Source organism: Ensifer sp. Root954 (genome assembly GCF_001429005.1).
Taxonomy (GTDB): domain Bacteria; phylum Pseudomonadota; class Alphaproteobacteria; order Rhizobiales; family Rhizobiaceae; genus Ensifer; species Ensifer adhaerens.
The window spans coordinates 52213-107873 of record NZ_LMJM01000012.1 but is presented as its reverse complement, the minus strand read 5'-3'; the positions used below and the strand labels follow the sequence as shown (position 1 = coordinate 107873).

Annotated in this window: 52 protein-coding genes and 8 pseudogenes (1 of these 60 running past the window's edge); 26 read left to right on the top strand and 34 right to left on the bottom strand. The window is 58.5% G+C overall.

All coding sequences use genetic code 11. From position 1 onward, the window contains the following. From ASE71_RS06865 to ASE71_RS37495, 4 genes are all read left to right on the top strand, one after another. A protein-coding gene (locus ASE71_RS06865; protein ID WP_244495192.1) for a ferric reductase-like transmembrane domain-containing protein crosses the window boundary here: on the top strand, nucleotides 1-342 show its 3' portion. 267 nt of this gene lie to the left of the window's left edge; 342 of the gene's 609 nt are visible here — the last part of the coding sequence; its start codon lies beyond the left edge, outside the window; the stop codon is at nucleotides 340-342. A gap of 378 nt (nucleotides 343-720) precedes the next feature. Then, nucleotides 721-1230, top strand: coding sequence for a PTS sugar transporter subunit IIA (locus tag ASE71_RS06855; RefSeq protein WP_060520237.1), 510 nt, complete (start codon nucleotides 721-723; stop codon nucleotides 1228-1230). Nucleotides 1231-1408: 178 nt separating this feature from the next. Beyond that, a complete protein-coding gene (locus ASE71_RS06850) occupies nucleotides 1409-3187 on the top strand; it encodes a cation:proton antiporter (protein WP_060520236.1) in 1779 nt (592 codons plus the stop codon). Between the two features lie 415 nt (nucleotides 3188-3602). Beyond that, entirely contained in the window at nucleotides 3603-3764 is a 162-nt protein-coding gene (locus ASE71_RS37495; RefSeq protein WP_089046019.1) for a Thivi_2564 family membrane protein, read from the top strand. 611 nt (nucleotides 3765-4375) lie between these two features. Here ASE71_RS37495 and ASE71_RS06845 read toward each other — a convergent pair. The 3 genes from ASE71_RS06845 to ASE71_RS06840 all read right to left on the bottom strand — a co-directional run bounded on the left by ASE71_RS06845 (nucleotide 4376) and on the right by ASE71_RS06840 (nucleotide 6834). Continuing rightward, complete coding sequence (locus ASE71_RS06845; protein ID WP_060520235.1) at nucleotides 4376-6154, bottom strand: SLC13 family permease; 1779 nt, start codon at nucleotides 6152-6154, stop codon at nucleotides 4376-4378. Nucleotides 6155-6318: 164 nt separating this feature from the next. Beyond that, nucleotides 6319-6441, bottom strand: coding sequence for a hypothetical protein (locus ASE71_RS37355; protein ID WP_029742645.1), 123 nt, complete (start codon nucleotides 6439-6441; stop codon nucleotides 6319-6321). A 51-nt stretch (nucleotides 6442-6492) separates the two neighbouring features. Beyond that, nucleotides 6493-6834, bottom strand: a complete 342-nt coding sequence (locus ASE71_RS06840) for a hypothetical protein (RefSeq protein ID WP_029742644.1) — start codon at nucleotides 6832-6834, stop codon at nucleotides 6493-6495. Between the two features lie 831 nt (nucleotides 6835-7665). On the opposite strand from ASE71_RS06840, the gene ASE71_RS06835 reads away from it, so the two are divergent. After that, the gene (locus tag ASE71_RS06835) at nucleotides 7666-7926 is read left to right on the top strand and encodes a hypothetical protein (RefSeq protein ID WP_060520234.1); all 261 of its coding nucleotides are present in this window, start codon (nucleotides 7666-7668) and stop codon (nucleotides 7924-7926) included. 234 nt (nucleotides 7927-8160) lie between these two features. Here the strand turns inward: ASE71_RS06835 and ASE71_RS06830 are convergent, their stop codons facing one another. Continuing rightward, on the bottom strand, nucleotides 8161-8898 hold the full coding sequence (locus ASE71_RS06830; RefSeq protein ID WP_034800491.1) for an NYN domain-containing protein: 738 nt from the start codon (nucleotides 8896-8898) through the stop codon (nucleotides 8161-8163). Nucleotides 8899-9818: 920 nt separating this feature from the next. Between ASE71_RS06830 and ASE71_RS06825 the strand changes: the two genes are divergently transcribed. Then, nucleotides 9819-10925 carry an AI-2E family transporter gene (locus ASE71_RS06825; protein WP_034800489.1) on the top strand — a complete coding sequence of 369 codons (1107 nt, stop codon included), beginning with the start codon at nucleotides 9819-9821 and terminating at the stop codon, nucleotides 10923-10925. Between the two features lie 155 nt (nucleotides 10926-11080). Here the strand turns inward: ASE71_RS06825 and ASE71_RS06820 are convergent, their stop codons facing one another. Together ASE71_RS06820 and ASE71_RS34975 are read right to left on the bottom strand one after the other, a co-directional pair. Next, nucleotides 11081-11380, bottom strand: coding sequence for a hypothetical protein (locus ASE71_RS06820; RefSeq protein WP_060634944.1), 300 nt, complete (start codon nucleotides 11378-11380; stop codon nucleotides 11081-11083). 370 nt (nucleotides 11381-11750) lie between these two features. Further along, complete coding sequence (locus ASE71_RS34975) at nucleotides 11751-12020, bottom strand: DUF892 family protein (RefSeq protein WP_413814628.1); 270 nt, start codon at nucleotides 12018-12020, stop codon at nucleotides 11751-11753. A 1518-nt stretch (nucleotides 12021-13538) separates the two neighbouring features. Here ASE71_RS34975 and ASE71_RS06805 point away from each other — a divergent pair. The 4 genes and pseudogenes from ASE71_RS06805 to tnpC all read left to right on the top strand — a co-directional run. Further along, a complete protein-coding gene (locus ASE71_RS06805) occupies nucleotides 13539-17867 on the top strand; it encodes a PAS domain-containing protein (RefSeq protein WP_060520229.1) in 4329 nt (1442 codons plus the stop codon). Between the two features lie 451 nt (nucleotides 17868-18318). Further along, a complete protein-coding gene (tnpA, locus tag ASE71_RS06800) occupies nucleotides 18319-18708 on the top strand; it encodes an IS66-like element accessory protein TnpA (RefSeq protein WP_060520228.1) in 390 nt (129 codons plus the stop codon). Further along, entirely contained in the window at nucleotides 18705-19055 is a 351-nt protein-coding gene (gene tnpB / locus ASE71_RS06795; protein WP_060520227.1) for an IS66 family insertion sequence element accessory protein TnpB, read from the top strand. Before tnpA ends, tnpB begins: the two co-directional genes overlap by 4 nt. Before the next feature lie 69 nt (nucleotides 19056-19124). Continuing rightward, nucleotides 19125-20597 (top strand): annotated as a pseudogene (tnpC, locus tag ASE71_RS06790) (IS66 family transposase); the annotation flags it as partial. A 110-nt stretch (nucleotides 20598-20707) separates the two neighbouring features. Here the strand turns inward: tnpC and ASE71_RS06785 are convergent. From ASE71_RS06785 to ASE71_RS06775, 3 genes are read right to left on the bottom strand one after another with little or no spacing between them, the layout of a single operon-like run. Further along, complete coding sequence (locus ASE71_RS06785; protein ID WP_060520226.1) at nucleotides 20708-21709, bottom strand: tyrosine-type recombinase/integrase; 1002 nt, start codon at nucleotides 21707-21709, stop codon at nucleotides 20708-20710. Then, a complete protein-coding gene (locus ASE71_RS06780) occupies nucleotides 21706-22629 on the bottom strand; it encodes a tyrosine-type recombinase/integrase (protein WP_060520225.1) in 924 nt (307 codons plus the stop codon). The genes ASE71_RS06785 and ASE71_RS06780 overlap by 4 nt, the downstream gene beginning before the upstream one ends. Beyond that, nucleotides 22626-23867 (bottom strand): site-specific integrase, encoded by a 1242-nt coding sequence (locus ASE71_RS06775; protein ID WP_060520224.1) that lies wholly within the window; start codon nucleotides 23865-23867, stop codon nucleotides 22626-22628. The genes ASE71_RS06780 and ASE71_RS06775 overlap by 4 nt, the downstream gene beginning before the upstream one ends. Before the next feature lie 124 nt (nucleotides 23868-23991). On the opposite strand from ASE71_RS06775, the pseudogene ASE71_RS34970 reads away from it, so the two are divergent. Beyond that, nucleotides 23992-24132: pseudogene (locus ASE71_RS34970) on the top strand (transposase domain-containing protein); the annotation flags it as partial. A gap of 310 nt (nucleotides 24133-24442) precedes the next feature. Here the strand turns inward: ASE71_RS34970 and ASE71_RS06770 are convergent. Genes ASE71_RS06770 through ASE71_RS06755 form a run of 4 tightly spaced genes read right to left on the bottom strand, consistent with a single transcriptional unit; the run spans nucleotide 24443 to nucleotide 27367 of the window. Beyond that, on the bottom strand, nucleotides 24443-24883 hold the full coding sequence (locus tag ASE71_RS06770; protein WP_060520223.1) for a lipocalin-like domain-containing protein: 441 nt from the start codon (nucleotides 24881-24883) through the stop codon (nucleotides 24443-24445). 35 nt (nucleotides 24884-24918) lie between these two features. After that, a complete protein-coding gene (locus ASE71_RS06765) occupies nucleotides 24919-25389 on the bottom strand; it encodes a cyclophilin-like fold protein (RefSeq protein ID WP_060520222.1) in 471 nt (156 codons plus the stop codon). A 13-nt stretch (nucleotides 25390-25402) separates the two neighbouring features. Further along, a complete protein-coding gene (locus ASE71_RS06760) occupies nucleotides 25403-26149 on the bottom strand; it encodes an SDR family oxidoreductase (RefSeq protein ID WP_060520221.1) in 747 nt (248 codons plus the stop codon). Nucleotides 26150-26179: 30 nt separating this feature from the next. Next, nucleotides 26180-27367, bottom strand: coding sequence for an MFS transporter (locus ASE71_RS06755; protein ID WP_060520220.1), 1188 nt, complete (start codon nucleotides 27365-27367; stop codon nucleotides 26180-26182). Nucleotides 27368-27463: 96 nt separating this feature from the next. Here ASE71_RS06755 and ASE71_RS06750 point away from each other — a divergent pair, with 96 nt between their 5' ends. From ASE71_RS06750 to ASE71_RS06740, 3 genes are all read left to right on the top strand, one after another. Continuing rightward, nucleotides 27464-28366, top strand: coding sequence for a LysR family transcriptional regulator (locus ASE71_RS06750; protein ID WP_060520219.1), 903 nt, complete (start codon nucleotides 27464-27466; stop codon nucleotides 28364-28366). A 491-nt stretch (nucleotides 28367-28857) separates the two neighbouring features. Next, nucleotides 28858-29454, top strand: coding sequence for a cysteine hydrolase family protein (locus ASE71_RS06745; protein WP_060520218.1), 597 nt, complete (start codon nucleotides 28858-28860; stop codon nucleotides 29452-29454). Nucleotides 29455-29529: 75 nt separating this feature from the next. Next, nucleotides 29530-30147: a flavodoxin family protein gene (locus ASE71_RS06740; RefSeq protein ID WP_060520217.1), complete on the top strand. Its 618-nt coding sequence runs from the start codon at nucleotides 29530-29532 to the stop codon at nucleotides 30145-30147. 79 nt (nucleotides 30148-30226) lie between these two features. On the opposite strand, the pseudogene ASE71_RS37600 reads toward ASE71_RS06740, so the two are convergent. The 4 genes and pseudogenes from ASE71_RS37600 to ASE71_RS06720 form a co-directional block, all read right to left on the bottom strand. Further along, nucleotides 30227-30878: pseudogene (locus ASE71_RS37600) on the bottom strand (UdgX family uracil-DNA binding protein). Between the two features lie 204 nt (nucleotides 30879-31082). Continuing rightward, nucleotides 31083-31610, bottom strand: coding sequence for a DUF4142 domain-containing protein (locus ASE71_RS06730; RefSeq protein WP_060520216.1), 528 nt, complete (start codon nucleotides 31608-31610; stop codon nucleotides 31083-31085). Nucleotides 31611-31745: 135 nt separating this feature from the next. Further along, nucleotides 31746-32135, bottom strand: a complete 390-nt coding sequence (locus tag ASE71_RS06725) for a hypothetical protein (protein WP_060520215.1) — start codon at nucleotides 32133-32135, stop codon at nucleotides 31746-31748. Nucleotides 32136-32502: 367 nt separating this feature from the next. Next, nucleotides 32503-32697 (bottom strand): hypothetical protein, encoded by a 195-nt coding sequence (locus ASE71_RS06720; protein WP_029742771.1) that lies wholly within the window; start codon nucleotides 32695-32697, stop codon nucleotides 32503-32505. Between the two features lie 384 nt (nucleotides 32698-33081). Between ASE71_RS06720 and ASE71_RS36835 the strand changes: the two are divergent. Further along, nucleotides 33082-33270: pseudogene (locus ASE71_RS36835) on the top strand (hypothetical protein); the annotation flags it as partial. Nucleotides 33271-33495: 225 nt separating this feature from the next. On the opposite strand, the gene ASE71_RS37490 reads toward ASE71_RS36835, so the two are convergent. The 5 genes from ASE71_RS37490 to ASE71_RS06695 all read right to left on the bottom strand — a co-directional run bounded on the left by ASE71_RS37490 (nucleotide 33496) and on the right by ASE71_RS06695 (nucleotide 35843). Beyond that, nucleotides 33496-33702 carry a DUF6766 family protein gene (locus tag ASE71_RS37490; protein WP_320410589.1) on the bottom strand — a complete coding sequence of 69 codons (207 nt, stop codon included), beginning with the start codon at nucleotides 33700-33702 and terminating at the stop codon, nucleotides 33496-33498. A gap of 250 nt (nucleotides 33703-33952) precedes the next feature. Then, complete coding sequence (locus ASE71_RS06710) at nucleotides 33953-34207, bottom strand: hypothetical protein (RefSeq protein WP_034800476.1); 255 nt, start codon at nucleotides 34205-34207, stop codon at nucleotides 33953-33955. A gap of 800 nt (nucleotides 34208-35007) precedes the next feature. After that, the gene (locus tag ASE71_RS37485; RefSeq protein ID WP_320410585.1) at nucleotides 35008-35391 is read right to left on the bottom strand and encodes a hypothetical protein; all 384 of its coding nucleotides are present in this window, start codon (nucleotides 35389-35391) and stop codon (nucleotides 35008-35010) included. Between the two features lie 54 nt (nucleotides 35392-35445). After that, nucleotides 35446-35634: a hypothetical protein gene (locus tag ASE71_RS36830; protein WP_060520213.1), complete on the bottom strand. Its 189-nt coding sequence runs from the start codon at nucleotides 35632-35634 to the stop codon at nucleotides 35446-35448. Nucleotides 35635-35660: 26 nt separating this feature from the next. Then, nucleotides 35661-35843: a hypothetical protein gene (locus ASE71_RS06695; protein WP_060520212.1), complete on the bottom strand. Its 183-nt coding sequence runs from the start codon at nucleotides 35841-35843 to the stop codon at nucleotides 35661-35663. 1186 nt (nucleotides 35844-37029) lie between these two features. Here ASE71_RS06695 and ASE71_RS37350 point away from each other — a divergent pair. Continuing rightward, a pseudogene (locus ASE71_RS37350) lies at nucleotides 37030-37460 on the top strand (sulfate ABC transporter ATP-binding protein); the annotation flags it as partial. 70 nt (nucleotides 37461-37530) lie between these two features. Here ASE71_RS37350 and ASE71_RS06690 read toward each other — a convergent pair. Then, on the bottom strand, nucleotides 37531-37734 hold the full coding sequence (locus ASE71_RS06690; RefSeq protein WP_029742764.1) for a CsbD family protein: 204 nt from the start codon (nucleotides 37732-37734) through the stop codon (nucleotides 37531-37533). Between the two features lie 904 nt (nucleotides 37735-38638). On the opposite strand from ASE71_RS06690, the gene ASE71_RS34960 reads away from it, so the two are divergent. Continuing rightward, the gene (locus ASE71_RS34960; RefSeq protein WP_082571683.1) at nucleotides 38639-38941 is read left to right on the top strand and encodes a DUF982 domain-containing protein; all 303 of its coding nucleotides are present in this window, start codon (nucleotides 38639-38641) and stop codon (nucleotides 38939-38941) included. Nucleotides 38942-39101: 160 nt separating this feature from the next. Next, on the top strand, nucleotides 39102-40118 hold the full coding sequence (locus ASE71_RS06685; protein WP_244496884.1) for an adenylate/guanylate cyclase domain-containing protein: 1017 nt from the start codon (nucleotides 39102-39104) through the stop codon (nucleotides 40116-40118). Between the two features lie 227 nt (nucleotides 40119-40345). On the opposite strand, the gene ASE71_RS06680 is transcribed toward ASE71_RS06685, so the two are convergent. Beyond that, a complete protein-coding gene (locus ASE71_RS06680) occupies nucleotides 40346-40882 on the bottom strand; it encodes a YidB family protein (protein ID WP_060520266.1) in 537 nt (178 codons plus the stop codon). A gap of 432 nt (nucleotides 40883-41314) precedes the next feature. Here ASE71_RS06680 and ASE71_RS06675 point away from each other — a divergent pair, with 432 nt between their 5' ends. Together ASE71_RS06675 and purU are read left to right on the top strand one after the other, a co-directional pair. After that, on the top strand, nucleotides 41315-41557 hold the full coding sequence (locus ASE71_RS06675) for a hypothetical protein (RefSeq protein WP_034800461.1): 243 nt from the start codon (nucleotides 41315-41317) through the stop codon (nucleotides 41555-41557). Between the two features lie 149 nt (nucleotides 41558-41706). Next, nucleotides 41707-41859 (top strand): annotated as a pseudogene (purU, locus tag ASE71_RS34955) (formyltetrahydrofolate deformylase); the annotation flags it as partial. Between the two features lie 109 nt (nucleotides 41860-41968). Here the strand turns inward: purU and ASE71_RS36820 are convergent. Then, nucleotides 41969-42085, bottom strand: a pseudogene (locus ASE71_RS36820) (C factor); the annotation flags it as partial. A 241-nt stretch (nucleotides 42086-42326) separates the two neighbouring features. Between ASE71_RS36820 and ASE71_RS06670 the strand changes: the two are divergent. After that, a complete protein-coding gene (locus ASE71_RS06670) occupies nucleotides 42327-42980 on the top strand; it encodes a hypothetical protein (protein ID WP_034800457.1) in 654 nt (217 codons plus the stop codon). Nucleotides 42981-43226: 246 nt separating this feature from the next. Here ASE71_RS06670 and ASE71_RS06665 read toward each other — a convergent pair whose 3' ends face one another. Together ASE71_RS06665 and ASE71_RS06660 are read right to left on the bottom strand one after the other, a co-directional pair. Then, the gene (locus ASE71_RS06665) at nucleotides 43227-43583 is read right to left on the bottom strand and encodes a type II toxin-antitoxin system HicB family antitoxin (RefSeq protein ID WP_060520211.1); all 357 of its coding nucleotides are present in this window, start codon (nucleotides 43581-43583) and stop codon (nucleotides 43227-43229) included. Continuing rightward, on the bottom strand, nucleotides 43580-43834 hold the full coding sequence (locus ASE71_RS06660; RefSeq protein ID WP_034800515.1) for a type II toxin-antitoxin system HicA family toxin: 255 nt from the start codon (nucleotides 43832-43834) through the stop codon (nucleotides 43580-43582). Before ASE71_RS06660 ends, ASE71_RS06665 begins: the two co-directional genes overlap by 4 nt. 284 nt (nucleotides 43835-44118) lie before the next feature. On the opposite strand from ASE71_RS06660, the gene ASE71_RS06655 reads away from it, so the two are divergent. Next, entirely contained in the window at nucleotides 44119-44643 is a 525-nt protein-coding gene (locus tag ASE71_RS06655; RefSeq protein ID WP_244497357.1) for a response regulator, read from the top strand. A gap of 541 nt (nucleotides 44644-45184) precedes the next feature. Next, the gene (locus ASE71_RS06650; protein WP_134888037.1) at nucleotides 45185-45952 is read left to right on the top strand and encodes a hypothetical protein; all 768 of its coding nucleotides are present in this window, start codon (nucleotides 45185-45187) and stop codon (nucleotides 45950-45952) included. 247 nt (nucleotides 45953-46199) lie between these two features. On the opposite strand, the gene ASE71_RS06645 is transcribed toward ASE71_RS06650, so the two are convergent. The 3 genes from ASE71_RS06645 to ASE71_RS06635 form a co-directional block, all read right to left on the bottom strand. Next, nucleotides 46200-47294 (bottom strand): alpha/beta hydrolase family esterase, encoded by a 1095-nt coding sequence (locus tag ASE71_RS06645; RefSeq protein ID WP_060520209.1) that lies wholly within the window; start codon nucleotides 47292-47294, stop codon nucleotides 46200-46202. Nucleotides 47295-47743: 449 nt separating this feature from the next. Next, complete coding sequence (locus tag ASE71_RS06640) at nucleotides 47744-48523, bottom strand: ATP-dependent Clp protease proteolytic subunit (RefSeq protein WP_029742847.1); 780 nt, start codon at nucleotides 48521-48523, stop codon at nucleotides 47744-47746. Then, nucleotides 48510-49817: a hypothetical protein gene (locus ASE71_RS06635; protein WP_060520208.1), complete on the bottom strand. Its 1308-nt coding sequence runs from the start codon at nucleotides 49815-49817 to the stop codon at nucleotides 48510-48512. The genes ASE71_RS06640 and ASE71_RS06635 overlap by 14 nt, the downstream gene beginning before the upstream one ends. A gap of 232 nt (nucleotides 49818-50049) precedes the next feature. Here ASE71_RS06635 and ASE71_RS06630 point away from each other — a divergent pair, with 232 nt between their 5' ends. Continuing rightward, nucleotides 50050-50277 carry a hypothetical protein gene (locus ASE71_RS06630; RefSeq protein WP_034800447.1) on the top strand — a complete coding sequence of 76 codons (228 nt, stop codon included), beginning with the start codon at nucleotides 50050-50052 and terminating at the stop codon, nucleotides 50275-50277. Between the two features lie 594 nt (nucleotides 50278-50871). On the opposite strand, the gene ASE71_RS06620 is transcribed toward ASE71_RS06630, so the two are convergent. Next, a complete protein-coding gene (locus tag ASE71_RS06620; RefSeq protein WP_060520207.1) occupies nucleotides 50872-51342 on the bottom strand; it encodes an NUDIX hydrolase in 471 nt (156 codons plus the stop codon). 147 nt (nucleotides 51343-51489) lie between these two features. On the opposite strand from ASE71_RS06620, the gene ASE71_RS06615 reads away from it, so the two are divergent. Continuing rightward, on the top strand, nucleotides 51490-52383 hold the full coding sequence (locus ASE71_RS06615; RefSeq protein WP_034800441.1) for an SDR family oxidoreductase: 894 nt from the start codon (nucleotides 51490-51492) through the stop codon (nucleotides 52381-52383). Nucleotides 52384-52870: 487 nt separating this feature from the next. After that, nucleotides 52871-53428 carry a DUF4334 domain-containing protein gene (locus ASE71_RS06610; protein WP_060520206.1) on the top strand — a complete coding sequence of 186 codons (558 nt, stop codon included), beginning with the start codon at nucleotides 52871-52873 and terminating at the stop codon, nucleotides 53426-53428. Nucleotides 53429-53474: 46 nt separating this feature from the next. Here ASE71_RS06610 and ASE71_RS06605 read toward each other — a convergent pair whose 3' ends face one another. The 3 genes and pseudogenes from ASE71_RS06605 to ASE71_RS36815 form a co-directional block, all read right to left on the bottom strand. Next, on the bottom strand, nucleotides 53475-54287 hold the full coding sequence (locus ASE71_RS06605; RefSeq protein WP_034804412.1) for a Ku protein: 813 nt from the start codon (nucleotides 54285-54287) through the stop codon (nucleotides 53475-53477). A 14-nt stretch (nucleotides 54288-54301) separates the two neighbouring features. Then, nucleotides 54302-55195 (bottom strand): Ku protein, encoded by an 894-nt coding sequence (locus ASE71_RS06600; RefSeq protein ID WP_060520205.1) that lies wholly within the window; start codon nucleotides 55193-55195, stop codon nucleotides 54302-54304. Between the two features lie 225 nt (nucleotides 55196-55420). Next, nucleotides 55421-55661, bottom strand: a pseudogene (locus ASE71_RS36815) (hypothetical protein); the annotation flags it as partial.

Sequence of the window (55661 nt, the reverse complement as noted above, 5' to 3'; positions counted from 1 at the left end):
GTGGGCCTGTGGATCACTAGTCCACCCGATATAGTTGACGCGCTGCTGTTGCGCTCGCCGACACCGTTTTCTGTCTTCGGTGTCGGCGCCATGTGGGCACTTTTCGCCGCCGCATTGCTCGCTGCGCTCCGGCGTCGCTTCTCGGCGCATGTCTGGCGGGTGGGTCATAAGAGCCTCGTCAGCGTCGTCGTTTTTGGCGGCGCCGTCCACGCTCTCTTGGTCGAGGGCACGATGGAGACGACATCGAAGGCCGTGCTTTGCGCTCTGGCGATTGCCGCAACCTTGGCCGCGGTGGCAGCCTCCGGGCGGCGCGCAAAACGGCATGCTCTAGGCAAGAAATGAGCATCTGGAATCCGGACGTCGTAGGATCGAATGCTCGTGTCGTCGGACTTGGGAAGCGCTTATCGCGGACGATTGCTGTCGTGGCAAGCGAGTGCGACTTTGTGTTGGAAGGCTTGCCGCGGCGCATGGACAAGCTGCGGGTTGAAATGGCGGCCATTGCAATGGCGTTGAGCGCTGGGGGACGAATAAACACCTGATGCCGACCGACCAACCGAAGTGTCGGCCGCGGTGTGCTAGTGTGTTCTGGTTTGCTGGTTCCCGATCGAATGCAGCGCCATAGCTTGAAATCGGAGGGACGAGGCACCAGTTCAATTTTGGGCCATAGGGAATGAAACCAGCCCGATCTTTGCCCGGCAAGAGAGAAGCGGTGAAGAAAAGATGAATGGTAAAGACCTCCGCTTTGAAGATGACTTGATGCTCGGCGTGCCGGCGAGGGGCGGGCGGGCGGCTCTCCAAGCTATTTCATCTCACCTGGCGCAGCGCACGCGCGTCCCACCCGATGTCATTTTAGATGGCCTGCTTGAACGGGAAGCTCTTGGTTCCACGGGTTTCGGGCAAGGCTTTGCCTTGCCGCACGCGTTTATTCCGGGTTTGGTAGCTCCGACCAAAGTCCTTGTTACCCTGCGCGAACCGATCGAGTTCAACGCACCTGACGACGAACCAGTCGATATATTGCTCGCGGTGATATGGCCCCACGGCCAACATGACGGCTTCTTGCAATTCCTCTCCAAGCTTTGTCGTGTCTTTCGCTCAAGGAAGCTGTTGGGCGCCCTACGAGGGGTACGATCTGAAGCAGAGGCCTTAATCGTGATTTCGGCGAGCGCTTCTAAAGCTGCTCTAAATGCACAAAGCTCTGTTACGGCCTCATACGGCCCGCTCGTGCGGTAGATGACCTGCTAACGTCACGAAACCATTCGTCTGGGCACGGAGCTGTCGCAGCGCCAGTCTTGGATACCACACTGGGGACATCCCTCTGAAAATGAGAGTAGGATCCTTCAGTGGAGGAAAGAGATGCAAGTCGGCTTGTATGAGCCCGTCACTCTGAGCCAAGGGGTGTGAGCTATCGATGACACCAGGACCAGAAAATTACAAAGAGCTTCTGCTTTTTCTGACGACGGCCGGCGTCATTGTACCACTGTTTGGGCGATTGAAAGTGAGCCCGGTTTTTGGTTTTCTCGCAGCCGGCATCCTGCTTGGTCCCTTCGGTCTTGGAGCGCTCGTTGGAGATTGGCCGTGGCTCTCGGCAATCTCTATCACTGACGCTGGGCAGATCGCGCATCTTGCGGAGTTCGGCGTGGCGTTCCTTCTTTTTATGATCGCGCTCGAGCTGTCGTGGAGCCGTCTTCTGCTCATGCGCAAACTCGTCTTCGGATTGGGTGGCTTGCAGGTTCTCACCGCGACAGGCATCCTCGCTGCGATTGCGGGCTTGCTGGGCCAGACACCGGCTTCAGCGGTGGTGCTGGGCAGTGCGCTCGCCATGTCGTCGACGGCGATCATCATACCGTCGCTTGTTGAGCGCAGACTGCTGAACACGACGGTTGGACGGGCCAGTTTCGCCGTACTGCTCTTCCAGGATCTCGCGGTGGCGCCTCTTTTGTTCATGGTGACGATTTTGGGCACACGTGGGGGGACGGGGCTCGGTGCCGGCCTGTTGTATGCTCTGGCGCCAGCCGTTGTAGCGCTTTTCGCGATGGCGGGCCTCGGTCGCCTCATTCTGCGCCCTTTGTTCAAGATGGTCGCAACGACAAAAAGTAACGAATTGTTCGTCGCTGCATGCCTGTTGGTCGTAGTTGGCTCCGGTCTAATCACAGCCCTCAGTGGTCAGTCGATGGCGCTGGGTGCTTTCGTTGCGGGTCTCTTGCTCGCTGAAACCGAGTATCGTCGTCAGGTCGAGGTTACCATCCAACCGTTCCAGGGGCTTTTGCTTGGGCTTTTCTTCGTCTCCGTGGGAGCTCGCCTGGATCTATCCGAGATCATTGCCAACCCTGTCGTCACCCTTGGCGTCGCCATCGGCCTTTTTGCCACAAAGGCTCTCACCCTTTTTCCCATCGCGCGCCTATCAGGACTAACGACCCGCAATGCCGGCGAGGTCGCGCTTGTATTGGGACCTGGTGGCGAGTTCGCATTGATCCTTATCGGTGCTGCTGTGGCCGGCAATGTGGTCCCTGGTGCCGTTGCCGCCACTGCCACGGTTGCGGCAACCTTAACGATGATCGGCGTTCCCTTGCTGGTGCGACTGCTAGACCGCGACCGGGCACCTGCCGGTGCGGTCGATCCTTCGTTTGCAGGATTAACGCCTGAGCATGACGACGGCTTGGAGCGTGTGATCGTGGTTGGATATGGACGTGTCGGGCAACTGGTCGCTGAGATGCTCACGCGACATGGGTTGAAGTTCCTGGCGGTCGACGCCGATCCCGTGCTTGTCGGCAAGGAGCGAGGGCGCGGCACCACGATCTATTATGGCGACGCCACCCGAACCGAGTTGCTTCGACGCTGCGGAATCCAGAGTGCTCGCGCGCTTGTTGTGACCTTGGACGATGCCGAGGCAGTGGCGTCTATCGTCTCTTCTGCAAGATCCGAGCGGGCGGATCTCACTATTGTCGCGCGCGCACGAGATGCGGTGCACGCAACTGAATTATACGAGCTCAAAGTGACAGATGCGGTGCCAGAAACCATCGAAGCCAGCCTCCAGTTGTCGCAGGCGGTGCTCGTTGGCATCGGCATTCCCATGGGGCCAGTGATAGCCTCCATTCATGAACGTCGGGATGAGTTTCGCAGGATGCTACAGCCAGAGGACAGTTCTGGCAGGGAACGGCATGCCATCCGACCGCGAAAATTGACGTGATACGAAATCACTCCAAAGCACGGGGAAATGTTCCGGGGCTGCCATGGAAGAGCGGGTATCTCACACGTAGGGATAAAAATTGTCGAAGTCGGCTTATCGTCAGGCGGCGTGTATCAATTTGGTATTACTTGACCCCTTTTCGATCATCGATCTATATTAAAGCTGCTAGCGAAAACAAACCTTCGCGATTGTAGCTTACGTGGCATCAATAAGGTTAAGGTTCGGGTTTCTGCCGCTCGAAAGTTTCGAGTGCGTTGAAACCATGTGCTTCCTCTGATGTATGCCGATATCAATCTACGTAAGACTATTTAGACTGTGGGCCTAGATACTAAGAGCATCGCTGACGTTCTCTTTTTATCGGCGCATGATCGGTGTTGCGCTGCCGGCAGGCGGTTCCTTCGAAGGAAACCTGGGCATGTCCATCATAATTAGCGTCCTGGTCACGGCCCTTATCATCCCCTTGGTGCTGTATCTTGTGCAAAAACTTCCGATTGACTCGACGATGAAGCAGATGGCCCAGATCGTTGTTGTAGTCGTCGGCATAATTCTATTGCTCAGCTCTCTGGACGTATTCTGATCATTGCACTAGCTTGCCATTACTCGATCCAGACGACGGTTCGGCCAGGAGTTGCTCACTGCCCGCCTTTGCAACGAAATTGAAGCCGGTGTTATCGAGACTCTATTGTGAAGGTTGCCGCCCGCGCCGTGAAACTGCGTTTTTGGGGCCTGTCCAGACGAGCTATTATGGACGCTGTTGGCTGCCGGAAGCCTCCTCGCCGGGTTCGACTTCACCATGGCTCTGTTCCTGCCGAGCTTCTGATTCCGTCAAGCTCGGCATTCCCAGCGCTTCCGTCATCTCTGCAGCCCTGGGTATCCTGGCGCTGAACTGGCTGATATCTCCTGGCAGTTGTCGTAGCTCGCTCCATCGGCGCCGCTCCGCGTTCTATTGTCTGGGTCGGCGATTGCCTGCCCTCAACTCGCGAGAGACGCGGCCGGGCATAGTAGCACCCCGTCTACGCGATGTTCGAACAGCCACCCCTCGAGTGCGGGAGTAAGACCGCATACATTCGGCTTAACTTGAAAAGCGGAATAATAATTCCGCGTCTGAGGTGCTCGTCTCCCGTGCCACCGGCAGACCTTAGGTGCCACCACGGTGAACCTGAAAATGGAATTGAAACAACGCTTGCGCTAAAGGGGCGGCCAAAACCACAGGATCAGAGGCACGCCCAGCACGACCACAATGAACGAGAGCGGCAGCCCCAACTTCCAATAGTCGCTGAAACGATAACCGCCGGGTCCCAACACCAAGGTGTTGCACTGGTGCCCAACAGGCGTAAGAAAATCACAAGCCGCCCCCACCGCGACTGCCATCAAAAAGGCGTCCGGATTGTAGCCAAGGCGCTGAGCAAGGGTGACAGCGATCGGCGCGACGACGAGAACGGTGGCTGCATTGTTCAGGAACGGTGTTGCGGCCATTGCGACCACCATGATCATTGCAAGGGCCCCATAGGGAGGCAACGTGGCAGCAAGTTGAGCGAGGCCGCCGGCGATTAGGTCGGCACCACCGGTCACACGGATCGACTCGCTGACCGGAATGAGAGCGCCCAACATTATCAGTATGGGCCAATCGACAGCCTCGTAAGCTTCCCGAAGCGAAAGTGAACCGAGCATTACCGTCAGCACGGCAGCCGTAAAGAAGGCCGTGGAGACGGGCAGCAGGCCGAATGCCGTTAGCATCATGGCACCAGCCAGGACCACCACCGGCATCAGGCCTTTTCGGGGGTTCCCCAAGCGGATTTCGCGTCCGACCAACGGAAGAAGTCCGAGTTCCATCAACCTGGTCGGGAGAAGCACGAGATCGCCCTTCAAAACGAGAACGTCGCCTGGTCTTAACACGATGTCGCGCAATCGATCAGTGAATCGTTCGCTGCTTCGGCTTACCGCGAGTAGATTGATATTGAAGCGATCATGCAGCGCCAAACGTTTGGCGGTTTGCCCGATCAAGACTGATTTCGGGCCGATCACTGCTTCAATTCCGGCAATCTCCTCATCGGCTCCCTTTGCTTCCGTCGGGCGGTCGTGCCCCTCAAGTTCCAAACGCGCACGACTGATGCCCCGTTCGAGCGCCTGAGGGTCTCCTTCCAACAGAACGATATCGCCTTGATGGAGAATGACCTCCGGCAGGGGCATCAGCGGTTCGACCCGATTGCGAATGAGGCCAGTGACCAGAACCTCCTCGTCCAACAAGATCGACAGGTGACGGATCGACTTGCCGATGACGGACGAAGTCGCAGTAATGCGGGCCTCTGTCATGTAGTCGTTAATGTTCAGCGCCTTCTCCATTGTCGCGGCCGCCTTGCGCTCCTTTGGAAGCAGCCGGTAACCAAACGCCAGAAAGATCACGCCCGCTGCGGCAAGCCCTATGCCGACGGGGGTGAAATCGAACATGTTGAAAGGGCGGCCCGTCAGTTCCTCGCGCATCCGGGAGACGACGATGTTTGGCGATGTTCCGATGAGAGTCGTGAGACCGCCAAGCAAGGAAGCGAACGCCATAGGCATGAGAAAAGACGACGGGGAGGCTTTCGACCGGCGCGCCATCTGGAATGCGACTGGGATCATCATCGCCAAAGCGCCGATGTTCTTGATGAAGATGGAGAGAACCGAGACAGTCGTCACGAGAATGACAACCTGACCCTGGACAGAGGTCACGCTTGGCGCCGCCCGATGGAGGAGTGCCTCTATCACGCCACTTCGCTCAATCGCGGCGCTGACGACCAGCGCGCTGGCTACAATGATGACAATGTCGTCGCCGAAGCCGGAAAACGCTGCCTTGTGGGGCACTATCCCGGTGAAAACTGCGGCAAGCAATGCGAGAACCGCAATGAGGTCGTAGCGGAGCCGTCCCCAAATGAAAGCGACCATCAGGCCGATCAGAATGGCGAAGGCGAAAGCCTGAGCCTGTGTCATGGATAAAGTCCCGACCAACTCTTCCCAATGCCGGGCCCATTTTACTCGCCTGAAAGAGCTAATGTCTGGATTGCTTACCAGCTTTTTTCAAAGGCGCGGCACCCCGAACGTCCATCCAGGACGTTTTCCAGCCTCGTAGCCCGGATGCACGCATGATCAGGCGACTACAGGATGCTTCCGAAGAGGACCGAATAGACAATCACTGCAATCGCCAGCGTAAACGCAAGCGATACCAACAGGCGCGTGAAGTCGTACGTAGAGAAGCGGGCGGGAATGAGGTTTTTCATAACGATCTCCTATGTTTCGTCGAGATTCCCAACGAGCCGCGTTACCGCGCTTCACGATAGTGCGCGACTGCAACTCGTGCTGACCTTGCTGACGACGTCAGCTGGAACTTGGATGTTGGCCATAATGCTCGCTACGAGTTCGTCACGCTTCGCACGATTGGCGTAGCCCTGAAGCGTTGCGAGATCCGTGCTGGTGGCAGTAGCCATTCGTCCAGCGGTGTCTGAACAGATGCCGGCAAAGGCGTCCACTCTGGCCGTTTCTGCCGCCAGATTGCTGGCAGTCGTAGTGGTGAGCCATCCCGCATTGAAGCCGATGATTGGGCTGAAGAAAAGCCCGACCACCAAACCAATGGCGTAGGGTTTTGCATGTTCAAGGATTTGTCCGAAGGTCATGGATTAATTCCCTTTAATCAGGTGATTATCGGGATCGTTGCGGGCCCGCGCTCCGACCAGGAGCCAATGGCAATCCAGATTTACTACAGTGCGCTTTAAAAGATTTAATGTAAACAACCAATTCAATTGTTCATTAAAAAGTACGTTTCAAATAATTATCGTGCATAAATTTGAGCCGAAAACGAACGCATCTCGATTTATCAGTGCTCGTATATTTATAGAGTCTGGACGTATTTTTCGATAAAACAGATTAGCAATTAGAAAACAAAGTAAAGACGTATTCAAGGCATAGAGAGTTTTGATTGCTTTTGGCGCAAGATTGGCTTTTTGCTTTACCAAACTTATCGATCTCGATTTCGCATATTCACCTCCGGCGCGCTGCGCAGTGATTGACGCCAAACGGCCCGATCCCGGCTGAATCTCGCCCACGTATGCCGCAGAAAAGGAGGGCAGCGTGTTGCCCGGACGAAACATCGAAAGTCCATTTCGACCGACCATTTTGGATGCTAGACCTCGGCGAGATAGTGGCACCTGGCGAATAGCCGCAATCTTGCCGTCACCCTAACCGTATCGGCAACGTTAAAGTGTCACCATCGATCCCGACCGGTCTGTCAGTGGGCCATAGAGATCGCGCAAATATTTCACCCCGTGCGGCGGAAACGATCCACATCGCCAAATCCGCTTCAGGTACATCTCGCCTCGGTATCGCATCCGCAATGATGAACTCGGCCACGAGCAAGAGAGCAACGAAAGACAATCCGCAGCCGATGAACAGGGCATGGCGGCCGATAGCAGAGCAGTGTCGCCAGTCGTGGTACATCGGCTGCCGCAATGAAAAGCAAACACGAAGAACACGCGTTCGTCATCAGCGAATGGGAATCCGAAGGGGGGGCGCCGAACAGGTCTGAACAGCTCGGTCAGTATGGTCGCCGTTTCGACGGAGACGGAACCTATTCGATTTATCACCTCTTCACGGGAAAGACCGCAGAAATAGGCACCTGGAAGATGGAAGGGCTCAGCCCTAAAAATGCAGCGCGAGCGCTGCGTATTCTCAATAGCCCCAAGCTGGCCGGCAGTCGCCTCCGCCCGTGAAGAAACATTCGCAGCGTGTGTTGATAGGAGGCGCTGCGGCCCGGCGTCTGCCCAGCATTCCATGGGCCGAAGCCCTACTACGTTCGGAGATCGCTATTCCATGCTCAGAGCCCGCTGCGGAGCCGATACCGCCGGTTGCACTCCCAGGCGTTACCGGAGCTCTGAACCCGGCGACGTCAACGGCTGACTATGTCGTCCGATGCGAGTATGTTGGAGGGCGTATGCCTGCAATCTTTACTGTGCCTTGGTACCTTGCTTCAGGCGAATGCTGACGGGCCGGCCCTCCGCATGCTGGACCTCGAACTTGTTTGTCTTTCGGATGAGGTCGCTGAGCTTTCGAAACCCGAAGGTACGCGGATCAAAGTCTGGTGCCAAGTTGAGCAGTTGCTTGCCAACAGTACCGAGGTTTACCCAACCCTCCTCGGTTTCTTCTTGGGCAAGAACTTTTTTTATCAACGGCACGGCGGCGCTCACCGGTTGCAAGGACTTTGCGGCTGATGCGGTATCCTGTTCGTCTTTCCCTGCGTCTGCGAGCAGGTTCTCAGTGTAGATGAATCGGCGGCAGGCCTGCCGGAAGCTCTCCGGAGTCTTTTGTTCGCCAAAGCCAAAAACGTCGATGCCCTGCTCGCGAATACGGGCGGCCAAACGCGTGAAATCGCTATCGGACGAAACGAGGCAGAAGCCATCAAAACGACCACTATGCAGCAGGTCCATGGCGTCGATCACGAGCGTGATATCTGAAGCGTTCTTGCCGGTGGTGTAGGCGAACTGCTGCTGGGGAATGATCGCGTGTTTCGCGAGCACATCCGCCCAGGCCTTGGAACGCGTGCCCGAGAAATCGCCGTAAATGCGGCGGACACTCGCTTCCCCGATCTTTGCCACCTCTTCGAACAACCCGTCGGCGATCTTTGCCGAGGTATTGTCAGCGTCGATAAGGACCGCCAGGCGTGGTGATCGAGGCTCGAACGGCATGCTTTGCTCCTCTCGTCCAATCATCAAAGCTTAGCAGCCGGTTCGCCATAGCACTATCCGGCTTTCCAGCCAGCACTCTTTTTCACCCGCATCAACGCCATCAGCATCGGGCCGAGGGAGAATTCCCCCGCCGCGCTTTGCCGATCAGATCCCTGAGATAGCCGCCTGGCGAAACTGATATACCCCGCCCCAAGGGTGATCACGCTTACATTTATGGAGGCGTAGTCCGGCAATTGGAGATTGCTGGTCCTTTGGAGATGCGAAAGGTCATCTGAAGATGATTGTGCGGCTTGACAGAGGGCCCATGGCGGCAAGCCGCTAAGAGAAGTCGGGAAACGTCATGGGCGATGGTCAACGGCGTCTGGCGTCGCGCCAAATAAACAGCTCTGAACAATGGCGAGCGGGTTTACCGTCGCCCACCGCTGGCGCCGGAACGAACGCGCATTTGGCGCGTTACATCCTACGTTGGAGTACGGCAGGAAATAGCATCGTCAATCATCCTGATCGACGATAACCAGGTACTCCCAAGAGGCCCCGATGGATATCACCACACTACTCATCATCGTTCTCGTTGTTCTCTTGCTGGGCGGCGGCTGGTACGGTCGCGGTCGCTGGTATTGAGCCGTTCGGCACGGGCGGGCACTCCCCTATCCTGGACTGATCGGATTTCTCGAAGCGATCCCTTTGAGGCCCATCGTGACCGGATCGCAGCCTTATGGGTCAGTTCCTCTTATCGCGGTCACGCGCATCCCTAACTCCGAGAGTGTTTCAGCAACGCTCGTCGGAGCTACTCGTTCTGAACCTCTGACCGCTGCCAGGTTTCAGCGTTTCCGCAGTGTCCGTCCAATGCGACTTGCCATGCGAGACGTCGCCCCGCTTTCTGGCAAAACGGCGATCGGTCCAGAGGAGGCGGATCGGTAATGTTAGATCTTCGCAGCTGGATAGGCTCTGTACTCGCTCTCGGTGCGCTTACACTTCTATTTGTCGGCTGCGCGCTGGTCCTTTGGCCCTTCCTGTCGGCCTTGCTATGGGCTGCGGTTATCTGTTTTTCGACGTGGCCTCTCTACCGCCAATGCGAACGTGCCGTCGGAGGATACCGTGCCGCTGCCGCGGCGATAATGACGATGGTGGTGGTCTTTGCTTTGGCAGCACCGCTTGCGTTCCTTGTGACCGCGCTCGTGGACGACATAGAGAACCTGGCAGAAGCGATTACGCAGGTCCTGGAGGAAGGGCCTTCGGCGCCACCCAACTGGGTCAACGGTCTACCCATCATCGGCGAAGGCGTCGCCGCCTACTGGGAGAACCTCGCTCACGATGCTCCAGCGTTCATAGCTGAGCTCAAGAAATTAACAGGCCCAATCACGGATATCGCGCTTTCAGGCGGAGCGGCCCTCGGCGGCGTCCTGATTGAACTTGCCCTCAGCATATTCATCACCTTCTTTCTTTTTCTGCATGGTCGTCGCATGATCGGCTTCATGCGCCAGATCAGCGAGCGCGTTGCTGGCCCGCGGTCCAAGAGGCTGCTGACGGTCATCGGTGCGACCGTAAAGGGGGTCGTCTATGGGATGATCGGAACCGCGCTTGCGCAGGGCTTGCTTGCCGGTACGGGCTTCTGGATCGCCGGTGTGCCCCAGCCCGTATTGTTGGGTTGCCTAACTTTTGCGCTGTCATTCGTGCCGGGTGGTCCACCGTTTCTGTGGGTGCCGGTGGGGCTTTGGCTTCTGCTACAAGGTTCCATGGGCTGGGCGATTTTCGTCGGCTTGTGGGGTTTTCTTCTTGTCAGCAGCATCGACAATTTCCTGCGGCCGTACCTGCTCAACCAAAACACCAATCTGCCGGTGTTGCTCAGCTTGTTTGGACTCGTTGGCGGGGTGCTCGCCTTTGGGTTGATTGGCCTCTTTCTTGGACCCACATTATTGGCGGTCGCGTACAATCTGTTTCTCGAGTGGGTGGCAGCCGAGATCGAGGGACGGGCCCAAGCAGCCTCCGGCTTGCCCGTGGATTTGGCAACCAACTCAGAGAACTGAGCAAACGTTGTAAATCTGGCTGGGCTCTTCTCACCGGCGGCCCGGCGATAGCAATGGCCTGGCAGTGACCTCATGCTTTGCCTGTCGAGGAGATAGCGGCTACCGGCACCAAAGTGAGCAATGCAGAAGAAAACGGCAATTGGTGCCCCATCCGATCAATGGACTGTCTCCGGCGCTGCGAGATCAGGCTGTACGCCGCCACCTTCGTTTTCCCAGCGGTCGACATCTTCACACGGGAAAGGTGGCGAGAGCATTTCGATCTGGCTCATCAGAATGGTGACGAGCGCTGCTTCGGAGCAAGTGCCGCGTTGAAAAGCCGAGATCAGCAATCGAGCTGCGGCTCGTCTTTTCGCGCGGTGCCACGCACTCCCGACATCGAATATCCCGACGGTGTCGAGCACCCGTTTGAGCATATCGAGGGGAACGGGGACATGGGAGGCTACGTTGGAAGACATCTTGTCCTCCTTTGGTTGGAGGCATATCCGCAGACCGAACTTGAGGCCTGCTTAAGAGTTTGCCTGCCATCACTGTGATCCCGCTGCAAAGATATGGGAAGCACTTTCGTGATCGCAGTCTGATATCATGAGTTGGAGACGACAGACTGGACCCCCGGCTTTAGCCGAGAAGCTTTGCTAGAGTCCCGGTCCCGACGCGAAGCTTGAGACCGTAGCCTTTGCCCGGCTCGATAAAAGGATAAGGCCGGGCTGGTGTTTGCGTCAGGCCGCTCTTCGGCGGTCTGATTGACGACCTTGGTGGCGGTCGCGGTCAGGGCGATCTCCGTCGCCTGCTCTTCGTCAAGCGTCGTCATAAGCAGCTTGGCGTCTTTCATGCCCAGCTGCAGCGCCCAGGTCCTCGGCGAGCCGTTCGTAGTGTTCGACAGCCTGTGCGGCTGCAAGCAGTCCGGCGTCGAGCGCGGGCGAGCCTTGATACACTTCCTGGATCGAGCCGCCTTCCCATGATCGCGTCACACGTCTTTTCAGGCTGTTTGCCGGTGATCCTGAACACGTCGTCCAGCCGCTCGACATGGACCTTTGTCTCTGCGAGATGCTTGATAGACGCGTCTTTGAGGTGCTTGCTCTCGGCGGCATCGCGCATCACGTGTTGGAGCGCACATGGTACCCGACGGTGCGCCGGTTTAGCGCGCGGGCCAATTCAATAGTTCGCCAGCCTTCATGACGTTCTCCCCTTTCTTGAGGGATTCAAGCACACGAACCTTCGCGGATGTTCCACACATCCCGGTTGGCTACGCTGACCTTGAATTGACCTCAATTGACGCGCATGCTCGTTAAATTGATTTAAGCCTGCTTGGCCTGTCGCGCGTCAGAAACTCTCGCCATTTCCCCCTTAGATCGTCGCGTCGTAGCGCTGCGCCATGCAGCGGTATCGGCTCACAACCATCATCACAAACGAGATCGCGTGCCGGCTACAAATGCCGGTATGGAGAGGAGATGTCATGTTCGACTGAACGATCAACCGGACAATCCATTTCGACCGGCCGTTCAGATTGCCGGGCGTTGATGAGACAATAGTTGCGGGCGACTACGATATAGGTGCCGATCGAATGGCATAACTGCCTAGCTTGCCGTGATGTTGCCACCGCCATCAAATGGCCCGTGACAGTCGAGAACCGCTCCGGCAAGCGAATGATTCCAATTGAACCCGACGAGTTGGCGCGTCTGATCGCGCTTGGTGGCGCCGGAATATCAGATGCGCCAAGACAAGAGATAGACGCAAATGGATTCTACCCATCGAAAAAATGAGATTGTCATCGCGCGCTGGCAGCGAGACGGTCGGGCACCCGATAACTTGGGCAAACTCTATCAATACGGCAGGCGTGTGGAAGGTGACGGGTCCTGGACGATTTACCACGTGTTTACGGGAGTGCCGGCCCATATCGGCTCCTGGACGATGACCGGTCTCGATCAACAGTTGGCCTCCGATGTGCTTCACATCCTCAATCGGCCTCTCCAGATCTAGGAGGAGGCGAGACGGGTGCCCGAATTCAGCGAGAATGGGAACGACTTGATGACCGTCGCGGAAATCGACCTGCTGAGGCGGAGGCGGTTTGCGCAAGGTATCAGATACGCAACGGTTCTCGTGCTGAACATCTCGCACGGCTTCTGGTGTCCGAGTTCCGAGTATCCATTTCGAACGAAAGCTCTCTCCTGGCCGCTGTGCTACCAGCCTACGTCAGGCTGGAGAACGCGCCATCTGGATTAAACAGCGGGGGGTGAGTTGATATGTCGTCTTCAACGACGCAGGACGACAACAACGAGCTGCCGCCCTTCTGTCGGAAACTTTATCCGTTTCGGCAATTTCGACTTTGCGACACGCGCCGATCGAGAGCGTGCAGCCGACTTTACGCGCCCGCATGTTGCGCGCAACATATTAGGAACGCCGCAAGGAAGGTCATTGATCACGTAAATCTTGCGGCCAAGACGTTTTTGCCGTCCATCAGTTGATGGCCTCGGCGGTTGCCCAGAGGGATATATTCATGAAGCGGCGCCACTTGGCGCACGTTCTCAGCTCTTCACGCGCAATGGCGCATCATTGAAAGGGTGTCCCGTGCCAAGACAATCATTTGTAAAGAGCGGTCTTAAAGGACCTGCGGCGGTGCGGAGGCTTGCAAGAAAGACGACCTCTTCTGTTGCTGCCGCCGACATTCCGGTCGTCGGCATCGGCGCGTCAGCTGGCGGCATCGAGGCACTGAGCAGCTTTTTTGACGCCATGCCGGTTAACAGCGGCTGTGCCTTCGTCGTAGTGCTGCATCTCGATCCGAAGCGCAAAAGCGAGATGGCTCGCATTCTTGGCTCTCACACTAGAATGCCAGTCGTGCAGGTCGAAGGCGCACTTTCGCTCGCTCCCGACAGCGTCTACGTCATTGCCCCCGATACGGATCTCGAGCTGGAATCCCAGCGGCTGAGAGTATCAAGGCCAGCGGAGCCTCGCGGGAAGCGGCATCCGATCGACGTGCTGTTTGCGTCGATCGCGGCGGAACGCCATGAGCGCTCAGTTGCAATCGTGCTTTCGGGGACCGGAAGCGACGGCACGGAAGGCCTGAAGCAGATCCGGGCGGAAGGCGGGATGAGCCTGGTGCAATCGCCCGAGACTGCCAGATTCGATGCTATGCCGCGAAGTGCGATCGCTGCTGGGCTTGCCGACCATGTGCTGGCTGCCGAGGCGATGCCAGCAATCCTGGTTGCGTATCTCAAGCATGGCTATGTTTCCGATCCCGCCGGGGTCGAGCCCGGTCACGTGGCGGGCGAAGCGGCGATAGAACAGATCCTGGACGTCGTGCGCGCTCGAAACGGGCACGATTTCGGCAGCTACAGGCGCAACACCCTGAGGCGGCGCATTCATCGTCGCATGGGGCTGAGAAACATCAACACACCCTTGGACTATGTCAAAGATCTCCGGACCGACGCCGGCGAGGCGGCCGCCTTGGCGGCCGACCTGATGATCAGCGTGACCGGGTTCTTCCGAGATCCGGAAGCATGGAGGGCGCTCGCCAGCCTCGCAATCGCGCCACTCGTTGCAGAACGCGACAGCGGCAGTGAGGTCCGCATCTGGGTTCCTGCCTGTGCCACGGGAGAAGAGGCCTATACCAACGCCATGCTAATAACCGAGCAGGCGGAGGCCGCCGGAAAGCGGTTCGATCTGAAAGTCTTTGCCACCGACGCGCTGGAGGGGAATCTGCACAAGGCGCGTGACGGCATTTATCCCGCATCCGCGCTCGCAGATTTTCCGCCAGAACGTATCTGCCGTTTCTTCGAAAAGCTTGATGGTTGCTTCCAGGTCAGAAAGGAGCTCCGCGACTCGGTCGTGTTCGCAGCACACAACGTGCTTCGCGATCCGCCGTTCTCTCGGCTCGACCTCATTTCCTGTCGTAATTTCCTGATCTATCTGGAGCCGGAGGCACAGCAGCGCGTCATCGCGCAATACCATTTCGCGCTTCGTCCGGGCGGACATCTGTTCCTCGGCAATGCCGAGACGATCGGACGGCATGATGAGCTCTTCGACACCATCTCGAAGAAGTGGCGCATTTATGCCCGCACCGGACCAACCCGCCACGATCTCATCGACTATCGGCCTCTGCGCGGATCGGTTGGCGCGGGAACTGCGGGCGGGCCGCTCGCCACGCCAGCGGAATCGGCGAGGCTGGCTGAGACTGCGCGCCGGGCCCTGCTGGAGCGCTACGCGCCTGCGTCGGTGTTGATCGATCAGAAAGGTCGTGCTCTATATTTCCATGGGTCGACCGGCGACTATCTGGAGCAGCCTTCGGGAGAGCCCACCAGAGATCTGCTCGCCATGACGCGGGAGGGATTGGGCCTCAAGCTACGCGGTGCGCTGCGAGAAGCCACGAAGGGCGACAGGACCGCCACGGTTCATGCGCGGGTGCGACAGAACGGAGCGTCGCGGCGGGTCGCCATGACCGTGATGCCGCTGCCGGCTTCGCCACAGGGCGGCAAACTGATTCTGGTGAGCTTTACGGCGGATGAAGCGCCTGCCGCGTCCGGCGATCCAGCCGGCCACGACGTGCTCGAAACGACGTCCGGCGAGCGGGCACTTCAGGAAGAACTGATCTCGATGCGCGCCGAGTTGCGCAACACCATCGAGCACCTCGAGACCGCCAACGAGGAGCTGAAGGCTTCAAATGAGGAAGCGATCTCGATGAACGAGGAACTTCAGTCCACCAACGAAGAGCTCGAAACCTCCAAGGAAGAGCTACAGTCCTTCAACGAGGAGCTGAACACCGTCAACAGCCAGCTTCAGCACAAGATCTCCGAGTTGGAGCGCTCCACCAATGATCTGAACAACCTTCTGGCCGGCTCGGAAACGGCAACGCTGTTTCTCGATGAGAAGTTAGCAATCACTTGGTTCGCACCGGCGATGAAGGAGCTTTTCAACCTCGTGACTTCCGACATCGGTCGGCCAATCGCCCACTTTGCGCGCAAGTTCTCCGACGAGAACCTGCTCGATGATACGCAGACAGTGCTCAGCAAACTCACGACCATCGAGGCCGAAATTCGCGCGGACACCGGGCGCTGGTACCTCCGTCGTATCCTGCCTTACCGGACGCGCGACAACCGCATCGCCGGCATCGTGATCACTTTCAGCGATATCACTGAACGAAGGGCGGCCGCCGAGGCCGTTGACGACGCGCGCCTCTACGCCGAGGCGATCGTCAGGACGGTGCGGCAGCCCCTGATCGTTCTCGACGCCGAGCTGCGGGTGGTCTCGGCCAATCCCGCCTTCTACGATCTGTTCAAGGTTTTGCGGAAAGACACCGAGGGCAGGCTGCTCTACGCGCTTGGCAACGGGCAGTGGGACGTTCCCGCCCTTCGGATGCTGCTTGAAGAGGTGCTGTCGAAGGAGCAGGAACTTTCCGACTACGAGGTCGAGCACGAATTTCGCGAGATCGGCCGGCGCAGCATGATACTCAATGCCCGCAAGCTCTCCGAAGGCGACGGCCGAGACGGACTGATCCTGCTCGCCATCGAGGATGTCACCGAACGCAGAGAGGCCGATAGCATTGTTCGCACCAGTGAACAGCGCCTGAGGGATCTTGTCGGGTCGCTGCCGGGCGCAGTTTACACCACTGATGCGGAAGGCCGGATCACGTCCTACAATCCGGCTGCCGCTGAATTGTGGGGACGCAGTCCGGATCTGGGCACGGCGTGGTGCGGATCCTGGCGTTTGTATCGACCGGATGGCACGGTCCTGCCGCACGACCAATGCCCCATGGCAATTGCCCTGAGGGAGAAAAGATCGATACACGCTGCCGAAGCCGCGGCTGAGCGACCCGACGGCGTGCGCGTACCCTTCCTGGCCTATCCGACCCCTTTGCGCGACGCCTCCGGCGAGGTCACCGGGGCGGTGAACATGCTGGTGGACATCTCCGAACGCAAGCAGGCCGAGGCGGTGGCGCAACGCCTGGCCGCCATCGTCGCCTCGTCAGACGACGCGATCATCAGCAAGTCGCTGGAGGGCGTCGTCAAAAGCTGGAACATCGGCGCAGAGCGGCTGTTCGGCTACGAGGCCGATGAGATTGTCGGCCAATCGATAATGACCCTGGTTCCGCCGGACCGCCACGATGAGGAGCGGGATATCCTGGAGCGTGTCCGAAGGGGCGAGCACATTCAGCACTACGAGACGTTGCGCCAGCGCAAGGACGGAAGCGAGATCTGGGTTTCGTTGACGATCTCACCGCTCAGGAATGCCGTGGGCGTTGTCATCGGCGCTTCGACCATCGCACGAGACATGACTGAACGGCGGCGCGCCGATCAGCATCGCATAACCCTGATGGGGGAGCTCAACCATCGCGTCAAGAACACGATGGCTGTCATTCAATCTATCGCGGCGCAGACACTGGGGCACGCATCGACGCTGGAGGAAGCGCGGGAGGCTTTCGGGTCGCGGCTGATCAATCTGTCCAAGGCGCACGACCTTCTGACGCGAGAGAGCTGGCAGAGCGCAGATCTGCGTGAAATCGTGGCCGATACGGTGAGGCCTCATGCCGGGGGAGAAAACCGCTTCCAGATTGAAGGCCCGAGCATTCGGCTTTCGCCGAGTGCGGCATTGGCGGTTGCCATGGCGCTCCATGAACTTAGTACGAATGCCGCAAAATATGGTGCACTTACGTCGGAAAAAGGCCGCGTCCTGATCGCATGGAAAATCCAAGGCGAGGGCGCCGGACGGCAGCTCTTCCTAAGCTGGCGGGAGAGCGGCGGACCTCCGGTCGCTCGGCCGACACGCAAGGGTTTCGGGTCACTCCTGATTGAACGGGCACTGGCTTCGGAACTGCGAGGAGAGGTTCGTGTTGGCTACGAGATCACCGGCCTTGAGTGCACGATGGTCGCACCAATTCCCGCCGGTGAAGACTTCCTGGGAGGGCGAAGTGGCCAGAGCGGAGGGGCGGCGGATTCTGATCGTCGAGGATGAAGTTCTCATTCTCTAAACCTTGAGGACCTTCTCACTGAAATGGGACATGAGGTAGTGGCTTGCCGCAGCTTAATGCCGCGACGCATCTAGCAGCTAAAAGGAACTCTATTTTGCCCTTCTCCACATAAACTTAGGTAGAGATACGTCGTTTCCGGCGGCCGCCATCTTGCCCGCAAGATATTCGGCTTCGCTGCCGCGTCCGGAATAACGGGCTTTTTAGCGTGACACGGCGACTTGGCTGAAATCCGCTCATGCACGTGCAGGAGCAACGACCGGGTTGCTTCGCCGAAATGTCCATATCTTCCCGGCCTTAGCCGGCAATAGGCCGCATGCAGGTGAGGAATGTTATTTCATAAAACCGGGGTACTACGTAACCGCTGTTTTCGCCCCACATTGTCTGCCGTCGCCTGATCTGTGATCGACGTTCCATGGATGACAAAGGAGTTTCTCCATGGAGACTACGTTGGAGGTTCTCACGACGCGGCGGAGCAGACGTGAAGCTCATCGCCAATGGCCTGACGAGATGAAGGCACGGATCGTCTCGGAGAGCTTGCGCCCGGGCGTGACGGTGAACGAAGTCGCAGAACGCCACGGTCTGAAGGCCAACCACCTGTCGTCCTGGCGCACGCTGGCGCGGCAGGGCAAGCTGGTTTTGCCTGCGCCGGAGGATACAGTCGAATTTGCGACGATGGTTATCGAGACGCCCGCGCCGGAGCCGCCGACTGCCAAAGCAGTCTCCCGCGCAGAGATTGTCGTCGGTCCGGTCACGATCCGTCTTGAGGAAGGGGCGTCTGCTGCCCGGATCGCTGCCATCGCGCGTGCTTTGGCAGCCACGATATGATCTTTCCATTGAGCCGTGTGCGGATCATGGTGGCTACCAAACCGGTCGACTTCCGGAAGGGTCATAACGGATTGGCGGCGCTTGTGAAGAACGAGCTGCACAAGGACCCGTTCACCGGAACAGTCTTTGTGTTCCGGTCGCGCAAGGCAGACCGGCTGAAGCTGATCTACTGGGACGGCTCAGGTATCGTCCTGGCCTACAAGAGGCTGGAAGAGCACACCTTCTGGCCCGGCATCAAGGATGGACTGATGACGTTGACCCACGCCCAATTCGAAGCCCTGTTTGCAGGCCTCGATTGGCGGCGGGTTCATGCTGTCAAGACGAGAACGCCGGAGACTGTCGAATAGCTGCGGCACGATGACTCAGCATCATAGATTCCGAAGGCAAAACGAGCCGGGATTTGGTAGGTTTTGGCCATGCTGGATACCGCCCATCTTCCCGATGATGTCGCTGCCCTGAAGGCGATGCTGATTGCGGCGCAGGCCCGCGAGGCAGGCAAGGATGCCCAGATTGCTCGCAAGGATGAGCGGATCGAACGGCTTGAGAGACTGGTCGCCGCTTTCAAGCAGGCAGCCTTCGGGCGCAAGTCCGAGAAGACCGATCCCGACCAGTTCGATCTGGCGCTGGAAGACCTGGAAACGGCCAGGGCTGCCATCCGTGCCGAGGATGAGGCGGACGTTCCTGCTGGAAACAGGATTGCTGCCAAGCCACGCGCGACCAATCGCGGCTTCTTTCCAAAACATCTTCCCCGTGTCGAGGAGGTGATCGAACCGGAAAGCCTGATCTGTGCCTGCGGTGGTTGCCTGCATTGCATTGGCGAGGATGTCTCAGAGCGACTGGATGTAGTCCCGGCGCAGTTCCGCGTCATTGTCACCCGCCGCCCCAAATATGCGTGCCGTGCCTGCACCGACGGCGTCGTTCAGGCCCCGGCTCCAGCGCGGCTGATCCAGGCAGGACTGCCGACGGAAGTGACCGTCGCCCATGTGCTGGTTTCCAAATATGCCGATCACCTTCCGCTATATCGGCAGGCCCAGATCATGAGCCGCCAAGGCATCGATTTGGATCGCTCAACGCTCGCCGACTGGGTCGGTCGGGCGGCCTACGAGCTTCGCCCGGTCTTCGATGCGCTGATTGCTGACCTGAAGCGCTCGACCAAGCTGTTCGTGGACGAGACCCGTGCCCCGGTGCTCGATCCCGGCTCGCGCAAAACCAAGACCGGATGCTTCTGGGCGCTGGCACGAGATGATCGTTCTTGGGGTGGCGGTGCTCCACCAGGTGTGGCCTTCACCTATGCGCCAGGTCGCGGGGGCATTCACGCCGAAAGGATATTGCAGGGCTTCTCCGGCATCCTGCAAGTCGATGGCTATGCCGGATACAACAGGATGATCGCGCCAGACCGTGTCGGTGCGAACATCAGGCTTGCCTATTGTTGGGCCCATGCTCGGCGCAAGCTGGTAGAGATCACCCGCAATGGAACAGCACCGATTGCCGAAGACGGCGTTAAACGGATCGGTGAACTCTATCGGATCGAGACCGAACTGCGTGGCCTTGATCCGGGGGCTCGCCTTGCCGGACGGCAGGAACGTTCAGCGCCGCTGATCGCCGATATGCGGGCCTGGCTCGTCCATCACCGTGCCCGTGTTGCAACGAAGTCCCCACTCGGCGAGGCCTTGGCCTACATCGCCAAATACTGGGATGGCCTGAAGCTGTTCCTCAACGACGGCCGCATCGAGATCGACAACAACAGCGTCGAGCGAACCATCCGTCCCATCGCCCTCAATCGGAAGAACGCACTCTTCGCAGGGCATGACGCTGGAGCAGAGAATTGGGCGACCATCGCCTCTCTCATTGAAACCTGCTTATGCCGCGCGCGGCATAAGCAGGTTTATGCCGACCGGCGAACTATGCCGAGCACCTCTTCCAACTTACCAGTTGAAACGCGCTTCTCTTGCCGTTTTGGTCGAAGACCCGTCGTTGGCACTCGGCATAGTTCTCATGCTCAGAGGGCGTTCAGGAATTCCAGAAGCCGGTCGTTTGGTCGAAATCGCTCGGCCTTGGCGCGTTCGTACGGCTTCAGCTTTGCGAGTGCGGATTCCTTCAGTTCAAGATGTGCATGAAGATAGGTCAGCGTCGTTTCCATCGCCTCATGGCCCAGCCACAGGGCAATGACCGAGCAGTCGACGCCCGCCTGTAGTAGCTCCATGGCAGCGCTGTGCCGCAAGACATGGGGCGACACCCGCTTCGAGCGGAGGGAGACGCAGTGCTCGCGCGCTTTGGCGACATATTTGTTCAGCAGTGCCTGCACGCCGTCGGCGCTGAGCCTGCCACCGTGCATATTCGGAAAGAGAGCCGTTGCGCCTCGCTTCCCTGGTTCCTTGAGCCAACGCCGGAGGGCTTCCTGTGCAACCTTTGTGAGCGGCGTACTTCGCTCTTTGCGGCCCTTACCGACGCATTGCACATGCGCACCGCGGCCGAGCACTACCGAGTCTCGGTCGAGGTCGATGACTTCCGAAACCCGCAGCCCCGTTTGCGCGGCCAGCAATAGCAGAGTGTAATCGCGGCGTCCCAGCCACGTGCTTCGATCCGTGCAGTCCAGGATAGATTCAATCTCGGGCCTGGTTAGGAACTGAAGCTGCCGCTTGTCGCATCGCTTGCTGGGGATCGCGAGCACGCGCTGGATGTGGGCGCTATGTGCCGGCTCCTCGAACGCCGCATATCGGAAGAAAGATCGAATGGCTGTGAGGCGGAGATTCCGGGTCCTCACCGAGGCGGCTCTCTGCGTCTCGAGGACTTCCAGGAATGCGCCGATGAACGGAGCGTCCAAATCCCGCAGTGTCAATTGAGATGGGGACCTCCCAAGGCGCGCCTGCGCGAACGCAAACAGGAGCCTGAACGTGTCGCGATAGGAGGCAATGGTGTTGGAACTTACACCTCGATGCTTCATGAGCCGATCTGTGAACCACCGCTCGATCAGCACGGCTAAGTCGTTCGTTCGTCTCATGACCGAACCTCCCACCGCTTATCCAATCGCCGAACGGCATGATTCATCAGCTCCGGCGCGGCGGACAGATACCAGTAGGTGTCGCGAACATTGGCATGGCCGAGGAAGGTCGAGAGTACCGGCAGCTCGCGTTCCACATCTTCGCCAGCGCGATGCCAGTTGATCAGGGTTTGGACGGCGAAACGGTGACGAAGATCGTGAACCCGCGGGCCACCGCGATGCCCCTCCTGCCGTAAACCAATTTGCCGGGATAGTCGCCAGAACACCCGGTGCACGTATTGATGCAGCAATCTGCCGCCCTGTTCGGCGACGAAGAAATAGGGACTGCGCGGCGTGCCAAGGTGTGCATCGCGTCGGGCAGCATAGTTTGTAAGGACAGCGATTGTCGTGGCATGCAGCGGCACCAGCCGTGACTTGCCGAACTTTGTCTCTCGGATAGTGAGGACGCCCTGCTCGAGATCGACGTCGGCCCGGAGCAGGCCGAGCGCTTCAGAATGGCGCAGTCCGGCGACCGCTATCAGTCCGAACAGGCAGTGATACGTCCAGCGTCGAAGGGCGTTGGCTGGCGGCAGCGACAGTGCTGCCGCCAGCAGCGCCTGAATCTCAATGTCGCTATAGATGTAGGGCTTTGTCCGCCGTGCCGGCGGCACTGCGTCGCTCGGTGGCACTTCCGTCAGAGGATCGAAATGACTGAGGTGCTGGGCAAAGCAGCGCACATCAGCCAGGCGGATGGACCAACTCGGCTGTCGGCCCATCGACGTCACCCACTGCATTGCCAGGTCCGACGTGATGGTCTCGGCGCCGCGGGCTTCCATGAAGGTGACGAATGCCGACAACCGTCGTGCCGGCCCATCATATTTGTATCCCAGCCCTTGGCGCATGCCGACATAGCGGTTGAGGGCAGTGCGAAGCCGGCTCATTGGACACCTCCCGGCCAGGGCAGGCTCAGTCCACGCAGCTTCTCAACATCGAGCTTGGCATAGATCCTTGTGCTGTCGATGCTTCGATGGCGGAGCAGTTGGCCGATCTCGGCAAAACTGGCACCCGACCGTAAAAGGTCGGTCGCGAGGCTGTGGCGGAAAAGATGGGCGCCGTGATGGGCATAGCCATCAATGCCTGCCCGCTCGAGTGCCTGCTTCGCGATCATCGTGATGGCGCAGCCGGAGGCAAAGCCCACGTGCGGCGCAAGTGTTCGCAAGAAAACTCGCCGACACGCCGAAGCGGGACGCCCATGCCGGATATAAGCCACGATAGCTGTTCCGACATCGTGACGCAGCGGCATAGTCGCTTGCCGCCGTCCCTTTCCGTGTACGAGAATCGTGCCCGACTGCCAGTCGATATCATCGAGATTGAGGGTAGCAACTTCGCTAGCGCGCAAACCGAGCTTGGCCAAGATCATCAGAACCGCATAGTCCCGATGCCCCATTGCCGTCGTCCGGTCACAGGCATCGAGAACCTTCTGGACCTTCTCTGGCGGCAGGAAGGTTGGAAGGCCGGCAAGTCGCCAGCGGCGGATGGATGGCACGCAATCGGCCAACGCCGTCGAAATGAAGCCCTTCAAATGCAAGTAGCGCAGTAAGGCACGCACGACTCCGCACATTGCCTTGCCGCTGTCGGCGGAGCCATCGAGCGCATGTCGTTCGACATACCCGATGACAATCTCCGGGGTGAGCGCTGCAAACCCATTCGCGCCGGCAGGACAGACCTCCCGCAGAAATCGAAGTGACAGAAGCTTGTGGCTCCCCACCGTCGAGGCGGCGAGCCCTCTCTCATTCGAGAGATATGCCCCGAATACATCGACGATCTGCTCGTGCTCAGTGCGCTCAACCGGAAGCGCACCTGGTATTAAGCCCTCTTCCCGTAACGCTGAAAGCACGCGTCGGAGTGCCGATCGGTCGCCCGTATCGGGACTCCAGTGTTTGAAGCGATGCTCAAGAAAACGATCGACATAAGCTTCGCTCAAATCCTGCGGGGCATATCCATTGCCAACATGCCAGTCCATCAGGTCTCGAAACAGGCTCAGCGAGCGCCACGTGCATTGCCGACCCAAGCCTTCTTTCGACATGTTGGCGGCGTAAACACGCGCAAACTCCCGATACGGACCGTGGAGCAGCTTCCGATATAGGGCGCTGCGATTCAAATAGTCAGTTGTGTTCATGTGTCCTCTCCTTCGCGTCAATTGCGACGGAGAGACCCTAAGCTATGCCGACTGGGCGACCGCTATGCTGCCGGAAACGTTGGAAAAAACTTGATTAATCGGCATAGTTCGCCGATCGGCATAAACCTGCAAGCTCAATGCCGTCGATCCGCAGGCCTACCTGACCGATACGCTAACCGCTATCGTCAATGGTCACGAGCAGAGCCAGATTGATGGCCTTTTGCCGTGGAATTATCCCGCCATACAATGCAGTTCCCGCCATTGACCGCAGTTTGCCCCATTGCGGTCATCCATCGGGGTTGGCCGCTAGCGCGCTCAAAGAGCAAACCAGCCGATTGAGCAACCTGTCTATTGAATATGTTGGGGCGGATCGCACCGTCGGGATGTCAGATTTTTGCGCATCTTGAACAGGAGCTTTCCGATGTCCATTTATCGCGTATCACCCGTTTCGATGACATCCTGTAGCAAGCTAATAGCTGGCACGTTCGACGTCATCCGGGTTAACGAAGGAGGCGCTTCCCGTTCGGGTCGAGCGCCTCCTTCCGTTCCAGATTACTCTCAGTGGGCCATTCTCCTCAGAGCCTTTCGTAGGTCACGCGCCAGCCTTCCTTGGGATCGGCGGGCGTGATTGTGAGCTGATCGTTATCGACCTCGAACCTCCGCTCCATGCGCTGACCGATGAGATTTCGGACAAGTGACGATTCCACCATGATGGCAAACCTTTTCTTGGCTTCGTCGACTTCCACCGGGCCGTAGTACGCCTCATATCCGTTCGCCGTATAAGGCGTCGGTTCCGCGGCGGCGTCCGGGTTCATCGCCTGGACGGAGAGCGTTCCGCCTTGCGAGAAGATGACCTGGCCTGAATAGGGGATTTCGGTCTGCTTGCCGTTCGCGTCGGTGACATGTAGCGACGTCATGCGCCACGTCCCCGTTATCGCAGACTTGCTGTCATCGGCGAAGGCGAGAGAGGACGCGGCCAGCGTCAGCGCCATAAGTGTGATCATGAAGTTTTTCATTCGGTTGGTCCTCTTCGGATGGTGGCGTGGATAATTCAAATCCGTTCGATCCGCACGGGGTATGCGCCGCGAACGAGCAGAGGCTCGAAGCCCCCGTCGAAGCGGCCGAGACGGATCAGCCCGTCCCAACGGTAGTCGTCGTAGAACAGGGCGAGATTGCCCCATGTCTTGAAGTAGCAGAGGTCGCCGGGCCGCTCGTTTCCGAACGAGCCGCTGCCTTCCTCGGTTAACTTCCGCGGCAGACGGACGATCTTCTCGTTCCCCCCAAAATCCTCGATCCTGAGGTCCAGAGGAAGCATCGAGGCGAAATCGCGCGCGGATGGATTGTCGTAAAGCGTGGCCGTCAGCGACAGGTCGTTGAAGGTCATTCTGATCTTGACGTCGGTCGGTTCCTGGCTGGCGGGATCGCGGCCGTCCTGCCCACGTACCGCAAAGGGCAAAGTCGCGGCCGCCAGAGCGCCACCTACGATCCCCCGCCGGGTCATAGCCAAGGTGTTCGTCGCCATGATGCGAGTCCTGTTAAACTGGTTGCGCGGTGGGCCGGAACAGGATTTCGTTGATGTCGACGTCGTCTGGCTCGCTTACCGCGAAGGCGACCGTCCGGGCGAAGGTGTCCGCACCCACGGCGATCTTGCTCACGAACTCCTTCGTGCCTGCCTGGATATCCTTCTCGCTGATATGATCGAGAAGCTCGGTGCTGACGGCTCCGGGCGAGATGATGGTCGTCCGGATGCTGTAAGGCTTCACCTCCTTGCGCAGCCCTTCGGAGAGTGCGCGGACGGCGAACTTGGTGGCGCAGTAGACAGCGGCACCCGGATCGACGACATGCCCGTAGACCGAGGAAACGTTGATGATGTGTCCGGACTTCCGCGCCTTCATATGCGGCAGCGCCGCGGCGATGCCGTAGAGCACGCCCTTGATGTTGACGTCGATCATGCGGTCCCACTCGTCCACCTTGAGACGTTCGAGCGGGGCAAGCGGCATCAGGCCCGCATTGTTCAGCATGACGTCGATGCGGCCGAATTCGCTCACCGCGGTGTCCACCAGGTTGCTAACCTGCTGCCTGTCCGTGACATCTGTCTGGACCGCCCTGGCCTTGTAGCCCTTTGCGGTGAGTTCGTCGGCCAGTGCATCGATGCGGTCACACCGCCGAGCACCGAGCACCACGGTGGCACCTCGCTCGGCGAGATGGCGTGCCGTAGCTTCTCCCAGTCCACTGCTCGCGCCGGTGATGACGACGACTTTATTTTCGATCCCTTGAGTCATGATGTTCTCCCGTTCGAGATTGTTGAGAGGTCAAACGCGGCGGCCGGCGAGCGCTCCGAACGCGGCCGAGCCTGCAAGAAGGAGGGCGGCCAGAAGGAAAGCGCTCCACCAGCCTGCGATGTCGAAAAGAACGCCGCCTGCAAACGCCCCCCCTGCAATGGCCAACTGGATCAGAGCGACCTGGATACCGCCCGCCGCTTCCAGTTCACCGGGGACTAGCCTCGCCATCCAAGTGTTCCAGGCCACCGGGGTCGGGGTCGAGAAGAATCCCCAGAGCACGAGAAGGACCGCGGTAGCACACAGTGAAGACCCGAAGCCGATCAGCAGGACAGCGATCAGGGCGACCGTGCCCGGCAGACCAATAAGCGCGGCGGTCAGGTGTCGGCGCAGAACGAAGCCAATCAGGGAAGTCCCGGCCAAACCGCCGAGTCCGACACCCAGAAGCATCAGCGAGAGCGTGTTGAGTTCCACCCCGGTGACACCTTCGAGAAACGGACGCAGATAGATCGAAAGCGCGTTCATCCCCATGAAGACGAGACCCGTCGCCGCCATGCCGATCAGGAAGGCGCGGTTGCGCAAGAGCCGCAACATCCGGCCGACCGACACGGTTTCCGTCGCAGGCATCTTCGGCAGAACCGCAAACTGCCAGATCAGGGCGACGAGACCGATCGGAACCGTGATCAGGAAGGTGCCGCGCCAGCCGATCAGCCCGCCGAGAAAGCTGCCGAGAGGAGCCGCGACAACGATGGCGAGCGCGGTGCCGCCTTGGAGCAAAGCGATGGCCTTCGGCAGGTCCGACTTCGATGCCAGACGTGCGAGGATGGCTGTCGACAGCGACCAGAAACCGCCGATCGCGACACCGACAAGCGCCCGACCCGCGAGAAAGACGGCGAAGTTGGGAGCGAGGGCGACTGTCAGACTGGAGAGGACCAGAACCCCGGTGTAGAGCAGAACGACTGCCTTCCTGTCCCATTTCGACAGAAAGCCGTTGCCGAAGAGGCTGGTGATTAAAGCGAAGACGCCCGAGACCGTGATGGCCATCCCGGCCTGTCCTTCCGATACCGATAGTTCTCCGGCGATCGGAGTCAGGAGGCTGACCGGCAGGAACTCCAATCCGACTAGAAGAAAGGTCAGGAGCGACAGGCAGGTCACGGCAGCCCATGGCGTATCTGCGGCTTCCGTCGAGATTATGTCATTCGCTGTCAGTTCAACGACCATTACGGCTCTCCTTTAGGGTCGCCGCAACAAATAGCCAAACGGGGTTAGACAGACTAGAAGGCATAATCTGCATGTCGATGTGAAGGAGATTCAACAATGCGGCGGGACGAGTTCACCGAGATGAGAGCATTCTTGGAAGTTGCCAAGGAGCGGAGCTTCACGCGCGCTGCCGCCAAGCTTGGTCTCACACGCTCGGCCCTCAGTCACACAGTCAGCGCGCTGGAGGAGCGGCTGGGCATCCGGCTTCTTTCCCGCACCACGCGGGACGTGGCCCCCACGGCGGCCGGCGAACGTCTCATGGAGAGCATCCAGCCGCATTTCGAGAGCATCGCCGCAGGGATCGACGCGATCAGCGCATTACGCGACAAGCCGTCCGGCGACGTACGGGTGGTCTGCCCCGACGATGCGGTCGAGCTCGTGTTCCGCCGTCGGCTCTCGGCATTCCTGCGGGACTTCCCAGACGTAACGGTGGAGATTATCGTCGACAATGGCTTCACCAACATTGTTGAGCGGCAGTTCGACGCTGGCGTCCGTCTTGGCGAGGCCGTTGCCCGAGATATGGTGGCGGTGCGCATAGGACCCGACGTGTCGTATTCCGTCGTTGCCTCGCCCGACTATCTGGAGCGGCACGGGCCGCCGTCAATCCCGCAGGACCTGACAGGCCACAACTGCGTCAACCTTCGCCTTCCAACGTCCGGGGGGCTTTATGCCTGGGAATTCGAGCGGGACGGCCGCGAGTTCAGCGTGCGGGTGGAGGGCCAGCTCACCTTGAGCAACATCGCTCCCGCGATAGACGCTGCATTGGACGGCATCGGTCTTGCCTACGTGCCCACGGACCTTGTCTTGCGACATGTCGAGCGTGGGCGGCTGCGGCAGGTGCTTTCGGACTGGTGTCCGACCTTCCAAGGCTACCATCTCTATTATCCAAGCCGGCGCAATCCTTCGCCAGCCTTCTCGGCGTTCGTCGATGCTTTTCGGCATAGACAGCGGAAACCGTGATAGGCCTCACAATCCAAGTTCTCATATTGTCGCTATCCGACCATAGCGCTCTTCTGCGATTGATGCCTGATACGACAGTTCGGTGTTATCCAGCCAATGTGGGATCAGCACATCGCTTACGGTACTACTGCACCTCTTCGCGATTTACGCCTTCCGAATCCAACCGAATCGGAGTGGGCTGCGCGACGTCGCCCATGTACCCATGTGCGACAAGCCAGTCGCGCAACTAGCTCGTGACGAGTGACGCTGTCTGCAAACATTGAGCAGCCCGAGCATGCGCCGTCCGGCCAGTTCTCCAAGTCGGGGAGCGCGATGAAGCGGTGCCTGCCCGCGAACAGGCCGAGCAGCTCCGTTCTTCCGTCAGGAGAGAACGCGCAGCCTGCAAGAAGGTTCTGTGTGCCTTTGGTGATTGGCATGTGCAGAAAACTCCGGCATCCGGGAACCAGTCACGCCGTTCGCGGGTTCGGTTGATCTTGAAGGAGGCACCGGGCATGAAAGAAGTCGGCAAGTGGCGGCATATCTGCGTCGATGCCCAGCGGATGTTTTTGGAGCAGACGCCCTGGCACGTGCCGTGGATGAAAAACGTACTACCGCAACTTGTCGAAATATCGGAACGCCATGCGAGCAGCACAATCTTCACCCGATTTATACCACCCCTAAATCCACGCGACGCGGCGGGAAGTTGGAGGGATTACTATCAAAAATGGTGGATGATGACCGGCGAGCACCTGCCTAAAGAAATGCTCGAGCTGCCGCCCTCCTTTCAAAACCTTGTGCCGCCAGCCCGCGTCTTCGACAAAACGACCTATTCGCCCTGGGTTGATGGCCGGTTGTTTTCGCACCTTCGACAAGAAGGCGTGGAAACCCTCGTCGTTACCGGCGGCGAGACGGATATCTGCGTCTTGGCGACCATCCTCGGCGCGATCGATCTCGGGTTTGGCGTCACCGTGCTTTGCGATGCGGTTTATAGCGGCGCCGACGAAACGCACGATGCCGCCATGGATCTGCTCAGCGATCGGTATTCAGTCCAGCTCGAACTCGTGAAGACCGAAGAATTCTTAGCGGCGACGCCTCGCCGTGAAGCGTAACGCAGTCCGGAGCGTCAACGACATCTGGTCGTTTGAACAACCCGGTTACCCGTCCCGAGTGAGAAGGATCCGTCGATGCCCCTGAAAGCGCTTGCCTTAAACTGCACCTTAAAATCCTCCGCAGCCACCGAGGCGTCGTCCACCGATAAACTCCTAAGTCTTATTGCGGCGGAATTCGAGAAGCATCGCGTCGACACTGAGACGATCCGCTTGGCCGATCGCAACGTAAAACCAGGCGTGACTTCCGATGAAGGCGAGGGGGATGATTGGCCCGGTATACGCAAGAAGATCCTCGATGCCAACATCCTGCTCATCGGCACGCCCATCTGGCTCGGGCAGCCATCGAGTGTGTGCAAGCGTGCCCTGGAGAGGATGGACGCATTCCTTGATGAAACCGACGAAAAAGGGCGCATGGTTTCTTACGGCAAGATTGCCGTCGTTGCTGTCGTCGGCAACGAAGACGGCGCCCATCACGTTTCCGCCGAAGTTTTTCAGGCACTCAACGACGTCGGCTTCACCATTCCGGCAAATGCGGTCGCTTACTGGGTTGGCGAAGCGATGGGCTCTACCAACTTCGTCGATCTGAGAAAGACCCCTGAGCCGGTAAAAACGATGATTGCAATGCTTGCCCGCAATGCATCCCATGTTGCCACCCTGCTGAAGAACTCTGCATATCCGGGTGACGAGAACTAAGGCCCTCCTACAACCGCCAAAGCAAGCCCCATCGGTACCGGTTGAAGGATCGGGGTTGCAGAGACTCAAGCGCTCCTTCTCAATTTCGCCTGCTACAGGGATTGCGCGCCGCGTTAAACCGGGTCCAACCCTGCTCGGAGTATGAGCCCGCGACCGCGCGGATCCGCAACAGATAGGCTGGGTAAACGGTCACGAGGATCATGAAGGCGGCAGCGACGTCTATCGGGCGCCCGCGATCGCGCATGATCTTGACCGCCCCCCCGAGCAATGCCTGCGCGGCGGTCGCGCCAAGTGCGACGACCGCATCCGAGCGGACGAGGGCAGCTCGGCGCCGAACCACCAGCCGCAACGTTGGAGTTCGCCTGCATTCGGTCGTGCATGTAGCCTTCGTTTGCCCCGTTGTTCATGCTTGAAATCCTTGACGGCGTTGGTCAGGTAGCAGTTTTGGCGGGATACCGGCCAAGACGCTGAGGACCCGACCGGCCGGAGCGACAAAAGGGTGGCCGGCGAGGTCTTATCCCCCGGCTGTTCCCCGACGAGCACGAGGTCCGCGTCGGGCGGCGCTTCACCAAACACGATTTGGGTTGCGCGCTTGGGGCCGCAGCAGCGGCAGTCCCTGCCTCCTTTAAGACCGCGCGGAGCGACGAGCCAGGGACAGGGTCGCCGAAAGCGAAACCGCCCGATCGGCGATCGGTAGCTGGCGCGGTGCGGTTGATGTTTAAGGTCGCCATAACACGAGAAATCCGTCTGAGCCCGGGGGCAACCGGGCGGACGGGATTTGGTTCCACGGCTGCAGGGGCGCGCACCAAACTTGGATGGTTCAAAGCGCAATCTTGTGCCCGGCCATTTAGTTGACCCGGAGGCTCGCACTGCGATCCTCGTCACATCGAGCGTCATCTCGGAGAGTCCCGGCCGTGCCCTCGAACGCCATTGCGCTATTTGATAAGGTTCTCCGCCATTTCCAGATGGTGCTCCAGGGCCGGAAGCGTTTTTGCAGCCCAAGCCTTCAACTCCGCGTTTTCTCCGCCTTCGCTGTAGCGCTTGAACAGGTCCACCGCATCTTCATGCGCTTCCTGCTGATCGGAACGGTACTGTTTCCCAAAGTCTTCGCCCTTGAGATCGTTCAGCTTGGCGAGCATCTCCTTTTGAGCGGTCGTCATGGTCTTCGGCAGGGTCGCCTTGACCTTGCCACTGGAGACGAGGCCACTGAGGTCAGCAGTCGTCTTTTCGTGGTCTTGGACCATTTTCTGAGCGAAGACCTTCGTTGCGGCATCGCCCTTTTCCAAAGCAAGCCTGCTGGACTGAACTTCGAACAGATCGCTTGTCGCCGCTTCCTGGACGAAATCTTGTGTTTTAGGTGCAGCGCCGATCAGCGAGTTTATGCCGGATTTTTCCATTGCGGACTGGGCGAGGGCCGAACCGGCCAGAGTGAGCACGAGTGAAGCAAGAACGAGCTGTTTCATGATAGGTCTCCTGTCGGCAGGTCCAACTGCCAAGTGGAAAGAGTTACGCCGCATGCGGGAACCGGGGTGCAGCCGAGCGCCCGCTGGCAACGCGCTGGCGATCGAGCAAACAAGACGTGCGCGCGGGCCGCGTGTCTAGCTTTCGTTCTTCGAGGGATCGGAGCGTCCGGTCGGAATAGAGCTGGTGGTCGCGGCAACCGGGTCGCTTGCGGGAAACGAACTCTCGAGACCTTCGTCGAGCTGTTCTTCCAGAGTGCCGGTATCCTTTGCGCTGCGCGCGCTTCTCAAAGACTCCACCGCCGGCGATCCCGTTTCATCGCCACCGGCTATTTCGCGGTCATCCCCCTCTTCGAACGCGGCTACTTGCACCATCATAGCTTTGGCCTTGGTCACGGCCGCATCGACGCCAAGGTCTCCGCCAGTGCTTTGTAGGCGTACGGAAATCACATCTCCGCCTTCTGCAACCCATTCGACGGTCTTCACGCCTCCGGGATCTGTGAGCACCTGTTGTGCGATGATGTTCATGGTTCATGTCTCCTGTCTCGTTGGTACACGCCAACGCAAAACACGGTTCGGCGACCGGTGGTTCCGAAGATTGTCAACGCTTTCATGCAAAAAGGACCGCCCGCCGGGTATGGCGGACGGTCATCATGCTAAACCAGGATGAGCCACCCCGTCCGGTTAGCGAGTGGACAAATCGGCACTCGGGACCTCGCTTGGAACCGGGCAGACAGCCCGCATTTCGTCCTCAGTCTCCAGACGGACTTCCGCGTTTCGGTCATCCGATCCCGGGAAGGGTTCGAGGCACTGTAACCTGCCGACTTCCCGAAACCTCTGGGTTCGGTCGACGTCATCGAGTCGTGCACGTCCTTGGCCGCCTTTCCATGGAACCTCAGCTCTTGCGGTCGGTGCCGCGACCGCCGCCCGTGGTGCCAGCGCCACTCTTAGCCCCGCCCGAACCGGCACTCTTGCCAGCCCCGGTTTCGCGACCGCCGGATTGTCGCTGCTTGTCGTCGTTCTTATGGCTTTGTTCGCCAGCCTTGCGATGCTGTTCGCTGCTGCCGCCCTGGCTGCGTTGATTTGCCATTGTCGTTCTCCTCGGTTGGTGCCCGCCGTAGACTCGGCGGGCACCAACCGAAGCGTGGGGGATCGATATGGTTCCCCGCCAAGCAAAAAATCGCACCCGACCTTGGGTTTCGAACCCGCATACGTGCAGCGCGCCGTTGCCTGTGCGGATGCACCCCGATGGGAACTTCAACGCGCATCGCCGGTTCGGCCTTTCAAAAAGGAGGCAGACATGTCGAGTAACAAACCGAACGATGGCGCGCCGGGCACCGCTGACCAGTCACCGCGATGGGAAGGGCCCGAGAAAACGAGGCCGGATGATCCCGAAAAGGATCGGGATGCGGCCGGCGAAAACAATCGGGAACCCGCGAGAAATCGCCCTTCTGACGCGACCAAGACCAGGGACGACGCGAAGGGCCAGTTTGCCGAGCCCCAAGGCAACCGCAAGAGCACGGGAGTATCGAGTGCCAAGCCGACCGTGATCACCGGGTCTGAGGATATGTCGGGTCACCGCAGTCCGCCAGGAGGTAGGGAACCTCCGAAAGACTGGGACGTGGGTTTCGATCAGGCCGCACCGGACCGATCGAAAGAATAGTTCGCTCTGCGAGTGGGCGCCGGTTGGGGCGGTCGTGGAAACGACCGTCGCACCCGCGAGATTCTCCAAGACGAACATCCCGGCGGATCAATCAACGAAGCTCAAGAACATGCGTCAACTGCCGCAACAACCACGAGAATGTTCCTAACGCGTTGGTTGAGTTCGGAAATCAGAACCCGCTCCCGCGCCTCTCAGCGAGCAGCGTCGATGTCCTCTCCGGCCACGCTATAGGGTGCCTGCCCTTCGGTCGCGGGCCAGTTGAAGTGCGCGGGCTCGCCGCTGTCGAATACGCCCTGGTAGCCATCTCCAAGGTGTCCTTATGCCCCATTGCGGGGGGCAGAAAGAGGAACCACGGACCCTAGGGAAGATCGAGAGAGTAACGAGGACGGCGGTCGATAGAAATGCACTTTGCCAGTTCTGAAGGACGCGAATCAGAACTGAGAGCTGGCGAGGTGATCGGTCACTGATACAGAGGATCCCCGTGGCTCGAGGCTTCCGCGTTCTCCGCCTGACTGCTTCGTGTTGTTATAGCATGTGATTGGCGCTAAGGAGGGCTATCGCCTTTCAAGTGGCGCGAGAGAAATTGATTCCGACCGTAACATCGTTCCTCAAGCGGCGATGGCATTCGGTGTGAGCTTCGCTGAGCAGGCGTATCATGTTTGGGAATGCAATTTGCGTCTGACTACCAGCTCTCCTCGTGAAGCCGGTCAAGCACGACGACGACCTCAGCCTGTAAATCCAGGCAAAGCTGCTGAAAATCATGGATTCGCTCCTCCCGTCGGGGCGTCTCTCGCTGAAGAGCATCGAGTGTATTTGCCGCCAACGCATATTTTTCGAAGAGGTCGTACAAACCATGATCTTTGACTGAACGCAATCGTTCGCGATGAGCGGGCAGAGCCATTGCCAAGCGCGCCCGTCCGAGGTGAACTAAACCCATGTAGCCTCCAGATTACTCATGTGAGGGGCCACGAACACGGGATATTTCACCCAGCCCACGACGAGACAAGAACTCCGATTGTCGCGTATCCCGCTTTGTGAACCAGAGAGCGCACTCCAGGAGGCAAGCCTCGTCGGTATGGCCGACACGGAACTCGTCAATCAGGAATCTTGCCAGTTGATTGCCTCGCTTGGAAAGTTTGGGAAATCCCGCTAAAAAGCAGGTCCTCTCAAATACTCGATGCAGCATTTCTACGTCTTTAGGACCGAGAGCGCAGTTGAGATCATCCGAGTGAAAGTACATTTGGGACCTCCCATGAAGGGCGGCGAAGCGTTCGTGGTATTCGCGTCCAGAAAACGTCGGCAGGGCTTGCCTGGTTCCACCGGGGAAATACCCAATTCGGGCTATTCGGGCTATTCGGGCTATTCGGGCACGTGATGAAGGGGATTCTGGAGGGAGGTCGAGGGCGGGCAGTTGAGGACATATGAAATTATGGCGCCAGGGCTAAGGGCGACCAGCCAACTTCCAAGGCGATCAAGACCCAGAGGCGTGTAGCCTAAACCGTTCCCATATGGCGCTCTCCCAATGGTAGCTCAAGAAGAAACTTTCCATGTCGGCGGAGCATGCACTTCCATTCGGGTGAATTGTCGCCCCGCCCTCCATCTGTAGCTTTTGAAGCGTGCTCCATCCGTTCAGACGAGCCGCTTGCACCAGCGTGCTTTGGCCTCTGCCGATCCCGGCAGAGGCTTTTATTCTACCCGTAGCCTCGGCACTGTGTCTGCCCGCGGGGGTTTGCGAAACTAGTGACGGGTGATTTCGGACGCAAGCTCAAGGAACCGGCCAATCGACCAAAGGTAGGCGACGATCTCCCACCTCAGGGCGTCGCGATTGCCGTACTTCTCTACTATTCGGTCAAGCTTTTCCTTAGTTGCAGTCTGCTCCTCAATTTCGCTAATCACGTAGCTGTCATGCCCCACGGCGCAGATGTCGCAGCCTGCCTCGATGACGTCGTCGACGAAGGCCGGGATTTCACCGGGGTCCATCTGACGTCGATTGTTTTCAGTCGAGCCGCTCCTCCATTGAGGCCGTGAAGCCCTACTGCGACCCACTTCGCTATCAGGCGCAAAACTGTCTCCGCCGTTGTCGGGGATACTGGGATAACGCTTGCGCTTGGCCATGCTCATGGAAATAGTAGCTCATCGGTTAGCGTGAGTAGGCGACGACTCTGCCTTGTCGGCCTAGATCTGTTGGCGTTCGGCAATCTGCTCTTTACGGGCCGGGTATTCCCGCAGAAGCTCGCGTTGAGGAGACGATCGCGTAAGCCTCGAAGAGATCGAGTAGGCAGCGCTCTCTGGCTTGGCGTCGCTGAGGGCGATATCGTGGCAGAGCATTTCAAGGCGGGTTCGCCCTAAGTGCATCAGTCTCATGGCTGTTTTCCTGTTTCAGTCGAAAACTACTTCGGGGATGCCAAAGGTGTCGGAAGGACGATGGCGACGGATTGTTGAGGTTCGTGCGATAGCGCGCTGTTCACGACGAGGTATCCGCCGATGACGAGCATCGCCAAGAGCATCACGCCGATAAGAAACCCTGTCGAGAATTTTTTCGGTGGCCCGCCGTAGCGGTATTGTTCGTACATAGTCCATTCCTCCGGTCGGCAACGACACCAGAGCGAACCGAAGGGACGGGCAGGCTGCCCTGGTGTCGTTGTCCGCCTATGCCGAATAGTTCGCCATAGGCTGAGGTTAGAAATAGCGTATCAGGGTCAGTTCTCCACGGGATTAGGACCATTGCGCCGGGGTTATGGGACTGAAGTCCCATGGTGGAACCGTTGGCGCTTTCCTAAGTTCTAACGTGTTGCTCGACCGCCGCTTGGTGATCGAAAGCGCCTCTGGGCCCCACCTTCAACCTCAACTCCGCAGATGGGGCCTATCGAGCGCGGTTTGCCTGCGGACCGTTCAACAGAAGCGTCAGATGTTTTACCTCGCGGCCCCAGCGATGGGGCTGTCTTTTTTAATGGACGCACGCAGGAAGCGACTAAAAAGGAAAAGGCCCCTTCCGTCGACAGAGCCAACAGGCTGTGTTGGAACGGGGTCCACTCCCACGGCGCCGCGCCGATCCTGCTCAATGCAATCGCCGCTAAATCGGGCGCCTTCGTCCACCCACGATAATCCTCATCGGCGACCTCCAACCAGCTGCGCGGGCCCCGTCGTGGGAATGGCCGCGGCGACTAGGGATCATAAAAGAAATGGCCCCGTCGGGACGAGGCCAGAGGCACTTATCGAGAGAGAGTACTTCACTTCCGGGCGGATTGTGAACCCTGATCGGGGGCTCAGGGTCTCACGAAGCCAGAAACGTCGAGACTTCGTATCGGTTCCATTACACCGTAAGAAATGACCAGGCGGCGCGCTGGCGCGTGCGGCTCGTCCGTCGGGCACCTAGTGGGCCAAAGCCATCGCAGGTCCGGGAATCCCCTGTCGATCCATTCATAAAGAAGTGGCCCCGTCGGGCGCGACGAGGCGAGGGGCTACTTCGGGGGACACTTGGCATCAAGACAAGCGAAAAAACGCACGGGGCTGAACAGGTTCCTGTCGGCAGGGAGCGAACACAAAAAAATGGCCCCGAACGTCGATAACGGGGCCAAGCGAGCGTGTACCTGGCAGGTTCCGCACGCCTTCGCGTCGGAGCCCGGTCGATGATCCGGCGTCGGGGATCATCGGCAAATCACAAACGGCCATCGATCCGAAAAGTTCCCTATGCGTCCGCACCGCGTCGGTGTGCTCCAGCCACATGGCACTGTCGAACAGTGCACCCTCGTCGCGTACATCCACGATCGAACTGGATACACGACTATTTTTGTCACGCACGACCAGGGGGAGGCGCTTGAGCTAGCCGACCGTATTGTCGTGCTGAACAACGGCTCAATCGAGCAGACGGGGCACGCCGGACGAGATCTACGATCACCCGTCTCAGTTCGTTTATGGGTTCATTGGCCAGTCGAACTGCCTAAGCGTCAGCGTTTCCGGCCGCGAGATCTGGCTTGAGGGCCGATCTACGGGCCTACCGACAACTGAGCACGATGGTCAGGCGGCCCTCTACTTTCGGCCCACGTTATACAACTCGTCATGGGCTCCGAACACGGTCTTGTGGGGTCAATCACGGAAGCCGGCGCGTGGCAGGCACTCGGCATCTTGAGGTGAGGTTGGAGAAATCCGCTTCAGTTGTGGAGCTCGAACTGCCGCCCGGTTTAGCGGCCCGACGCGCCGTAGCCGCCGGGCCGCTTAGGGAACAACAGATGCTCCGCCTGGGGCGGGGCGCTCTGAAGATTACCAGGTTTGCCGGCCGAACCAGTCATCCACGTCTTGTCGTGCCCGATCTTTTTCGAGGCCATACCGTTCCTGAATCTTGCCTTCGAGCTGATCGCGTTTGCCAGCGATTTGGTCCAAGTCGTCGTCGGTCAATTTGCCCCACTGTTCCTTGATCTGTCCCTTGAATTGCTTCCAGTTACCTTCAACACGGTCCCAATCCATGTCATTTCCTCCTGTGAATTGTGGATAGCAGCTAAACGCCTTGGCTACGCATTTGTTCAAATCTGCCTGCGGCGATGGTTCCGGGGACAACGGTGCGACGACTCCACAGGCGATCCAGCCGATCCCGCCACGGGAAGAGTTTGCCCGTCGACGATCCCGCGCCCGTAGCTTTATGGCCTCAGCGGAGAGCAAAGCAGTGCTAAAGATACGCGGCGCCAACTGGACGCCGGCGAAATCCCGGCATTCGTCACTCGGGGGATAGAAGCAGGCTGCGACATCAGCGCGGTGGGCCACCTGAGCTATGGGATTGGCGAGGCCGAGGAGCAGGGTTACACGACGAAGCTCGACCAGATGGGAGAGACCGCGACCCGATTAGACTGCAGATCGTCGGGCTAATCTCTGGTCGATCGCGCGAAACGTGGAGGTTCCCTCCGAAGCAGTAAGTCAGTGATGTTACCGGCGGAGCCTCGCTCCATTGTCTGCCGGCCGACGATTCCAGCGAAACCGGTACCGACACCATGTCTAGACGCCGATCCCGACCTGTTCCTCTTCCCGGTGCTTGAGCTTCTGCGAACAGTCTGCGATGTTGGTTTCGGTTTTGTGCGCCAAGGATCCCTCATGATGTTGGAATGCCTTACCGAGGTCGGGGGTGACAACGTCCTGACGCGTTGGAAGACGCCGCGTGAAAGTGCGGGGGCCTAGCTTCACGCCCCATCAACAATTTCCGAACAGGCGCCCATGGCAAGAAACTCATTCGTAAGGGGCCTTGCGGGGGCACCCATCGACAACGGGAAGAAGGCAGACCGGCGATAAAAGGGGGGCGGATCCGTGCCCAACCTCGTTGCTCGAACTGGGAACACATTCCTGTTTTTCCGGTTTGAAGGTGTTCGAGAAGGAGAACGCCATGGCAGAGGATCGGTGGGAACGCGAGGAACGCTACGGACGCGATCTAGAGAAAGCAAAACAACCGGCGCCCTGGAACGAAAGCGTTGTGATAAGCCTGCCCAATGCGGATCACGAGGTGTTGGTTGGATCAGCCAGTGAAGCGGTAGCGGTTTTGCGAAACAGTTGGTCTGGATCCAGATCCGGTCCGGCATATCAGGCTGCTTTGACCACCTGTCTCGAAGCCATGAATGGTCACTTGCCTGGTTACATGGCCCGATTGGCCTTTGAAGAAGCTGCCCGTGAAGCAGGAGTCCTGCGCTGAGGCTTGTAGGACGTCAACTTTGAAGCCTTTCACCCTCTGGCCGATGCCTTGGTGCGAGGGGAAGCGGAGTGGAACGTACCGTGTTCGAACCCTCGCGGCACTCCACCTCGAGGCAGATTTAGGTCGAGCAAAATTCGGCCTTTGGGTGATACGCCCGCGGATGAGATCAAACGTTTACGAAAGGAACAAAGCCGCGTGCTCATCGGTTGATGATCGACTGCACATCGAAAAGAACGCGTTGGATCGGATCGTTCACATGGAGGCGCCACCACTTGAAAGAAAGCTTGCAGCGATCCTGGCTGCCGATATCGAAGGTTACTCGCGGTTGATGAATGCCGACGAAGAGCAGACCCTGGCGACCTTGACATCGCATCGTACTATCATCGACGGCCTTATTGAAAGTGCTCATGGAGAGATCTTCGGGACCGCGGGGGACAGCGTGTTGGCGGAATTCCCATCGATTGTGCATGCCTTCAACTGTGCGATCGCCATCCAGCAGGCCATGTGGCGTGCCAACCGGCCGCTTGCCGACAAACACAAGATGTACTTCCGCATCGGGATCAACGTCGGCGATGTTCTGGTGAAAGACGGCGATATCTTCGGGGATGGGGTCAACATCGCCGCTCGGCTTGAAGGCCTGGCCGATGCCGGCGGCATCTGTGTGACGCGAGGAGTACGAGATCATCTGCGCGATCGCGTCGACACCACCTTTGAGGATTTGGGTGAGCATCAGGTCAAGAACATTTCGCGCCCGCTCCGGGTGTTCCGTGTTCTGTTTGACCCGCAGTCCGAACCAAGCCCCAGTGCAGAGCTAACGTCCGTCCAACACCCGGAGCGATCCTCTTCGGTCGATCAGACCCTGCCGGAAGACCAAGACCAAGATGAAGCGCGCCGGGTTGAGGTGGCTTTTTGGGAGGCGGTTCAGGAGAGCGATGACCCGGCCGAATATCTCCTATATCTGAAGCGATACCCTGCGGGCGAGTTCGCCGAACTCGCAGCCGCGCGCGTTGCTCAAGGTGGGTCTGGGGCGGGCGAGCCAAGAATCGAGGTTTCATTCTGGGAAACGGTGCGGGACACCGGTAACGCCGAGATGATTGAAGCGTATTTATCAAAGTATCCAACGGGTCAGTTCGTCGAACTCGCCAAGATCTTGTTGGCAGACATTCACGCCAAATAAAACACGCAACGATCCTCGTCACGACCAAATGGCTTGAAAAGCAGATGAGAGCGCCGACAGCGTCCGGAACGGGTGCGATGTTCCGGGTCGAGCCAAGTATGCAACGTGATTGTGGAGGTGCCGCTAGGGTAGCGCGTCTGATTCCTGTGCAACGCCCCCTGAGAAACGCCAAAGGCTTGCCTTCCAAATCTGGCGGTGAAGCGGCCGCCTTGCGGCGGCCTCTTCGACTATATGATTTGGGTCTTGGGTGGAGGAGTGATCTGCCCTTCGAAAGGGTCGTCCTCTTGAGGCAGGACGCCGTTGGGGGTCAGATCGTCAACCGCCTTTGGCAGATCTCGGCTGAGGCGGCTCAAAATCTCCTCAGGAGAAAGACCCGTCCGCGCGGAAAGATCCTCCAGGACTTCCGGCCCGAGCGCTTCCGATAACTGCCTATCATCAATCTCGCTGTTTGGACCGGTCTGCACCCAGGATTTTGCGGTCTCCCCGTGTCCGTTGTGCTCGAACTGTTTGAGGAGATCGCCGAGACCACCCCTCAACACGCCGCCGGTCGATGAACCGCCGAGCAAGCCCCCGAGGCCACCAGAGCCTCCAGTCAGACCGCCAAGCAGGTCACCCAAACCTCCTCCGGCCTCCTGCTGACCGGTTGGCCCTTGGTCTTGTCGGTTCTGGGTCAGACCTTTCAGAAGCTCCCCGATCTTCTCCCTGTTCTGGTATCCTGCCACCGCAAGGACACTTAGCAGGGCTTTAAGTGCAGTGCTTACCATGTGCTTCTCCTCTTCTGTGATATATGCCCGTTCAGGCATCTGCGGATTTACGACGGAGGTCGCGATCGCTGTTAACGCGAGGTCGGTGGCCTGCTCATCGTCGAATTTGTGGCGGATGGATCGCCAATGGCGCGGACCGAGGCTGGGTTGGTCATGGCTTTTCCTTTGGGTCAGAAGCATCGTCGGTAGACGGTTAAACTCCACCCGGCATCTCTTGTTCCGTTCAGCTGATGTTCCATGCCCCGATGGCAATCAACTTTACTGACGAGCGAAAGTGGACTGGGGACGGCCTCAAAATTGAGGCTCATGATGTTAACGCCAGTCTTCATTCGAAAGAGGGGAACGATAGTCTGAGCACGGTGTTTTGATCTTACCCGCCGGGCCCGATCTGCTGCCGCGCCAGTACCTTAATCTCCAAACGAAAGAAAAGCCATGATTGAACGTCCAAATCAGCCCCCTGGGACGCTTGAGCGCAAGGTCGAACTCGAGCAGACGGTGCACTATGCAATCCAGGTCCTTGTCGAGGAAGCTTGCCTTTTGGGTTGGACCCAGGCTGAATTTCTGACGAGCATATCGGACACCGCGATCGCCAGGCTGAGCCTTCTGGATGAGGACGAAGCAATTTCCCCACCCGCAGAGGGTGACTTATCGCGGACCATTTATCCAACCGATTAGCCGGGTTGCCTGTGTGATCAAAAATGGGCTTGGAGCAGCGAAGCCGGTGTGCGGTGTCGGTCTCAAGATTTGTCCCGGCATCGTTCAGGCGCAGCTTGGCACCAGCCGCATCCTGATCCACAAAGAGGAACACCAATGTCGAGTTTGCCATGCGCGTGCGCTGCGCATCCACCCGCGGCATCGTCGCCGCTATCTCCTCCTTCCTGGCGGAAGAGGAATGCAACATCACCGACAGCGCACAGTTCGACGACGCTGATACCGGTCACTTCTTCATGCGTGTCAGTTTCCGCTCCGAAGGGGGCGGGCGCTAGAAATGCTGAAGGATGAGTTTAAGCCGATTGCGGACCGTTTTGGCATGGAATTCGAGTTCTTCGACAGCCGATCGATGACGCGGCTGACCGCCGCCGCTTTGCGGCTCATCTCGCCTGAAGCGGTGCGCACGATGTGGTTTAAGGCAGCCTTCGAGGCTTGGTAGGAGATCCAGCCTCTCAGGCGATTGTCGCCGATCGAGCCGACCCGTGCGAGCAGCTCCCCGCTGAGCGGAGAGAGTTCATGATTTTTGCGATTGTCGTCGCCTAATGTTCCGTTGGGAACTGACCGCCATGGCGATTTGTGTCCTTGTTACCTTTGAGCGATCGCTTGTTCGTTTGTTCTTTACTGCCAAGCCGAATGTCCACGAAGCGCGCATCGCTTTAAGAACCAGACTTATAATTGTGGGATTGGTTCGCAAATGGCGAGCATTGAATGACTAGAGCAACATGGTGAAGTGATGCGGAGTTTTACGCTCGAAAACAACTGTCTCATCAACATCGATGAGAAGAGATCGGCCCACGGCGACATTCGCACGTTGATTGAAGCCGCAAGGCGTGGAGAGGCGGATATCGCCATTTTGGCTTCGAGCGCATATGAACGTCAGCCCGGTGGCGCACATCTAAAACGATTTGCAGACTTTGAAAGCCGAATGAGCGCGCTCGGACTTGGTCACATCAGCCTCTTGCGGCCGATCGGGCGACACGGTCTTTCATTCCATGGTTTCTCTATTATGAGTGATGAAGCGGCGATTGAGCGCGAGCGACTTATCTTCAGAACCCTTTTTCCGACGACGCCAGCACGATGGTCGGACTACGCGGTGAGCTACGGCTTGGACAAAAAGGATCTGTCCAGCGCCGCTGCTTGGCATTGGCGCAATTGCCTGGGCGCTGCTCAGGCGTTCTGGGCACATGAAAATGGCGGGCGCCATGTGTTCGTGACCACCAACGAAGGCTTTGCGCGCCTTCCGAAGAAACTCGAATTTGCCAACGCCGTAATCATGACCCCGACGCAGGCGGTTCAGGTTTTAGCTGGCGACAATCGCCGCAGCCCGGCAGCCGGCTTGCGCAGACAGAGTCGGCCCGTTGCGAACATGGATTTTCTACTGAGGTAGCAACAACTGCCATGGGCCTGCTTGGACAGGCTTTCTCCGCAAGCGATCATTGCAAAGGCTCTGTGCCACCTAAAGGTGTATAGCGACTGAACTGCACCTTCGGATCATCGCCCCGTCGCGAGTTTCGTCCGACCTCGGATGAATTGAGGGTTCCTTACGCCCAAGTTCATTCTAGTGTTGGTGACGAACGTTGACCTCGACCCGGACGAGAGCCCTGCCGGCCGACCTTGCGGGGAAGCGAATGGCCTATGCCGAAAGGCGGTCCTTTGCGAAGTGCGCCGCGGCTTCTTCTAATGCCTCCTCGGCCCACTGATTGAGACTCTTCCCCGACAGTTCGGCAGCCAGAGCAGCTCGGCGATGCACTTCGGGAGCAACTCGAAACATCATCTTGCCGGAATAGGGTCTTTGAGGCTCTTTGCCGATGCTCTTGCAGGTCTCAAGGTAATCATCGACAGCCTCATGGAACGCCTTCTTCAGTTCAGCAACGCTGTCCCCGTGAAACCCGACTACGTCAGAAATGCCAGCAATCTTACCGAAGAACAGCTCGTCCTCCGCGTCGAATTCTATGCGAGCGTGATAACCGTTGTAAGTCATGGTGTTCATGGTTCTACTCCAATTTGCGTCAGGAATTCGCGAGCATCGCGAACTTGATAACGTTTTGCCTCCTTGTCGGGATGAGGACGATGGAAGCTCGCGATTATGCCGTCCTTTTCGAACTTAACGCGCGAGCCGTTTCCTTCGATGACGTTCGCGCCGGCAGCGACAAGCAGGTTTTCTATAGTGGCCCACTCGATGGTTCCCGAGATCGGATCTTTGAAAACCGCCACGAGAGTCTTTTTCTGCTTGCTGTTCATGCTAGCAAATATAGCGATGCTTGCTAATTCTGCAAGCATTATTTCTCATGCAAATACGATCCGTGTGTTTAGAGCCCTGGGTGCGAATCGCTCGATGGGTCCGATTTCAGTGCACCCGTGATGCTGCGAAAATCCGTGCGCTCGTGACTTTTGGCATAGCCATTTGCAAGTCGCACGCCCGGAAAGATCCAGCTGCGGGTTCGATTCTCTTCAAGGACAGAGGTTCGTTGGTTAACTTTCGGCCCAACGCCGACAATAGCTTTGAGCGGGCCGGCCAATTCCGAATGGCACTTAAGTCGCACTGGTCGACGGGCGGCCACGCACGAATAACGAGCCAGCTGGGAACGGGTACGACAGTCACGCTCTTTCTCCCGGATGGGTCCGGCGCCGACAAAGCAAGCATCGGCTCGGCTCCGTCCCAACACGGGAGTCTGATGGGTGAAGGTGAGGTCGTGCTCGTTGTGGAAGACGACAGCGCCGTGAGGCTGCTGATCGTCGACGTTCTGAAGGAACTTAGATACAGGACGCTCGAAGCCGAAGACGGAGAACATGCGCTGCCGATAATCGAAAGCGCGCAGCGCATCGATGCCGTGGTTTCCGATGTCGGCTTACCAGGGATCAACGGGCGGCACTTGGCCGAAGTGGCTCTGGCAAGGAGGCCGGGCCTCCGTGTTCTGTTCTTAACGGGCTATGCAGCAACAGCATCCTCACGCGCGGACTTTCTCGGACCGGGCATGGACATGATGACCAAGCCGTTTTCCATGGACGATCTGGCGCGAATAGTTCGAGAAATGCTTGCAAAAGATTGAGACGCCGGCGCAACTCATGCCGACAGTCAGCGCCGACTAGCCGGCAAGGTGTGCGGCCTCTGACGTGCCGCCGTCGCGACGTAACAACCCTTCTCGCGACGGAAGACCACCGACCGCCTGGGGACGACCCGGTTCGTGCTCGATCAAAGCATGGAAACATGGGAAATCATGATTGCTAGGGGCGTTCGGCAGGCAAACCAAATAAGGGTAAAGAGCGGTTGCTATTCGAATGACAAAGGCGCAGTGTCCAGTCTCCAGTAGCAGATGTCACGGGCGCTGCTGTATGAGGGTTTGATACCCTGGCCCCAATCAAGGGGGCGCCATGTCCTACACCGAACAGACATTTTCGCCTTGCGATCCAGCAAATTCCGGTCGGTCCTAGACATTTGAGGCTGCGAACTGCACAGCGCTATGCGCAGTATGTTCCCTGCCACGACAATCTGGCATTGGTTGGGACGAACCGATGGGCGCAGGTAAGCGCCGGCCGCAATGGCTTCACACTTCTGTGACCACTCAACCGCCCATTTGGAGACATAAGGACATGCTTCAACCGTTCTTCCTAGCGTTGGCTATACAGGCGAGCGTTCTTCTATCCGCAACTCTGCTCTTGATCCCTGGGGCATATGGTCAAGGGTCGGTGCCAGCAAATTCCGAAGCAAAACGCTACGGATCGGGATGGGAGTGCAATCGTGGATTCCGACAAGAGGCCGATTCCTGCGTTGCTGTGACGGCTCCCGACAATGCTTTCCTGACATACGCTTCCTATGGCAACGGCTGGGAATGCGATTACGGGTTTGCCGAAAAGGACGGCCAGTGCCTTGCGGTTCGGCTGCCCGCCAATGCTTTTCTCGACTCTTATTCTGGTGACCGCTGGAAGTGCATGCACGGATATCGTCAGCGCGATACTGAATGCGACCTCATCGAGGTGCCGGACAAGGCGTATCTGACGGATTCGAGCTATGGCGAGGGCTGGATCTGTGAACGGGGGTATCAGGTCATCGCTAGCAAATGCGTCGCACTGATCGTTCCTGACCATGCCTACCTGACCACCAGCGGCAATGAATGGTTGTGCGACCGTGGATTTGAAATGAAAGATCAGGCCTGTGTTGCTGTAAAGGTTCCCGAAAATGCAACCTTTGCGGACAACTCCTATGGCCAGAAATGGAAATGTGACCGCGGATTTGAAGCAAAGGGATCGGTCTGTTCACAGATCAATCTTCCTGAAAACGCACATCTGGATCGTTCCGGAAACGGCTGGGAGTGCAACCGTCCGTATCGGCTCAGTCGCGGGGTATGCGGTATGGAGTGACGGCAGCGCGACATATCTAGATGTGCGCGTTTAGATGTGCGCGCCCTCGCCGCTCGATGTGGCCGCTTTTCAAGAAATCGTCTGGACCCACCGCATAGCGTGAGGGCTGAGAGTACGGCCCATCAGGGTGGGCGACCTTGTAAATTGGATGTTCGCTGCGCCGGCGTCACTCGCCGTTTGAGGCATCTCCACGCGGCGAGTCGTCAGATCAAAAGGGCGGGTGGCCACGAAGGAAGTGTGCGCGGTGTTATCTCATCAGACCCGCTGCACGTAGCGCGTCTTCGATCGTCCGCCGAATGCCGTCCGCCGGTCCCTTGGGACTCGGATTATCGTTGCTCCGAGCCTTGGGGATAGCGACGTCAGTGGCGACGCCCGGGTTCACCTGTCTCAAGGATGGCGCCGCAACCCCGAACGATTTGGCAATTTCCTCGGTCGACGAAATGCCGACGTCAAGCATGTAGGGCCCTGCCCGACCGTACCCACTTTTCGCATCGATCGGTGTGCCGTGGCCCATACCCTTGACGCGGTAAAGCTGAAGGCGTTCCTCCCCGTTGGCATTGACCCAGACCCGGCGTTCAAGCCGCGACGTCGGTTGGTCTACCCGGGGCGATCCTCGGGTTTCAACAACGCCCAGCCACTGGTCGACAATCGCATCTGCGTTAGCCGAGTTGACGGTCATGTCCTGCGTTCCCTGCCAGACCGATATCGCCGGCCATGGGCCCGTTGTTTTGGAAGCGGACCGAAGCAGCTTTTGAAGCGTGTTAGTGTCGGGAATGCCTTGCGCGCGCATGCGGTCGAACGCTTGGGGTATCGTGTGTGCCGTGCCATAGGGGAGACCGGCTATGATTGCGCCGCCGGCAAAGACTTCGGGATAGGTCGCCAGCATCACATTGGCCATCGCTCCACCTGCCGAAAGCCCGGTTATGTAAACTCGCGAGGTATCGATGTCATAACGTGCTTCGGCGGTCTCGACCATCTGGCGGATTGAAAGCGCTTCACCATCGCCGCGCGGCATATCGTTCGGCTGGAACCAGTTGAAGCAAAGATTGGCGTTATTGCTGCGGGTCTGCTGCGGGAAGAGGACGACAAAGCCATAGTCGTCGGCCAATCTGCTCCATCCCGAGCCTGTGTCGTATGACGACGCCGTCTGGGTACAGCCGTGCAAGACGACGACGAGCGCCGGTCGTGGAATAACTGTCGATGGGACATGAACTTTTGCCTCAAGCTGGCCAGGGTTCGGTCCAAAGGCCTCGAATTCCGACAAGTGGCTCTCCCGAGAAGGGTCGACCGGATGGGTGCGGAACTGCTTGAGCAAAGCGAGGGTGTTAGACAAGGAGCGCATAACGAAACCTCCAGGCCGTAACGGCCAGGATGGCTATCATAGCGGCCTCATGCAGCACTCGGTAATCATTGCTGCAGTGCACAATATAATGCTGCGACGCAGCGTTTCAATGGAAGGCGCGAGATTTCGCCAGGCGAACGCAAATCCATCAATCGCGCCAGCGGTTGCTTCGACAGCCAAAGCTGCGGCACACGATCCCAGAAACGTTATGAGGCGGCTTCCAGGAAATGGGCGTCAAGAGGCGCGACCCCGCGCTGATCTCTACGCCCGCCTTTAAGATCGGTATTAAGTCCTCCTGTGTCCGATCGCGTTTAATCCCTCGATTGGCCGCCGTTCTTTCGTAACCTGAATGATTGGATATCGCTGCGCCCTCCTGCGCTCCATCATTCCCAACCAAAGAGGCCCGCCATTGTCCATGCCCTAGCGTAGAGCTGATCCTCGGTAGAGACCTAACTTCTCTTCCTGGAACTCGAAGCGGGCGTAGTCGTCAGTCGAAAATCAGCCATTTCCTTCGCCGTCAAATAATAAAGGCGATCCGCAGGCGTTTCCAAAGCGTTGAACCAGAGTTCAGCCGCAATGCCCATCGCCTCGAGATGGCGGGCGACACGTGCGGTGGCGGATTGTGTGGTCGACATGACCTCGTCTGCGGCAGGTATGACGTTGCTGACGTTAAATAGCTGGTGCACTCCAACCACCGCGTCTTTTTCCGCGAGGCGTTCAACGCCACCTGCAAGCACGATTGGACACGAGGATGCGCAGAGTGCTCTCGACACAACTTTCGTCGTCAACGATTTTTCGCGTATCAGCTTGGAAATTGCCAGCGCGTCGTCCACTGAGCCGCCTGGGGAGTTGAGCGCGACGGTTCTTACATACTCGCCGCGAACTTCGATCTCTCTGGCAAAGCGCAAAGACGCGCCTGGATCGAAGGTACCTTCGACAAGCAGGACGCCGCCGGGGCCAAGTTCCAATGTCATCGGCTTGTTCAGCACTTCGGCCGGGCTCGATGGGCTTTGCGCAGCATCGCTCGGATCCCCCTTGGTTCCTGCAGGCGGCAGGAAAGGGATTTGGTAGGCTGGGTCGGGGGTTGACAGCTTGGGGCTGGTTTCCATGTTGCGAACGTCGATAATGAGAAAAATCGCCGTCACCGACAGCAATAGATAGAACACGCCTCGCATCGCGGTGCCATCGTCGAGGCGCTTCAAGGCCTTGATCGGTTCATCGATCCTCATGTGGGCGATCCTTGGGACGTATTCTCGGGTCGAGGTTTGTGATGTTGTTTGCCTCTTCCGTAGTTTTCTGCGCTTCAAGCTCGGCGGCAACCTCCATCAGATCCGAGCCGCTTGCCGCCAGCGCACGCTTCAATTCTATTGCCTGCACGAGTTCGGCTGCCGTGATGCGTTCGGCAAATGGCATCCTCTCTTCCTGTTTTCGGATCGCGCCGTGCACGACTGCAAGAATGAACACGAGTACACCGGGCAGGAGATCGATGGAGATGGCGCCAGCCCATGCTGGAATAAAGTCCGAAGCGTAGCGCAAAACTGCTTCGGCGGACGATAGTGGAACGAACCTTCGCTCCTTTACCGGTGCGCGCGCAAGGATCTCGTCAGCGGCGTCGGACAGAACCTTCGACTGGGCCGCTACTGAAGCGCGCACTGTCGCCATTACCCTGTCCTGGCGGTCAACTAGGTCGGCATCGCCACCGTCGGCGACAGGTGCAATAAAGCCGAGTGAAAGATCATCGGCCGCGCGACGGATCGAAGGGGCAATTGAAGTCTGTCCGAGCGAGGCTATGACCCCGGTGAGCGCCACGACTTCGGAGGAGAACTGATCGGCACGCGGTTCAATGGCGCCGGGCGCCGATACCAGCGTACGCATGGTCTCAAGCCGCTTTTGTCCTTGTTCGAACAACGTCGTTACCTGTTCGCGCGAGGCGTTGATGCCGTTCTCTAGATCTTTCATCTGCGCTGACATCTGCGACAGCAACTGAACGACGCTTCCTGAACCGGTCGTACCGGTCAGAGCGCCCGATTGCCGTTCCGACAGCGCCAGCTGAGCAAAGCGCTCGGAGGCGCGCTGGATATCGGGCAGAAGACTCTGGGCAGCAAGTGCGTTCTGGTGCGCCTGGTCGAGGTCGGCGGTATAGTCTTCGACCGTCTCGGCCAGGTGCTGCTCAAGTGCCGCAGAACCTGCTAGTGCAGCAGCATTTAGCCAGCTTGACATGGCCATGATCATGACCGCGCCGATGGCCATCACACCGAGCATGGCGGCGCGGCCCGTATGGGTCGTGATATGCGGAAAGAAGCGCGCCATATAGGACCAGAAAGCGTAGATGCCGACCGAGACGGAGGCCGAGTAGATAATCGCTGCGAAGAAGATCGCCGTTGGCGAACCGTCCAGGATGCTGCGCACGCCGAGATAAGTGTACACGCCGGAGGCAAGGGCTAGGACGGCAATGGCAAACCGCGTCATCGTTTCGACGGCAGCGACCCCGTCGTACAATCGCTGGGATGCGCCGGTCGCCATGGGCCAGTCTCCGTAGAAGGAAAGTATTCCTTAAAAGAGGATCAAGAAGCGGGCGGAATAAAGGCCGGTTTAACACCGCGTCCCGGACAGCCGTTCCAATTGATTGGGATGAACCAAAGCGCGCCGGTCGCGGATAAAGTTCAACGGCACCAAGCAGAAGCGCACGCACGTAAATCGCCTAGGAACTATCGCGTCCTCCGGCAGTTGGTGGTGTGCGAGAAGGAGAGCGCCGATGACCCCAGATATTCGAAACTCCACGTTCTATGTGTTGACCCAGGACGATCCCTCCGCGCCAACAGACGCGGTTCCGGTTGGCTTCGAAGAGGCCTATGAGGAGGCTCAAAGGCGCACCGAAAGCGGTTTGGCGGTTCATGTCCTTTATACTGAAGACGCAACTCAAATGCAGCTGACGCGGTTTACTGAGGCCGGAATCAGAACGAGCTTGGCTTCGCAAGGGTAAGGGGAACAGTCGGTTCTCGGCGATCGACAGGATTCACGTTCTGCCTGAGAAGTGATGAGGCCAGCAGTTTACCTTTCACCCGGTGTGATCGCCGCTGTTGTCCTCGTTATTGCCTGGGCTTACCGGACGCTTTTTGCTTTAAGCGACACGTTGATGGTGTTCGTCCTGGAGAACTCTCAAGATCGCGACAGCATAGCTATGCAGGCCTAACTTCATGAGCATTCAGACCTCCAAGGCGAAACGAGTATGTCGGTATCGAGAAGCTGGACAAACACGCGCTGCGAGCGCTGATCACGGTGTTGGAAAGACAAGCCGGGCGGTCTGGCGAAGAGGGAGATCGAGCGCCATCGCGCGGCCTCGGGCGTCGACTTGAGGTCCGAGCGATAAGCGGTCGCAGGCCGCGTCAAGCCGACCGCTATGGAGATGGAGAACATCCGGATTTTTCCGCCCTCTCCTTTGGCCCACGCAATGGCAGTCGAGCTCGCTACCCACCCCTCCCGCGACGGTCGGTCCGCCAGCGCTCGCCAAGATATCGACAGACGACGATACAACCTTCAAAAATGTACGAGAATGGAATCGTCGCAGTTTGCGTCTTCAAGGCAAAGTCGCACTGCCGAAGCGTAAAATCTGGTCGCGTAGGGATCTCTCAGCGACGCGACGGGCGGCCTCTCGATATTCGAACCAGACAAGTTTGCGCTCGCCCTTCTCCGGAAAGTTCCCGCGCAGGCCAGCAACTTTCATCGCAAAAACGCGGACCGTGCAAGAAACTTTCAGCCCACTGTCTAACTTCTTCCTGTAGAGGTAGTGGCCAATTGGAGCCCTCTCACAGCTCCCTTTTACACCGGCCTCTTCGAACGCCTCCCTTGCCGCGACCTCATGAGCACGTTTTCCTTTCATGGGCCACCCCTTTGGGATGACCCAGCGACCGATATCCCGGCTGGTGATGAGAAGTATTTCGAGCGGATGCCCTGTGCGGACACGGTAGCACAAGGCCGCACACTGCAACCTCGGCGGACGACGAAGCATCAACTGCACGTCGGCAAGGACCCTGTGCAGCAATTGCATGGAACGTTTTCTCCCTCGGCGCGAAAAGAGGTTGAAGAGGACGTCAAATGAACAGTGGAGCCTGTCGTTTGGTTCCTCCGAATTGCTGGACGGGAACCCGAAACCAATCGACGAGTTTACCGATAATCGCCACATGAGGATTTACCAATGACCGATCGTCTGATGATGCAAGACCCCCGAACACAGTACCCCTCGCCGCCGTTTGACCCTCAACCACAATCCATGCCCGGTATTGTTGGTAGGATGCATCCAAAGCCCGATCACGGCGAGAAAACCTACAAAGGGGCAGGTCGGCTGAAAGGGCGCAAAGCCCTTATCACCGGAGGCGATTCTGGCATCGGACGAGCCGCTGCGATTGCGTTTGCACGGGAGGGTGCCGACGTCGCCATATCGTTCCTGCCGGAGGAAGAACCGGACGCGAAAGAGGTTATCGAGTTGATCGAGGCCGAGGGCCGCAAGGCGCTCGCCTTGCCGGGTGATGTGAAGGATGAAGACTGGTGCCGCGCGTTGGTGTCGCGGGCACTGTCCGAGCTTGGTGGCATAGATATCCTGGTGATCAACGCGGCCCGACAACAGTTTCGCAAGAACGTCTCGCTTGTAACGTCCGAGGACTTTGACGCCACGCTGAAGACCAACCTCTACGCCTTGCACTGGATTGCTCAGGCCGCCGAGCCGCACTTGCCCCCAGGCGCGTCCGTCATCACAACCGCGTCCATCCAGGCATATCAGCCATCGCCAATTCTCCTCGACTACGCCACGACCAAAGCTGGGATCGTCGCCTACACCAAGGCACTCGCAAAACAACTCATCGAGAAGGGTGTCCGGGCCAACGTCGTGGCACCGGGTCCGTTCTGGACGGTCTTGCAGCCAAGCGGCGGCCAGCCTGACGAGAAAGTGAAGAACTTCGGGAAGGACAGCGATTTCGGTCGGCCCGGCCAGCCGGTTGAGCTGGCCCCAATTTACGTCTTCCTCGCCTCGCAGGAGGCAAGTTTCGTCAATGGTGAAGTTTACGGTGCGACCGGCGGAAAAGGCGTTGATTGATGCCGTATGATTTCGGCGCGGCCGTTGCCCTACCAAAATCAGGGCCGAACCGCCGAGCGACGTTCGCGGTTAGAACTTCGTCGGCGCTGGGCAGAAGCGCAAGCCGAGCGAAGCAAACCGGAGACAAGGAAGGCACGTCGAGAGGAAAAACTGGGGGAGCAGGATGGAAAGGCCAAGGGCATGGAAAAAGTGCAGGCGCTATCCGATACTCCTCGATGGGAGATCGTCCTACGAGCGCGCGTAACCGGGTCTGACGGCGAACTAGCGGATATCAGAACGGTCCGTAATCTCTATTTCCCTCCATGGGTGCGATGGAATTGTCTGGGCTACCTGGCCGCGGGTTCACTCGATGAACTGGTAAGGACCTGGCCCGAAAAAACGTCGCCGACCTCTGAACTCAATCGGGGCTGATGGTTTCCGACATTGGAAGATTTGCGGCAGGCGCGTCGCGGGGGCCGATTGAAACGAGAAGCCGGGAGGCGTAGAGGTGAGGAGAGACAATGCGGTAAATGATCAGCAACGGGCGCTGGAACAGTTTCTGCGGCTTCCGCCGCTGGAACCGGGCGAGCTTGCCGGCCTCTGGCAAGGTCGGGGAGTTCCAACTGGTCATCCCTTCGATGGCGTCTTAGAGAACCTCGGCTGGTTCGGCAAACGGTTCAATCCGGATCTGCGGGCCGATGCCCTTCTTTTTCACGTCGGTGGGCGAAAACTGCGAGCCATCGATCCGAAGTGGGTTCCGCTTCCCCTCGCACTTCGCTTTCATGCGTTTGGAAGAACGGCCCTTGCCGCCGTGCTTTTTGCCCGTCTTCAACCGTGCCTTCAGGCAAAGGGTCCCGTCGCCTCGATCAAAACCGTTGTCTTTGAAGGCGTCGCAAGCGCGGCCATGATCTATGACGACCAGCCAATGGTCGACCATTTTCGACGGATCAATGACGACAGCTTGATGGGACTGATGGCCATGCGAGATGACGATCGGTTTTATGTCTTTGAACTTGAGAGGGTCATCGATCCCACCGCGCTGGTGCAGAACCTGCCCGTGGGCTGACGAGAGCCAGCCGTGCCGTCGTCAAGGTCTAAGGGTCGCGGATGGTTCATTTCCGGGGACGACGCTCCGCTGCGACCGACTTTTTCAAGGCGTCCATGATGTTGACGACGTTGCTGGGTGGCGATGGTGTGGTTGACGATTTGGACTTGGCCCTGGACGGTTTCTTTATCGCCTTCTTCTTGGCAGCGATGATGTCGACCAGGCGTTCCTGCACGGGGTCCTCCACCATGCTGGGGCTCCAATCCTTCGTCAGCTTCTTTATCAATCGCTGCACAAGCGGCATCATCTCGGGGTCCGCCTTGGCGTCGCTCGCGGTGGTGAAGTACGTTTCTTCGCCACGAACTTCGTCGCCGTAGCGCAATGTCCAGAGCACGATCCCCTTGCCACGCGGCTCGAGCATGACGGCTCGTTCCCGACGCGATATGACCAGTCGTGAAATACCGACCATTTTCTGGGCTTCCATCGCATCTCGGATAACAGAAAAGGCCTCCTGGCCGACCGGTTCGCTCGGAGAAAGGTAGTAAGGCGTATCGAGCCATATCCACTCGAGGCTGTCGCGCGGGGTGAACGTCGAGATATCAATGGTCCTGGTGCTTTCGAGTGCGACGGTCTCAAGCTCCTCGTCCTCGATCACGACGTACTCCTTTTCCCCGCGCTGGTAACCCATGACCTCATCGTCTTCCTTGACCTCTTCCCCGGTTACCGCATCGACGAAGTGACTGACGACACGGTTCTCGGTCTCGCGATTAAGCGTGTGGAAGCGAACCTTTTCGCTATCGGACGTGGCGGGCATCATCTCAACCGGGCACGTCACCAGCGAGAGTTTCAAATAGCCTTTCCAGTACGGGCGGACAGCCATGGCTCAATCTCCCGTTAGCCGGTGCGACGCGACGTTGCCGCCTGTTTCGACTTGGGAGACGAGCTCGACTCCTTTTGCCGACGAGCGCCCTTGTTTGCGTTGGCCGCTTGACGCTTGGACTTCGACTTGCTCGCATTGATGCCTGCGCTCTCGCGGAGCGCCTTGAGCAGATCGCCGGGCTTGGATGCTACGGGCAACTTTTTCTTCGGCAGTGCACGCCCCTCGATTTTGGCTTTGACCAGCTCGGCAACAGCCGCCTCGTACCGATCGTCAAAGTCGCCGGGGTCAAAACTGCCTTTCTTTGTGCGGATAATGTGCTCTGCAAGTTCCAGCATCTCGCCCTCTATCTTGAGGTCGGGAAGCTCCTGGAACGCCTCTTTCGAAGATCGCACTTCATAGTCAAAGTTGAGGGTTGCCGCCACCAGCCCCTTGCCGTGTGCGCGGACAAGTACGGTTCGTAGCCGGCGAAAAAGCACGGTCTTGGCGATCGCGGCGACCTTGGCCTTAGCCATCCCATCACGGAGCAGTCCGAAAGCCTCCCCGCCCATCTTGTCGGGTGCAAGATAGTAGGGTTTGTCGAAATAGGTTGTGTCGATCTGCGAGCAGGGAATGAAGGCCTCGATCTTCAGGGTCTTGTCGCTTTCCGGAACCACCGCTGCGACTTCTTCAGGTTCCAGGACGACGTATCGTCCACCCTCGATTTCATAGCCTTTTACCTGATCGTCGGCCTGAACGGGCTCTCCCGACTCGCTGTCAACGAACTCGCGCTTTACCCGGTTGCCTGTTTTTCGATTGAGCCTATGGAAGCTGATGCGTCCGGACGAGGACGCGGCGGTGTAAAGTGCCACTGGACAGGTGACCTCTCCGAACTTGATGTAGCCTTTCCAGTTCGCTCGCGGGGCAACCATGGCTCCATTCCTTTCGACACCCGGGAGGACGCAACCTGTCGGTATGCAAATCGTTCCACGGTCAATTTCGTCAAACTCTACGAAACGTCTAAGCGCTTTTGTCAGGTGCCGTTGTTGCGCCTGAGTTGGGCGCCGGGACGAGAGAGCCTGCCAATCATCAGGAACGTGCGAAGGCCAGTTTACGGTTCAGGTGATCTGAACGCATCATGGCCGCCTTGGTTCAAACTAGCGCATGCTCTCGAGACGTTGACGTTCCTTCTCGACTTCGTCGGCGGTGTAGGGATCGAGCGTCTCGTCAAAGCGTGTCCAGCCCTGTTCCGTGTAGGCGGCGCGGCGTTGGACAGGATCCACCCAGGTACCTCGGCGCAGGATCGCTTCGGCATCCGCCTGGAGCGCGTCGTCGACCCGTGCCGTGACGACCGTGCCACCGCGCCGTACGCCTTCCGCATAGACATGGGCATGTTCC

Bases quoted from the DNA above. Each gene is read 5' to 3' on its own strand.
- ASE71_RS06675 (WP_034800461.1), top strand. From the start codon at position 41,315: ATGATTGAACGTCCAAATCAGCCCCCTGGGACGCTTGAGCGCAAGGTC.
- ASE71_RS34975 (WP_413814628.1), bottom strand. From the start codon at position 12,020: ATGCGCGATGCCGCCGAGAGCAAGCACCTCAAAGACGCGTCTATCAAG.
- ASE71_RS34960 (WP_082571683.1), top strand. From the start codon at position 38,639: ATGGCAGAGGATCGGTGGGAACGCGAGGAACGCTACGGACGCGATCTA.
- ASE71_RS37495 (WP_089046019.1), top strand. From the start codon at position 3,603: ATGTCCATCATAATTAGCGTCCTGGTCACGGCCCTTATCATCCCCTTG.
- ASE71_RS06680 (WP_060520266.1), bottom strand. From the start codon at position 40,882: ATGGTAAGCACTGCACTTAAAGCCCTGCTAAGTGTCCTTGCGGTGGCA.
- ASE71_RS06725 (WP_060520215.1), bottom strand. From the start codon at position 32,135: ATGAACATCATCGCACAACAGGTGCTCACAGATCCCGGAGGCGTGAAG.
- ASE71_RS37355 (WP_029742645.1), bottom strand. From the start codon at position 6,441: ATGAAAAACCTCATTCCCGCCCGCTTCTCTACGTACGACTTCACGCGC.
- ASE71_RS06640 (WP_029742847.1), bottom strand. From the start codon at position 48,523: ATGAGGATCGATGAACCGATCAAGGCCTTGAAGCGCCTCGACGATGGC.
- ASE71_RS06745 (WP_060520218.1), top strand. From the start codon at position 28,858: ATGAAAGAAGTCGGCAAGTGGCGGCATATCTGCGTCGATGCCCAGCGG.
- ASE71_RS06645 (WP_060520209.1), bottom strand. From the start codon at position 47,294: ATGCGCTCCTTGTCTAACACCCTCGCTTTGCTCAAGCAGTTCCGCACC.
- ASE71_RS06635 (WP_060520208.1), bottom strand. From the start codon at position 49,817: ATGGCGACCGGCGCATCCCAGCGATTGTACGACGGGGTCGCTGCCGTC.
- ASE71_RS06820 (WP_060634944.1), bottom strand. From the start codon at position 11,380: ATGTCTTCCAACGTAGCCTCCCATGTCCCCGTTCCCCTCGATATGCTC.
- ASE71_RS06710 (WP_034800476.1), bottom strand. From the start codon at position 34,207: ATGGGTTTAGTTCACCTCGGACGGGCGCGCTTGGCAATGGCTCTGCCC.
- ASE71_RS06690 (WP_029742764.1), bottom strand. From the start codon at position 37,734: ATGGATTGGGACCGTGTTGAAGGTAACTGGAAGCAATTCAAGGGACAG.
- ASE71_RS06660 (WP_034800515.1), bottom strand. From the start codon at position 43,834: ATGAACAGCAAGCAGAAAAAGACTCTCGTGGCGGTTTTCAAAGATCCG.
- ASE71_RS06605 (WP_034804412.1), bottom strand. From the start codon at position 54,287: ATGGCTGTCCGCCCGTACTGGAAAGGCTATTTGAAACTCTCGCTGGTG.
- ASE71_RS06760 (WP_060520221.1), bottom strand. From the start codon at position 26,149: ATGACTCAAGGGATCGAAAATAAAGTCGTCGTCATCACCGGCGCGAGC.
- ASE71_RS06740 (WP_060520217.1), top strand. From the start codon at position 29,530: ATGCCCCTGAAAGCGCTTGCCTTAAACTGCACCTTAAAATCCTCCGCA.
- ASE71_RS06670 (WP_034800457.1), top strand. From the start codon at position 42,327: ATGCGGAGTTTTACGCTCGAAAACAACTGTCTCATCAACATCGATGAG.
- tnpB (WP_060520227.1), top strand. From the start codon at position 18,705: ATGATCTTTCCATTGAGCCGTGTGCGGATCATGGTGGCTACCAAACCG.
- ASE71_RS06770 (WP_060520223.1), bottom strand. From the start codon at position 24,883: ATGAAAAACTTCATGATCACACTTATGGCGCTGACGCTGGCCGCGTCC.
- ASE71_RS06665 (WP_060520211.1), bottom strand. From the start codon at position 43,583: ATGAACACCATGACTTACAACGGTTATCACGCTCGCATAGAATTCGAC.
- ASE71_RS06755 (WP_060520220.1), bottom strand. From the start codon at position 27,367: ATGGTCGTTGAACTGACAGCGAATGACATAATCTCGACGGAAGCCGCA.
- ASE71_RS06630 (WP_034800447.1), top strand. From the start codon at position 50,050: ATGACCCCAGATATTCGAAACTCCACGTTCTATGTGTTGACCCAGGAC.
- tnpA (WP_060520228.1), top strand. From the start codon at position 18,319: ATGGAGACTACGTTGGAGGTTCTCACGACGCGGCGGAGCAGACGTGAA.
- ASE71_RS06685 (WP_244496884.1), top strand. From the start codon at position 39,102: ATGAGATCAAACGTTTACGAAAGGAACAAAGCCGCGTGCTCATCGGTT.
- ASE71_RS36830 (WP_060520213.1), bottom strand. From the start codon at position 35,634: ATGAGACTGATGCACTTAGGGCGAACCCGCCTTGAAATGCTCTGCCAC.
- ASE71_RS06780 (WP_060520225.1), bottom strand. From the start codon at position 22,629: ATGAGCCGGCTTCGCACTGCCCTCAACCGCTATGTCGGCATGCGCCAA.
- ASE71_RS06785 (WP_060520226.1), bottom strand. From the start codon at position 21,709: ATGAGACGAACGAACGACTTAGCCGTGCTGATCGAGCGGTGGTTCACA.
- ASE71_RS06830 (WP_034800491.1), bottom strand. From the start codon at position 8,898: ATGCCGTTCGAGCCTCGATCACCACGCCTGGCGGTCCTTATCGACGCT.
- ASE71_RS06695 (WP_060520212.1), bottom strand. From the start codon at position 35,843: ATGTACGAACAATACCGCTACGGCGGGCCACCGAAAAAATTCTCGACA.
- ASE71_RS06775 (WP_060520224.1), bottom strand. From the start codon at position 23,867: ATGAACACAACTGACTATTTGAATCGCAGCGCCCTATATCGGAAGCTG.
- ASE71_RS06655 (WP_244497357.1), top strand. From the start codon at position 44,119: ATGGCACTTAAGTCGCACTGGTCGACGGGCGGCCACGCACGAATAACG.
- ASE71_RS06720 (WP_029742771.1), bottom strand. From the start codon at position 32,697: ATGGCAAATCAACGCAGCCAGGGCGGCAGCAGCGAACAGCATCGCAAG.
- ASE71_RS06850 (WP_060520236.1), top strand. From the start codon at position 1,409: ATGACACCAGGACCAGAAAATTACAAAGAGCTTCTGCTTTTTCTGACG.
- ASE71_RS06750 (WP_060520219.1), top strand. From the start codon at position 27,464: ATGCGGCGGGACGAGTTCACCGAGATGAGAGCATTCTTGGAAGTTGCC.
- ASE71_RS06620 (WP_060520207.1), bottom strand. From the start codon at position 51,342: ATGCAATTGCTGCACAGGGTCCTTGCCGACGTGCAGTTGATGCTTCGT.
- ASE71_RS06825 (WP_034800489.1), top strand. From the start codon at position 9,819: ATGTTAGATCTTCGCAGCTGGATAGGCTCTGTACTCGCTCTCGGTGCG.
- ASE71_RS06840 (WP_029742644.1), bottom strand. From the start codon at position 6,834: ATGACCTTCGGACAAATCCTTGAACATGCAAAACCCTACGCCATTGGT.
- ASE71_RS06730 (WP_060520216.1), bottom strand. From the start codon at position 31,610: ATGAAACAGCTCGTTCTTGCTTCACTCGTGCTCACTCTGGCCGGTTCG.
- ASE71_RS37485 (WP_320410585.1), bottom strand. From the start codon at position 35,391: ATGAGCATGGCCAAGCGCAAGCGTTATCCCAGTATCCCCGACAACGGC.
- ASE71_RS06845 (WP_060520235.1), bottom strand. From the start codon at position 6,154: ATGACACAGGCTCAGGCTTTCGCCTTCGCCATTCTGATCGGCCTGATG.
- ASE71_RS06855 (WP_060520237.1), top strand. From the start codon at position 721: ATGAATGGTAAAGACCTCCGCTTTGAAGATGACTTGATGCTCGGCGTG.
- ASE71_RS06615 (WP_034800441.1), top strand. From the start codon at position 51,490: ATGACCGATCGTCTGATGATGCAAGACCCCCGAACACAGTACCCCTCG.
- ASE71_RS06650 (WP_134888037.1), top strand. From the start codon at position 45,185: ATGCTTCAACCGTTCTTCCTAGCGTTGGCTATACAGGCGAGCGTTCTT.
- ASE71_RS06765 (WP_060520222.1), bottom strand. From the start codon at position 25,389: ATGGCGACGAACACCTTGGCTATGACCCGGCGGGGGATCGTAGGTGGC.
- ASE71_RS06600 (WP_060520205.1), bottom strand. From the start codon at position 55,195: ATGGTTGCCCCGCGAGCGAACTGGAAAGGCTACATCAAGTTCGGAGAG.
- ASE71_RS06835 (WP_060520234.1), top strand. From the start codon at position 7,666: ATGAAAAGCAAACACGAAGAACACGCGTTCGTCATCAGCGAATGGGAA.